Here is a 51,675-nt window from a genome sequence, read left to right as displayed (position 1 = left end):
GCATCAAGGCTGCAGAGTAACATCCTTCTGGGAATCTTCGGATGCTTCGTGCTGGCAATGGCCTATATAATTTATAAAAGAAACAAAAAAATCAGTACCCGGGAACCAGTTCCAGTAACCGGTGACTCATTGTTTGGCTCCACTTATTATGATCCCGGCCTGGGGAGACATATAAACTATGACACCAGAAACACACCCTATGGTTTTGGAGCTTCTTTTTTTGCAGGCATTGCCTCGGGCCTCTTGGGCATAGGGGGTGGAGTTATTAAGGTCCCTACCTTAAATCTACTGCTGGGACTCCCCATTAAAGCAGCAGCTGCTACCAGCAACTATATGATTGGGCTTACTGCTGCCGCCTCCTCCATAATTTATATAGCCCAGGGGTATGTAAACCCTTTTATAACCTCAGCAGTAGTAATAGGTGTTCTGGCAGGAGGGACCCTGGGATCCCATGCCGCATCTAGGGTCAAAAGCCTGGTAATAATAAGGGTAATCATAGTAATATTTGCCTTGATTGGAATAAATATGCTGCTAAGGGCACTGGGAGTGAGGTTTTACTGACATGAACAAAACCATCTATTGGATTTTTACTATAGGGCTTTTGCTCAGCATAATCTTAATGCTGGCCGGATACATCTATGCTCTTACCGTAAACCAGGACCTGGAACAGAACCTAAACAACTTTATCCCTGATTCCCATTCTTTTATACAGGCTTTTAATGAAAAGCAGGTTTCTTCTTACCTGTTGCTAAATACAGGATTGATGGTTCTAAGCCTTACTCCGGTAGCGGGTGTCATTTATGCCCTGTTTTATTTTCTATCCCACCGGCAGTACCGTTTTATGACAGCTGCTGCTGCTATACTGCTGGTTTTAGCTGCAGGAATAATAATCGGGTTTACAATCTGAACTTAAATTATTCTAGCTGCTCTTTTATTTGATCTGCCCATTTCCTGGCTCTTTCCTCTTCTCCCTCAGCAAGAGGTCCTTCTTTGCCTCTAACTATAAAAGCTTCAGGATCTACAATTAAGTCTGCTCCTGCCTTTTTTAGTACCTTAGCCATTTTATGAGCAGCGTCACCAGAAAGCTTGGTCTTTATTCTGGTATCAAAACAGGCAGCTTTTACTCCTGAAAGTTGTCCCGGACTTAATTTTGACAGGAACTTTTTCATCCCACCAGAAGGCCGCCAGGCAATAATGGGCGCCCCTGTCACCAGCACGTCTACTCCCGAAAGCATACCCGGCTTAAAATCGGAAACAGACACTGAGCTGGCTCCGGCACCCAAACCCCGGGCTACAGCTTCAGCAATGGTTTTGGTATTGCCATAGGTGGTATCATAAACTACAAGTGTGGTCATAACCCCTCCTTTTTTTTATTAAAACCGGCCGCCTTAATTTACCCAGCAGACCTGGATAATAAACTAAAAATCTGGGTAATAAAAAAGGCCCCGTAGGGGGCCTTATGGGTTAAGATACAATATTTATAACCTTTTTGTTGGAGAACTCTACCGTTCCGTCTGCTTTGGCAAACAGGGTATAGTCCCTGCCCAGCCCAACATTTCTGCCCGGCTTAAACTTGGTCCCCCTTTGCCTCACTATGATGCTTCCAGCTTTAACAAACTGGCCGCTGGAACTTTTTATCCCTAAAAATTTAGGATTACTGTCTCTCCCATTCCTGCTGCTGCCAACACCTTTTTTGGTAGACATAAAATCACCTCAATTACTTAACTTTTATCTTCTCAGTATGAATCACGGTAAGCGATTGCCTATGACCAATCTTTCTCTTATATCTCTTCTTGGCCTTCATCTTGAAAGCAATTACTTTATCTGCCCTTATGTGTTCTTTAATGGTTGCTTCCACCTGCGCGCTACTGACTAAAGGATTACCCACCTGCACCTTTTTTCCATCGGAAATCAGGTTGACATCCTTAATACTTATCTTGTCGCCTTCTTTGCCCTGTATATAGTCAACCACTATATCCTGGTTCTCTTCTATCTTATATTGTTTACCGCCACTGGTAATTATAGCGTAAATTTTGGCCTCCTTAGTATTCATAAAAGCTTAAATCACAGACTGAAATATTAACACACACTATTATAGGGTGTCAATTACCTTTTATTGACATTTTTTATTGAATATTTAAAACCTGGTTACTGGCCAATTGCTTACTGCCGGCCACACCTGCCTTAAACTCAATAACCGCCTCTGCCCCTGATACAAACCCTGTAACCCGGCAGGGCTTAAGCCCTCTGTATATCTTTACTATCCTGCCCTGGGTATCTATAAACACCGCATCTATACTATAGCTCATCCCCAGGGTATGAATGCTCCTGCAGCCGGTAATCATCAAACATTCATCACCAACCAGAGCCGGACCAACCAGCAGGCCAAAAGTTTTCTTAAACCATGAACCGGCTAAAACAACATTTTTTGAAATAACCTTGCCGTCCCCCTGCCTGACCAGCTTCATCTACTTATCCAGGCACTCCGGGGGATATTTATTCTCTTTTAGATAATAAGCAAAGTGTTTAAGCCAAACCGGCTTGCCATGAGGATTCCTCTGAATGAACTCAATAAATTTAACCAGCCTCTTCATGGTAGCATCGCTTATGGTATGTTCTATTTTGCATGAATCAGTTTCAGCCTGATTGCGATCTACCCCCAGGATATCGGTAAAGAACTCTACCAGCACCCGGTGACGGGCATAGATTTTTTTTGCAATAGCATAACCCTTGGAAGTAAGGGTAACTTTACCATACCTCTGGTGATCGGTCAGATCCAGATCCTGCATCTTATACAATATTTCAGTAACGCTGGCCGGGTTAATATCCAATTTATGGGCAATATCTTTTACCCTTACCTGGTCTTCTGCAGTATCTATCTCGTAGATTGCCTCCAGGTAATCCTCAATATTTGGAGATAATTTATTTTCCATCAGAATACAATTCGCTTACTAATCCATATATCTTTTTGTAATTTTCAAACTTATCCTGGTATTTTTTCCTGAGCTCCTGGTCCGGTTCAAACTCTTTATTTATCTTAACAAATTTAGTAACCGCTTCTTCCAGGCTGAATTTACCGGTTCCCTTGCCCGCCATCATCATGGTAGCCAGGCATCCTGCTTCACTGGTTCCCATTTGCTTTATGGGCTTGCCGGTAACTGAGGACTTCAGCTTCAATTCATAATCTGATTTGGAACCCCCGCCTACAGCCCTGAGCTCATTTATCTGCAAGCCGCATTTTTCAGCCAGCTCAATGTTGAAAGCAATCTCAAATATCAAGCCCTCCACCAGAGCCTTAAAAATGTCTACTTTTCCGGTAGAAAGATTCAGCCCAATTATGGATCCCTTGGGAATAGGATCATGATAAGGGGTTCCTGACCCTGAAAAGTAAGGTAGGGTGTACATAGTGGAAGGAGTATAATCCAGCTGGGAGAAATATTCCTTAAAAATGCTGGTCCCCCTGGCCTTGGCTTCCTTTTTTTCCTCATTGCAAATGACATCCCGGTACCACTTTAGAACGCTTCCAGAAGTAAAATTATAGACAAAACTTACATATTTTCCATCCACTGCATGGGCACGGGTGGAATAGTCGTTTTCAAAAAGCTCATCCTTTAATATCAGCTCATCGATAGCAGGAGTAACACATTCTACGGTACCCATTCCATCAGCAGCTATTCCCCCTTTTATAGCCCCTACTCCCAGGGCTGCCGACTGCTGGTCATGGGCTCCGGTAACTATGGATACCTTCCTGCTAAATCCAAGGTCCCGGGCTATATCATCCCGTACACAACCAATCTCCTCGCCCGAAGGACAGGGCTTGGAAAATAAGCCTATGTCAATACCGCATTTATCCAGTATATATTTTGACCATTCCTTTTTCCTTACATCAAAGAATAAGGAAGTGGAACAGAGGGGATGATTCATCCTGGTGTCTTCCAATCCCAGTAAATGATGAAACAGGTCCTCGGTAAATAAAAATTTCTTAGTTTTGGAATAGACCTCGGGCATATGTTTTTTAACCCAATAAATCTTGTTAAGAGCAGTAACGTACTGGGGGGGAAGGCCGGTAATATTGTACAGCTCCTTGGCCGGAATAATTTCTAAAATCTCTTCCAGCTCTTCCACGCTCCTGGAGTCGGTAGAATAAATGGTATTGTACAGCACCCTGCCATCCTTATCTATGGGGGTAAAACTTTCCCCTATGGTAGAAACCGCCAGCGCTGTTACCGGATCATTTTTAACCGCCGGGTTTGAATTTACTTCCCTTATAACATTAAAAACTCGATCCCACATGGGTTTTACCTCAAACTCCACCCAGTTTGGTTTAGGGAATATCAGGTTATAATCATAATAGGAACTGGCTAAAGCCTGGCCGTCTTCATTAAAGGCTATAGCCTTGGCGCCAGTAGTCCCTACATCTATACCTAATATACTCATATCTATTCCTTTCCGATTGTGTTTTACTCAGCCAGCTCTTGCTCTACCTCTTCTTTGCCTGCTTCCAGTTCTCCCTGCTGCTCTTCATCCTGCCTCAGGAGCAGTTCCTGGAATTCTCCTACGTGGGTTTTTTCTTCTTTGGCTACATCCAGAAGTATTTTTTTCATGTCATTATTATTAGTCATATTAGCCATCTGCTCATAAAGATTTATGGCATCCAGCTCTGCTATTATGGCTGCCCTCAGTATTTCTTTGTCCATATCTTCCTGTTTAACTTTGCTTAAATCAATAGGTATATTAGATAACATTTCTACCCCTTTTTTAAAAAATAAATATTGTGTTTAATTATACAGTATATAATATATTTAGTTAAAATATAAAAAAAGTGGAACTGGTCGGGATGGGGGGATTTGAACCCCCGACCTCAGCGTCCCGAACGCTGCGCGCTAACCAGGCTGCGCTACATCCCGTTGTCCAAACTGTCAATAACCTTGGTGGCTTCATCTATGCTGTTGATAGTAAAAAAATCCTTTTTTACTGTGCTTATTCCCCGCATGCCCTTGAATATCCAGCTTAAATATTTCCTGAATTCTTTTACCGCTTTCTGTTCACCCTTAAAAAAAACCATAAATTTAAGATAGCAGACAGCAAACCGCTTCAGCCATTCTATATCCGGCTTAGGGCCCGGCCCGTATCCCAGAAGTCCCAGAACAATATCAGCAAACACCCACATACTGCCTTTTGAGCTTCTGCCGATCATGACAGCATCACAGTCTGTATATTGTAACACTTCCCCGGCCTTATTTGCATCATTAATATCTCCACTTACTATTACTGGTATGTCTAACTCTTGCTTTACTTTCCTTATATGTAAATAGTCTGCCTGTCCTCTGAAACCCTGTTTTACCGTCCTGCCGTGTATGGCTATTGCGCTGGCTCCACTATCCTGGCACCTTCTGGCAAATTCAATCACATTAATACTGCTGCTATCCCATCCCAACCTTATCTTTACGGTCACCGGTATTTTTATCGCCGAAGCAACTGCCTTTATAATATCTGCCGACCTTCCCGGTTCCTTTAACAGCCACCCCCCGCTTTTTGCTTTCAGTATCTTGGCTACCGGACAGCCCATGTTTATGTCAATAATATCTGCAATGTTCTCAAGTTTTATAGCAGCTTCTGCCATTATTTCTGGTTCTGAGCCAAAAATCTGTACAGCGCAGGGCCGCTCCATATCAGTTATGCCGGCCAGAGCAATACTTTTTTTATGGTTATAATGCAATCCGTAGCTGGTGATCATCTCGCTATAGGTGAGTCCGCAGCCAAAAAAAGCAGCAAAGATCCGGTAAGTATTATCACTTATCCCCGCCAGGGGTGCAGATACCACCGGATTGCCAATAGTCACATCCCCGATACTAAATTGCCGGACGGGAATCTTTAGCCCCCCGGAAAGACTGTTACACCTGCGTTCCAGCTGTTGGGTCCATAAATCTAGGGCTCTCTGGCCGGTATCCGGCCTTTGGCTTATATAATCTATAACTAGCTGTCTGGCTTCAAGAACCAGATGTTCTAAATCCATACCAGGTTTCCTTATCTATTAATCTTATTTACCGGTCCAAAACATAAACATTTTAAAGGAAGGGCCTTTGATTATGCAATTATAATTTAATTTAACCTTTGGTTAAGCTATAATCAAATTAAATTAAATTAAGACGGGAGAAAAGATGGACAGCGAAACCAGAGCCAATAAGGCTTACCGCCTGGCCTTTGATTTTGATCAGAAATATGGGGAATGCTCTCAGGCCACCTTGAAGGCATTACAGACAGTATATGGAAAAGAAGATGATGATATGTTCAGGGCTATAGGGGCTCTGGCCGGAGGAGGGGGCGCCAGGTGTGACGGCAGCTGTGGGGCCTATTGTGCCGCAATTTTTTTTATGGGCCTGTTTACCGGCAGAAATTATGACCATCTTGATGCCAATCCCCGGGATCCTCTGGGACATGTTCAAAGGGATCAACTGTTTGCCCTGACCGATAAGCTGTACCAGAAATTTATAGATACCTATGGAAGCATAAACTGTTCTGATATACACCGTAAACTATATGGAAGAGCCTTTTATCTAAGGGATTCAGATGAGATTGATAAATTTCTGGCCCAGGGAGGCCACAGTGAAAAAGGTGGCCCCGGCGTCTGTGGTAATGCCGCCAGGTGGGCAGTAGAGGAAATAGATAATTTCCTAGAAAAGGGCTAAAGATTCTTGGCCATAATTATCTGGAGCCCCTTTAAGGTAAGGTCCGGGTCAAACCGGCAGTTATACCTGCTTCTGTCTTTCATCAGATAAGCAAGGCCTCCGGTAAAGATGATCCTGGGCTCAAAATCATTATCCGAACTTTTTTGCTCTTCTAGAATCCTGTCCAGCAGATAATCCACCTGGCCCAGAAAGCCATACAATATTCCCGACCTTATGCCGTCATAAGTGTTTTTGGCTATTACCCGGTCCGGCCAGCTAAGATCCACTTTGGAAAGCTTGGCTGCATAGTTAAATAAGGCTTCTGAAGATATTTCAATTCCGGGAGCTATAACTCCCCCTGTATATTCCCCGTCAGAAGATATGATGTCAAAAGTAGTGGCAGTACCAAAATCCACCACCACTGCAGGAAAACCATAAATATGGACAGCGGCAACTGAATTAGCAATACGGTCTGCGCCTATTTCCCGGGGGTAATCATAATTTATGCTTATGCCCATATTGTTTATGCTTGAATCCACTAAAAAAACTTCTGATTTAAAATATCTCTGACCCATTCTCTTTATTTCCTCATTGATCATAGGAACCACACAGGAAACCACAATATGATCTATGCCGGCAGGATCATAACCACAATTATTTATAAACCCCATTATAGAAGAACCTATCTCATCAGAAGTTTCATGCCGTGGAGTTACCATTCTCCATGAATTTATAAGGGTGCTATTATCAAACAAGCCAATTACCGTCTGGGTATTACCTACATCTATGGCTAAAAGCAATAATTCCTCCTTATGTTTATCCCTATTATATATTTAAGTCTAAAATTTTAAAATATGCTTGTTTGTTTCCGGTTACGACCAAGATAAACAGTAATGGTTATATATGAAGCAGATAAAGAAACTATAAATTGCAGTATAGGAGATATTATTATCATCAGTACCAACCAGCCGATAAAACTTGCTCTCGGTTGATACAGTATCATGGGTATTCCAAAATTCTTAAAATCAGCATTGCTTGCAAATAGCATTTTTACCGCCGGCCCCCAGATCACTGCCATTATGACTAAAGTAATCAGGCTAAAATAAAGGCTGTATACAATAGATTTGAACATGGCCTGCCGAAGCTCAAAATAGAGCAGGTTTCTCCGGGTAATATAGAAGCCTGCCAGAAACCCCAGGAGGATATTAAAAATTGGAACGCCCATGCCCATACCTGTAAAAATAATATCCAGGATTATATAAATAATTAACAGAAGCCAGAGTCTTATTTTAAACAGTCTTTTCATTTTTACTAAATAGCATTACCTCTATTGTGTCCCCGGCCATAATATCACCGGTATCTTCAGCCATCGAGACCATCCCCGCCGCATCCCTGAGACAATCAAACAGCCCCTGCCTGTCTGTGCAGGCAGGAGAAAAAACATAACCTTTCTGCCTGTCAGCCCTAACCAGCATAAAATCGGTTCTGCCCCTCCGGTGGACAACCTTCTGCAGGGCTCGGGCCTGAACTACCGGACCCCCGATATCAGTCCTCCCCATGGCTCTGGCTAAAAAAGGATAAACATAGTATCTGAAACAAATTAGCAATGAGGGTATGCTGCCGCCCATACAGAAAACAGGTTTTTCTTGCCTGCTTACAAAAGCCAGGTTTTTGCCCGGCTGCTGGTTAACCTTCCAGAAAATTAGTTCGGTACCGGCACCCGACATCAGATCATTTATAAAACCGTATTCACCTACAGTACCGTCTCCAGTTATAATCAGGGCATCATTTTCAGATAATGAACTATCTATAGCTTTCTGTAAATTATCTTCTCCGTACACTGCCTGCTGCAATCTGCTCTCTATTCCCATAGCCCTGGACAGCGATCCGACAGTTAGGCCAGGTGAATCCTGGACGTCAACCCCTTTTCTATTAATCCCCAATATGGCCAGCCGGGGCGGCAGGAAAACTTCTACCTGTTTAAATCCCAGCCAGGCCAGCAAACCTACATGGCTGGCTTCTATCTTATGTCCGCAACTAAAAGCAGCCTGGCCTTTTTTTATATCCTGGCCCCTGCAAACCACATTGCGGCCAGGTTCACATTCCTGATATACCAGCACATCCTTCTGGCCGGTTTCAGCTGTGTCTTTACCTACCACACAGTCACTGCCTTCAGGTACCGGATCTCCTGCCCTTACCGGAATACAGAAACCTGGTTCCAGAACAGTATCCCTGGCCGGTGCCTGTTTTGCTATCTTAAGCCTTACCGGGTAGCTGCGGTCAGCCCCTTTTATATCTATTGCCCTTACCGCAAACCCCTCTACCCTGAAACGGTTGCTGAAAGGAATATCTGACCCCGCTATTATGTCTCTACTTAGCACCAGCCCCAGGCTGTCCAGTAAATCAATACTGCCCTTCCTGACTTTATAATTAAATTCTAATATCTTATCCTGTGCTTCTTTAGAACCTAACATAATCCTGCTTATAAGGTAATTTTTGCATTCTCTATCCTGGTTACCTTTTCCTCAAATTTTTTTTCTTCCAGATAGCTTCCTACCGGTTTTCCCTCAATTTTAAAATCCGGTTTTATTTCCATCAGGGGAACCAATACAAAATTTCTTTGTTTTAATCCCGGATGGGGCAAGGTCAGAAAAGGAGAATTAATTTCAACATTATCCCACCAGACAATGTCTATATCTATGGACCGAGGTCCATACCTGGATTTTTTTTCTTTTCTTCCCAGCTTAAACTCTACACCTTTTAAGAATCCAAGAAACTCAAAAGGGTCAACCCCCTTTTGAACCAATACTTCTGCTGTCATATTTAAAAAATCCTTCTGGTCCCGCTCATACATGGGCTGGGTTCTGTAAACCGAGGACAGTTTATTTATTTTTAATCCAGGATATAAACTTATTAATTCTACTGCCTGCTTCATCAACCGGAGGCTATCTCCCATATTGCTGCCCAGTGACAGCATAACCCTGCAGGTACCAGCGTCTCTTTTCACCCTGTATTCTACCCCCACACTATCCATATCTTCTGCTATGGGCGGCTGAGTTTTTTTAACCGAAACCCGCACCTCTTCTGCCCGGCTGAACCGGTCCATTATTTTATGTGCTACCACCTGGGACAATGTCTCCAGAAGATCAAACTTCTGACTGTCATTTATTTTCTTTACTACCTCTATAACCTGTGAATAGTTTATAGTATTTTCAATACTATCATTGCCAATGAAATCCTGTGCCGGGGTAATTATAGTTATGTCATAGACAAAAGGCTGGCCCTCTGTTTTTTCTTCAGGGTTTACCCCGTGAAAACCATACAGTTTTAAACCATTTATAGCTATCCTGTGCATCAGCTAACCGCCTCTATATTCTTTACCATATCCAGCGCCATTCTGGTCTGCTCCACATCATGGACCCTGAATATTCTGGCACCGTTAAGGTAGGCATGTGCCGCTACTGCCAAGCTGGGTAACATCCTCTGCTCCACTTCAAGATCCAGGGTCTTGCCCATAAAGGACTTCCTGGAAGCCCCCAGAAGAACAGGGTAACCCAGGTATCTGAACTCAGCCAGTTTTTTTAATATTGCCAAGTTATGCCCGGCAGTCTTGCCAAAACCTATCCCCGGATCAACTACTATTTTATCCCGCTCTATACCTGCAGCTACTGCCCTGCCGGCAGCAGCATCAAGGTAAGCATAAACCTCGCTTACCACATCTTCGTAAACAGGATTTTTCTGCATATCTTTGGGGGTTCCCTTCATATGCATCATTACCACACTTAAGCCGCTGTCCCCCAAAAACCCGGCCATCTGCCGGTCAAAGCTTAAAGCGCTTATATCATTTACTATATCTGCCCCTGCGGCAGCTGCCTGTTCCGCTACTTCTTTGCGGTAGGTGTCTATGGAAATAAGGATATCGCTAGTTGCTCTTATGTTTTTAATCAGGGGAACCGTTCTTTCAATCTCCTGGTCTATACTTACCGGATCTGAACCGGGCCGGGTGGACATGCCGCCAATATCAATGATATCGGCACCTTCATCTATCATCTGGTTAACCCTTTTTTCAGCATCTTCTGGATGGTAATAATAGCCACCGTCATAGAAAGAATCGGGAGTGGCATTAAGTATTCCCATAATCAGATAGTCTGTATCCAGATTATAGCGTTTATGGTTAACCGTAAAATAAGTCTCCTGGTTTAAGCCCTTCAGGTACCTATCCAGTTCCCGGGCCAATTCCTTTAATCCAAAAAGCTGCAGCCTTATCTTCTGGGCCAGGTTCTTCATCATATTTTCAGTTCCGATAATTATTACCTGGGTAGCGCCCTCTTTAGCCAGCAGACTGTCCCGGGAAGTTACCACATCGCCTCCCCTGGCCAGAGCCTCCTGCTTTAAAATATTTGCTGCTACATGGCCGATGCCGCTTACTTTTAAGGCCAGAGGCAAAGCCTTGGATGCCATTATCTTGCTGCCCGGCGGGGTAGAGCCGATCCTGGCAAATTCCTCCATAGCTTCCTGTTCATTTTTAAAATTTAATCCCCTTATATTTATCCTGGCAGTCATAACCTACCGGTCCCTGTTGCTTATCAAAGACATGACTTCGGCCCGGGTAGCATGGTTATTTCTGAAGATGCCCCTTACCGCAGAGGTAACTGTTTTAGTATTTGGTTTTTTTACCCCCCTCATGCTCATGCACAGGTGTTCAGCTTCTACCACCACCATTACTCCCCGGGGTTCAATGGTACCCATAATGGTATCCGCCACTATGCTGGTAAGCCTCTCCTGAACCTGGGGCCTTTTGGCCACTACTTCCAGTACCCGGGTAAGCTTGCTCAGCCCCACAATCTTACCGCTTTTATTGGGAACATAAGCAATATGGGCCTTACCGATAAATGGAACCAGGTGATGCTCACATACAGAATAGAAAGGGATGTCTTTTACCAGTATTATCTCATCATGATTTTCATCAAACATGGATCCCAGCTCCCGGGCAGGATCGGTGCCTATTCCAGAAAATATTTCTTCGTACATATCCGCGACTCTTTTGGGTGTGCCCACCAGCCCTTCCCTGCAAGGGTCTTCCCCAATACCCTTTAGTATAAGGGCCACACCTTCCTCTATCATTTTTTTATCCACTGGCCTACTCCCAGCCTTAAATGGTAAATATAATAAATATTATAAAAGATTATATCTTAATTGGTAGTAAAATAAGAGATGGGGCAGTCTAAACTTTATTTCAACCAGTAATTAACTACAGTTAGCATTTGCCGTATTGCTTGAGTTTTTTAAAATAAAAATCCCTGTTTTCAGACATCATATCCACTATATCCAGGCCGTATGGACACTGCTCTTCGCATTGTCCACACTGGGTGCAGTCATCCAGCTGCTTTACCGCTTCTGTCCTTTTCCTGGTTAAGTATTCATGGATAGGAAACTGATCATAGACTACCTTTAAAAAATTAAGCTCATAAATATCAATTCCCTGGGGACAGGGCATACAGTATCTGCATCCCCTGCAGAACCTGTCTCCCAGCTCTTTTCTGATACTGGATATCTTTTCCAGATCCTGCTTGTTCAGGGTTTGTTCATTTCCCATATGGGCAATGTTCTGTTTTATCTGCAGCAAGGATTCCATGCCCACTACCGGTATTATATGATCATATTGTTTCAAAAACCTCAGGCATAACCCGGCATCATCCAGTCTACCTCCCCCCAGAGGCTTCATGCCCAGGATTCCAATATTATTATCCACCAGTCTCCGGTATATACTGTCCTGCAAAAATTCTAGCGCCACAAAATTGGTGGGCATCATTATTACCGAGAAATCTCTCAGGCTGTAATAATTTTCAATTATTTCCGGATTATGGCAGGAAAAACCGATGTGTCTTATTTTTCCCTGCTTCTTCTGCTCTATTAGCGCTTCAATTACTCCATGGTCAGCCAGCTCATCCAGCTTTTCCTTTTTGGAAGCATCATGAAACATGAAGATATCAATATAGTCTGTGCCCAGTCTGGACAGGCTGGTATTCAGCTGGGACAGAAACTCTTTTTTATCAGTGCTTAAAGATTTGGAAGAAATTATAAGGGAGTCCCTTATGCCCTGGATAGCTTTCCCCAGTATGTGCTCACTGTCAGGGTACATATGGGCGGTATCTATAAAATTTATACCTTCTTCATATGCCTGTCTGACCAGGTCAATTGATTCTTTCAAGGGAATTCTGGCAAACTGGATAGCCCCAAAACCAATTTCAGATACTCTAAGATTGGTCCTGCCCAGTATCTTGTACCTCATGACTTCCGGGTGCTGGTACTATCCTGTTTGGATTTTTTATGGCTTTTAACATCAGAAAGAAGTTTCAGTACATCCTTCCGGTGCAGGGTTTCCTTATCTACCAGTTCCTGGGCCAATTTAGACAGGGCTTCACTGTTTTCAGTAATTATCTTCTTGGCCTGGTTGTAGCAACCGATAATCAGGTCATGTACTTCTTCATCAATAAGTGAAGCCACCTTGTCACTGTAATGGGGCTTGCTGGTTATGTCCCTGCCTAAAAATACCTCGTCCTCGGACTCACCCTTAAAGGTTATGGGCCCCAGCTTTTCACTCATCCCAAACTCGGTAATCATTTTTCTGGCCAGTCTGGTTGCCCTTTCTAGATCGTTCTGGGCACCAGAAGTGATATCATCAAAGTTAAGCTCCTCGCTTACTCTGCCTCCCAGAAGCTGGGTAATATTATCCATAAGCTCTCTCTTGGATTTCAAGAATCTATCTTCTTCGGGCAAAGACATCACATAGCCCAGAGCCCTTCCTCTAGAAATAATGGATATTTTATGTATAGGATCAGTATTGGGCAGAACATAAGAAAGCATTGCGTGGCCTGATTCATGGTAAGCAATTATTTTCTTTTCTTTTTCACTTATCACCCTGTTTTTCTTTTCCGGTCCGGCAATAACCCTTTCTACCGCTTCTTCAATTTCCAGCATGGTTATCTTCTTCTTATTTCTCCTGGCAGCCAGAAGTGAAGCCTCATTAAACAGGTTGGCCAGGTCCGCTCCTGTAAACCCGGGGGTTTGTTTGGCAATAGTCTTTAAATTTATATCCTTATTCAGGGGCTTATCCTTGGAATGTATCTTCAGTATCTGTTCCCTGCCGTTAAGGTCTGGACGGTCTACCACTATCTGCCGGTCAAATCTTCCCGGCCTAAGCAGTGCAGGATCCAGTATGTCCGGCCGGTTGGTAGCGGCTATAAGTATTACCGTGCTGTCAACGTCAAAACCATCCATTTCTACCAGTAACTGGTTAAGGGTCTGCTCTCTTTCATCATGTCCGCCTCCCAGCCCAGCGCCTCTGTGCCTTCCCACTGCATCAATTTCATCCATAAAAATAATGGAAGGCTGGCTGGCTTTAGCCTGTGCAAATAAATCTCTTACCCTGGATGCACCTACACCCACAAACATCTCTACAAATTCAGAACCGCTGATACTAAAAAACGGAACTCCGGCTTCACCGGCTACAGCTCTGGCCAGCAAAGTTTTTCCTGTTCCCGGAGGACCAAACAATAAAACTCCCTTGGGTATCTTGGCTCCGATTTCCTTAAACTTCTTGGGGTTCTCCAAGAATTCCTCTATTTCTCTTAGCTCTTCCACTGCTTCATCTACACCAGCCACATCCTTGAAGGTAACCCTTTGTTTTCCCTTGTTGGAAAGCCTGGCCTTGCTTTTACCAAACTGCATAACTTTGGAACCTCCGCCCTGCAGCTGATTCATCATAAAGAATATAAGGCCGAACATAATAATGAAGGGGAGGGCGCTTATAATAATTTGAAGCCATATGGATTGCTGCTGGTTATCTACCCTGAAGGGGATTCCTTCCTCTAACAGCAGCTGGCTTACATCATAGTTTTCCAGAAAAGACACGGTAAAAGGAGTACCGTCAGCAAGCGTACCTTCGACAGAATTATCCTCCCCCATTACTACCATGGGCTCTTCTGTACTTATACCCCCGTCCCTTATCAATTGCACAAACTCGTTCATGGTCAGCTCTTCGGTTTGCTGGGTCATAAACAGGGGATTTCTAAATATTAAAAACATTACTACTATAAGCAGTATAAGCAGAGCTATATTCTTAAAACTTCTATTTTTAAAACCCTTATTGTCAGGTTCTTTTTTCAAATTAAAACAACTCCTCTTTTAAAAATTAGGCAACTTTCCTGCCTTGTAAATTGCCCATTAGATAATAATATAATTACTACTCATTTTCAATATACCCGATAAAAGGAAGGTTGCGGTATTTCTCGGCAAAATCAAGCCCGTAACCCACTACAAATTTATTGGGAATGTCAAAACCTTTATACTTTATTTTATTCTCCTGTTTTCTGGGCACCTTCTTATCCAGAAGGGCACATACTTCTATAGATTTTGGATTTCTGGCCCCCAGGTTCTTAACCAGATAATTAAGGGTCCGCCCGGAATCCACTATATCCTCAATTATAAGAACTTCCTTGTTTTCAATATTGAATTCCAGGTCCTTGGTTATCCTTACTATCCCCGAACTGACCTTGGAATTACCATAACTGGACACCGCCATAAAATCAAAAACTACCGGTATCTCTATATGCCGGCAAATATCAGCTACAAAAATAAAGGAACCCCTTAATATAGAAATTAATACCGGGTTTTTCCCGGAATAATCCTTGGTTATCCTCTGGCCCAGCTTCGTGATTTTTTCCTGCAGCTCCTGTTCGCTGATAAGCACTTTAATCCTGGTTTTTCCCTCTACTATCAGCTGGCCATCTTTGTCTCTTTGATATTCGTAGCAGCTCATAAATACCTCTTCTTAAATTATCCTTATAATATTCTTATATATAGGACCTTGCTGGTCCCGGAGCCAATTTTTACCCTTTCATCGATCCTGTATCCGCCCACCCATATAATTTTTTCCCTGTCTTCAAAAATTGGAACCATACTTCTCAGATATCCGGGGATTTTAAGGTCGGTAAAAAAATCCTGTAATTTTCTCTCATGCACTCGGCCCAGTGGGAAAAAACGGTCACCCCTCTCCCAGCTTCTTATTTTAACAGGAAACCTTATTTTATCATAATCCATGAATGCTTCAAAACCTTTGGCAGACCGGTAAAGTTTCTTCTCCGGCTTATCCATTATTCTGGCTTTAATGTTTACCCCAAAACCTTCCAGGCATTTAATGCTGCCATCGACTTTATCCAGCCGATACCGCAAAGGCTTGTGTTCAAAAATTGCTCTGTACTTGCGGGGAAGACTGTCTGCATAAGCCAGATTGATAAAAAGAATCCTGTCCTTCTGTCTGGAGATGAGTACTTTCTGGCAGGGCTGCAACCGCCTGGACTCTCCCTGCTGACAGGCCAGGGCCAGTATCTGTTCAATATTTTTAAAACTGATATCCTGCACATGCCCCCTCAGCAACCCAATAGCTTCTATAATAACCCTTCTCTGTAAAGCGGTATGCAGGTTATTGAAATTATCCGCTTCTAAAATAATCACCAGTTCTTGGGAGTCTTTGGTTATTATCTCTGCCTGTTTTTCTATGATCTCTTTGGCCTGTCGGCCCATAAAATCATCCTCCAGCCTTGCCACTTCCGCCATACGGGATATATTGTTTTTTATGTTTGGTGAAATATTTTCTTCCATATAAGGAATCAGCCTATTCCTTATTCTGTTTCGGAAATACTCATTTTCCACATTGGTTTTATCCAGGCAATAGCTAATACCTTCAGAATCCAAAAAATTTAGAATATCTTTACGCCAGGTATAGATAAGCGGCCTTATTATATTACCCCAAACCGGCTTTATGCCGCCCAGCCCTCTTACTCCGCAGCCCCTTACCAGATTTAAAAAAACTGTCTCCACGCTATCGTCAGCATTATGACCAACCGCAATCCGGCTGCAGCCTTTAGAAAGAGCAGTTTCCTCTAAAAATTTAAGCCTGAGATCTCTTGCTGCCTGCTGAAAAGATACAGATCTTTCTTGGGCCAGCTTTGATGCTTCCTCCCGGCGGAGGGTAAAACCAAGACCCAGCCTGGTGCATAATTCTTTTACAAATAAAGCATCTTTTTTAGACTGACCTCTCCGGGTAACATGATCCAGATGAAAAACTTCAATCCCCAGATGGTATTCAGGAGCAATCCTGGCCAGGGCATGGAGCAGAAACACCGAATCCGGCCCTCCCGAAACAGAAACCAGAACCCGGTCTCCTTTTTCCAGCATCCTGTATTTGGTTATGGTATGTTTTACTGCTGATATTAAATCTCCAGCCATAATCAGGGTATGCTGATCCTTTCCTTAATGTATTCTGCGGTAAATTCAGGAGTAGTAATATTTATGTTTACACCGGTTCCCATTTCAAACCCTGCCTTTATGGTAAGTTTGGGAATCAGCTCAAGATGCCAGTGATAATATTTACCGGTGTCAATAAGAGTAGGGCTGGTATGGATATAATAATTAAAAGCAGGATTATCCAGCTGGTGATAGAAAAAATCCAGCACCAGCTTAAGACATCTGCAGAAAGACTGCATCTGCTGCTTATCAATATCTTCAAAATTTGGAGAATGTTGCCGGGGCACTACCCAGGTCTCATAAGGGGAACCGGAAGCAAAAGGCTGCAGCACCATAAAATACTGATCCATATACACTATTCTTTTCTGCTGCTGCTGCTCATATTCCAGTATATCGCACATTGCACAACGGTCATGGTCATTAAAATAAGCAATGGTCCCCCTTAATTCCTTGCCCAGTACTGGGGGTATAAAGGGAAGCCCGAACAGCTGTGAATGGGTATGATCCAGCGATGCCCCTGCTTCCTTGCCCTGGTTGTGCATTATTATAACAGACTTTATACGGTCATCCTTTTTAAGCTCATCTATCCTGCTTTTGTAAGCGGTCACCATGGATACCAGTTCCTGGTGGGATAAATCACCTATATCACGTATATGCTGGGGGGTAAGTATAATTACTTCGTGGACACCAAAGCCGCTCATAACATCATAAATACCTATTTTAGAGCTATCGAGGCCTACTTTGGAAATAAGGGCTGGAAATTTATTGGGCACTACTCTTACCTGCCAGCCCTCCTGGTTTGGCTTTCTGTTGATTACCTTATCTATAGTAAAAACTTCCTGCGGAGTCATGTCTTCATTCCCGGCGCAAAAAGGGCAGGTAGCGTTATTGGTTTCCGGTGGCCTTACCTGTGATTGTCCCTTGAATTTATCCGGCCGTTTGGCCCTCTCGGTAGCAATTATTACCCAGTCACCGGTAATCAAATCTTTCCTAAGCTGGGGCAATTTTAAACACTCCTTTCAAAAAACTGCCATTATACCTGTTTTAATAATATTTGCAATTTATGAATCAGAAAGCAGTTTTCTAATTTTTCTTTTAAGCTGCTCCAGGTCAGAAGATTTAACCAGGTATTCATTAGCAGCCCAGGTTAAAAAATCCTGGGAATACTCACCATAGGCAGTATAAAGGATTATGGGTATTTTCTTGTCCAGTTTCCTTATCTTATGCATAAGGCTTATGCCGTCTGTCCCCTGCATTTTTATGTCAATAGTTACCAGATCCGGCCTTTGATCCTGGTAATACTCAAAACCCTGGTCTCCATCGCCGGCAACAATTACCCTGTAACCCTCATCTATAAGCTCATCCCGATACAGTTTTCGTAAATGTTCTTCATCCTCAACGATCAGTATGGTTTTCATTTTCACCTCCGGCTACCGGTAATTTTATAGTAAAAATAGTATTATCCTTTTTGCTGCAGACGTCAATCTGGCCCTGATGTTCGGTAATTATCTTTTTGGTTATGGCCAAACCCAGTCCGGTTCCTCCTTTTTTAGTTGAATAAAAGGGTAAAAATATTTTTTCAATATCTTCTTTCTCTATTATGGAACCCCGGTTATCAATCCTTATAACAGCCTTGTCTGCTGCTTTTTCCAGGCGGATATTGATTTTTTCTCCAATATAAGAGGCTTCTATGGAATTCTTTACCAGATTGATAAAAGCCTGTTTGAGCTTTTCTCTGGACCCTCTTACCCGTACCCCACTTTCAACCAGAGACTGGTTTATGGTTATCTGTCTGTCTTCAGCATAAGCCTCTATTACCTGTATACATTCTCCTAAAACCTGCTCCAAACTTATATCTTCAGCTAGAACTTCTCTTTTATCCTGGCTGTACTGAAGGGTACTGTTAACTATATTTTCCAGCCTCTCTACTTCCTGGATAATTATATCCATGCTCTCCATATCAGCACCCCGGCCTGCCAGATGCCCCTTTTTTAGCCTGCGGGCATACCCTCCTATGGCTGCCAGGGGATTCCTTATTTCATGGGCCACATGGGCCGCAAACTCTCCCAGTTGGGCCAGCCTCTTCAGTTCTTCCATGGTTTCTTCCATGTTTACCTGTTCGGTTATATCGTCAATTATTATAATTATTCCATCAATTCTTCCCTTCATATCCTTTAGCATGGACAGGTTCAGATTACAGATCCTCCCTCCTTGTCCGAAATCCATGGCAGCCCGGCTAAGAGAGCGATTTTTGGCTGCATTTTTCACTTTTTTTAAAATCCTTTTTATGTTCCTGCCCCTGATTTGTAAGTGAACCCAGGAAATGTGCATGCCCATCAATTGCTGCTTTTCTTTGCCTGCCATCAGGCAGAAACTGGAATTGCAGGCATTAATATCAAACTTATTATCAACCACACATATACCTATGGGTATATTTTCCAGTATATTTTCATTATATTCCTTAAGGTAGTTGATCTTTTCATTGACTTTAACCAGCCGGCTTACTATATCTTTAAGATCCCTGTAGGCACTGGCATTTTCAATGGCCTGGGCAGCCTGCTGGCTGAGCATATATAAAAAACTTATATCATCAGCGGTAATCTCCCTGTGATTATATTTATTATCCACTATCATCACTCCCAGCCGGCGGTTGAACGAAGCCAGGGGTATCAGGCAGAACTTTTCATAATCAATCAAGGTCAGTATTTCACTCTCTATCTGTTCCCGATCAAATCCGGGAGCGGTTAAATCTACATTGATTATCTCATTGTCCTGATAAGATTTGGCTACCAGCTTCCGGGAGTCAACCGGAATCTTTATGTTTCTAACCCTCTGGTCCAGCTGGGAGTAATAATGGTCATATTGATGTTTGCTGTTTCTGGTCAGGAAATCTTCAAGAGAAAAATTCTTTTCCTGTATCTGCTGCCAGATATTAGCTGCATCCTGGGCATTGTCCGGTCCTACTGCCAGCCTACCCGCCAGGTACTGGTCACTCTTCTCGGCAAGAAACAGATAGGCCCGGTTATAACCAAACCCATTGCCAAAAGTTACGCCGGTAAGAATAGTCTTTAATATCTTGGAAAGGTCCAGGGTGGAAGATACATACTTGGATATCTGATATAGGATGTTTAACTTTCTGAAGGTAGGGCTATCTGTATTTTCCCTTATATTCATTTTTTTATACTAATATACAGTTTTTTGTAACTTAGGGCCGATGCTTTCCAGGAAAAGTCACACTTCATGCCGTTTGCCATGATTTTCTTCCACAGGCTTTTATTACCGTAAAAGGAAAGGGCGGTTTTCAATGCTTTAAGCATATGGGAGCTGCTATACTCACCAAATTTGAACCCGGTTCCCCCATCCGCCACATCCTGCTGGTTCCCTACGGCCTTTATGGTATCAGACAGCCCTCCTGTATCCCTTACCACCGGCACCGTACCGTAACGCAGACTTATAAGCTGGCCTAACCCGCATGGCTCATATTTGGAGGGCATCAAAAACATATCGCAGCCTGAATATATAAGCCGGGCCAAATTGTCGCTGTAGGTTATATTTACACTCAGATTTCCCTTATATTTTGCCTGGTAATCCTGCAGCAGCTTCTGGTAGCTATGATCTCCGGTCCCCAGCACCACCATAAAAAATCCCATACCTATAATCTTGTCCAGGGACTGGCCTATCAGGTCCATACCTTTCTGGGCAGAAAGCCTGGATACCACTCCCACCAGGGGGGCCCGGGAGCTGCCGTGGTTAAAATAATTGTTAAGCAAATGCTTCTTGCACTGGTCTTTGCCTTTAAGATCATCCCGGCCATAGTTGGTGCACAGGCTGTTATCATTTTCAGGATCCCACAGGCTATAGTCAATTCCATTTACTATACCGGTTAAATCTTTTTTTCTGGACTTCAGTATGCCTTCCAGTTTTTCTCCGTACCGGGGGGTCAGTATCTCCCGGGAATAGGTGGGGCTTACCGTAGTTATTTTATCAGAAAAAATTATGCCCCCTTTCATAAAATTTACACTGCCATAAAACTCCAGCCTGTCCATGGAAAAATACTGCTGACCCACCCCTATCATATCCAGCACCTGCCGGCCGTAAATACCCTGGTAGGCAAGATTATGAATGGTAAATACAGTAGCAGTCTGGTCAAAAAATTCTTTTCCCGGCAAATTTAGGCTTCTTATCTGATGCAGATACAGGCTGACTAAAGCGCAGTGGTAATCATTTAAATGAATTATGTCCGGGGCCAGGTTCAATTCTTCCAAAGCAGCTAAAATAGCTTTACAGAAAAAGCCGAATCTTATGGGATTATCCCGGTAATCGCCCCTGGGGGTACCGTATATGTGATTGCGGTTAAAAAAATTATCGTTTTTTATAAATAAAAATCTTATGCCCTGGTGATTACACTCCAGAAGGTCATAGAATTCTTCCTGGTAATCATTCATGGGCACATTCAGACCGCCTTTTACCAGCTTAAAATCATAGCCTTTCTCCAACAGTGAGCTGTAAAAAGGCATAATCACCATACATTCTACGCCCTGAGTCTTTAATGCCCGGGGCAGAGCACCTACCACGTCTGCCATACCGCCGGTTTTGGCAAAAGGAACCGCTTCTGTAGAGCACAAAGCCACCTGCATAAAATTTCCCCCTTCTTGCTTAAGTTAATTATATTATCACTCTAACCGGTATAAATGTGAAACATAAAAAAAGTTTAATTGCTTTTGCCTGCCAACTTTGATAGCTTTAATAAAAATGGTAATTATTTGCAACCTATGGGAAAAAAAACACCAACCCTGCTAACTGAAGAAGATATATACCTTTTCAATGAAGGCAACCATTTTAAGTTATATGAAAAGATGGGAGTCCACCCTTTAGAACACGGCTATTATTTTGCCCTGTGGGCGCCCAATGCTAAAAAAGTATCGGTATTTGGTGAGTTCAATGGGTGGGACAAGGAAAGCTGCCCCCTGAGACCCAGGGGAAGCTCGGGTATCTGGGAAGGGTACCTGGAAGGCATAACCGAGGGTACCAAGTACAAATATCACCTGATATCCAGATACAATCACTACAGTGTGGACAAGCCGGATCCTTACGGCTTTTATTTTGAAAAGCCTCCCCGGACCGCATCCGTTGTCTCCAACCTTGATTATCATTGGAAAGATGAACAGTGGATTAAGGGCAGGAAAGAAATAAACAGGCTGGATGGCCCAATCTCGGTATACGAAATGCATATAGGTTCCTGGGCCAGAAAGGAAGATGGCAAAAGGTTAACCTACAGGGAGCTTGCTCCCCGGCTGGCCAAATATATTAAGCAGACCTATTTTACCCATGTGGAATTTATGCCGATAATGGAACACCCTTTTTACGGTTCCTGGGGCTACCAGATTACCGGCTATTTTGGCCCAACTTCCAGATACGGCAGCCCCCAGGATTTCATGTACCTTATAGACTATTTACACCAGCAGGGTATAGGAGTAATACTGGACTGGGTTCCCTCGCATTTTCCCAAGGACGAACATGGCCTGGGCTTTTTTGACGGAACCCATCTCTATGAGCATGCAGATACCCGAAAAGGCCTTCACCCTGACTGGGACTCATTGATATTTAATTACGGCAGGAAAGAAATACAGTCTTTTCTGATAAGCAATGCTTTTTTCTGGCTGGATAAATACCATATTGACGGGTTGAGGCTGGATGCGGTGGCATCCATGCTGTATCTGGATTATTCACGAAAAGATGGCCAGTGGATCCCCAATAAATACGGGGGAAATGAAAATATTGAAGCTATAGATTTTTTACGAAAACTTAACCTGCAGATTTACCAGCATTTTCCTCATGTACAGACCATAGCCGAAGAGTCAACCTCCTGGCCCATGGTTTCCAGGCCCACTTATGTTGGGGGGCTGGGGTTTGGCATGAAGTGGGACATGGGCTGGATGCACGATACCCTGGAATATATGAAAAAAGACCCAATTTACAGGAAACACCACCATGACCTGTTAACTTTCCGCTTAATTTATGCCTTCCAGGAGAACTTTATGCTGGCTTTATCCCATGACGAAGTGGTCCATGGAAAAGGATCCATGATGGGAAAGATGCCCGGCGATAACTGGCAGAAGTTTGCCAACCTGAGGCTTCTTTTAGCCTATATGTTTACCCAGCCCGGAAAAAAAATGCTGTTTATGGGAATTGAGCTGGGCCAGTTTTCTGAATGGAGTCATCAACGCAGCCTGGATTGGCATCTGCTGGACTTTGAGCCCCATCAAAAAATTAAACAGCTGGTAAGTGACCTTAACCAATTATACAGAAATGAGCCCGCCCTGCACCAGCTGGATTTTTCCGGCCAGGGATTCAGCTGGGTAGACTGCAATGATTACAAATCCAGCATAATATCTTATCTGAGAAAAGCAAAAGACAGCCAGCAGGTGTTACTGATAGCAGCCAATTTTACGCCAGTTCCCAGAACCGGTTACCGCCTGGGGGTACCGCAAAAAGGATTCTGGCAGGAAATAATAAATACTGACTCCCAGACCTATGGCGGCAGCAATACCGGAAATCTGGGCGGCCAGTATAGCCAGGGTATTGCCTGCCACGGCCAGCCCTATTCATTAAGCCTGACCCTGCCGCCTCTGGCTCTGGTAGTTTTAAAATATGTGCCATGACCCCTATAGGACATAAATTATTAAAAAACGGCACCTGCCGTTTCAAGCTCTGGGCTCCCTTATCCAGACAGGTAAGCCTGCACATAAATGATGGCCGCTCTACCTCCCTGTACCCTATGGCCAGAAGCCTTCATGGCTACTGGCAGGCCATAGTAGATGCACAGCCGGGCGACTTCTACTACTATATACTGGAAGATGGCAAAAAAAGACCGGACCCTGCCTCCTTCTGGCAGCCTGAAGGGGTATTTGGCCCCTCTGCCGTCCTGGATATAGAATCCCTGATGCCTGAATCTGATACCTGGAAGCCTCCTCCATTGGACCAATGGATCATCTATGAGCTGCATGTAGGGACTTTCAGCCGGAAAGGAACCTTTGAGGGAGTAATAGACAAATTAGATTATTTAAAAAATCTGGGAATTAATGCCATTGAGCTGATGCCTGTAGCCCAGTTTTCCGGTGAACGTAACTGGGGCTACGACGGGGTTTTTACCTTTGCGGTGCAAAATTCCTATGGTGGGCCGCAGCAGCTGGCCCGGCTTATAACCGCAGCCCACAGCAGAAAAATAGCAGTGATACTGGATGTAGTTTACAATCACCTGGGCCCGGAAGGAAATTGCCTGACTGATTTTGCCCCTTACTTTACCTCCAGGTATCAAAGCAACTGGGGCCAGGCTGTAAATTTTGATCAACAATACAGCGACCAGGTAAGAAATTACTGGATTCAAAACGCGCTTTTCTGGCTGGACCGCTACCATATCGATGCCCTGAGACTGGATGCAGTGCATGGTATATTTGACTTTAGCGCCCGGCATTTTTTATCCCAGCTGGGACAAGCAGTAAAGAAATTTTCTGCTGTTTCTGGTAAGCCCCACTGGCTTATAGCAGAAAGCGACCTCAACGACACCAGGATAATAAAGGGGAAAGAAGAGGGCGGTTATGGGCTGGATTCTCAGTGGAATGATGATTTTCATCACGCCCTGCATTCACTGCTTACCGGGGAAAGGGAAGGCTACTATATTGATTTTGGCCGCCTAAGTCATCTAAAAAAAGCATTAACCTGCGGCTATGTATTTGATGGAAACTACTCGGTATACAGGAAAAGAAAGCATGGAAACAGCGCCCGGGGACTGGCCGGCCATAAATTTATTGCCTTCATACAGAACCATGACCAGATAGGCAACCGGATGAAGGGGCAGAGACTATCTGCACTGGTAAGCTTTGAAGCCCTTAAGCTGGCTGCCGCCCTGGTCATATTCTCCCCCTATATACCCCTGCTGTTTATGGGCGAAGAATATGGGGAAGACAATCCGTTCCTGTATTTTACCAGCCATAAAGACCAGCAGCTGGCCCGGGCAGTAAGGCAGGGAAGAAAAGAGGAATTTTCGCAATTCATGCAAGAAGGAGAACCTCCTGATCCCCAGAGCGTGGATACCTTTGCCCGGTCCATACTGGATTGGTCCAAACTGGATAATAAAAGACAGCAGGCGCTCTTTTCCTACTACAGCACCCTTATATCTTTGCGCAAAAAATATCCAGCCCTGGGCTGCATTAACCAATCCCACATAAGGGTTAGTGCCGATGAGAAAAAAAATGTCATGATGATAGTAAAAAAGAAGCAAGATTTAAGCTTTTATTCCATAGCTTCCTTTAATCCAAACCCCACCAACATAAGCCTGGACATACCTTCCGGCCGTTATTCAAGGGTCCTCTCTTCAGCAGATACCGCCTGGCTGGGTCCCGGCCCTGCCGCGGATAAAGAAATCTCACCGGGTAAAGACTTAACCCTGCAGGGCAACAGTTTTAATCTGTATAAAAAGATATAACTGGCGATATTGATTAAAAGCTGTGAATAAAATAAAATTTAACTATGAATAGATTTATCTGCATACATGGGCACTTTTACCAGCCGCCCAGGGAAAATCCCTGGCTGGAGTTTGTAGAACTACAGGATTCAGCATACCCTTACCATGACTGGAATGATCGTATAACCTCTGAATGTTATGGTCCTAATACTGCTTCCAGGATAATTTCCCAGGAAGCTAAAATCATAGATATAGTAAATAACTACTCTAAAATCAGCTTTAATTTTGGTCCCACCCTGCTGTCCTGGCTGCTGACCAACCGCAGGCCAATTTATGAAGCTATATTGGAAGCAGACCGCATCAGTCAGAAGAACTTTTCCGGACACGGCTCTGCCCTGGCCCAGTGCTACAGCCATATGATAATGCCCCTGGCCAGCCAGAAGGACAAAAGAACCCAGGTCATCTGGGGAATTAAAGATTTTGAGCACCATTTTTTTCGGTTCCCGGAAGGCATGTGGCTTCCGGAAACAGCAGTGGATCTGGCCACTTTAGACCTTATGGCCCAGGAAGGAATAAAATTTGTCATACTGGCTCCCGGTCAGGCCCGTAGGGTAAAGGAAGCCGGCAGCCGGCAATGGGTAGAAGTAGATGGAGGGAAAATTGATACCAGGCTGCCCTATCGCATAAGCCTTCCTTCCGGCAGCAGCATAACCATATTTTTTTATGACGGCCCCATATCCCATGATGTAGGTTTTGGAAACCTTCTGGACAATGGCCAGCAGTTTGCCCAGCGCCTGGTATCTGCCTTCAGTGATGATGACAACCCCCAACTGGTAAATATTGCCACTGACGGGGAAACCTACGGGCACCATCACCGGTTTGGCGAAATGGCCCTCTCCTATTGCCTGCATCATATCCAGGCCAATAACCTGGCCCGGATTACCAATTACGGCCAGTACCTGGAAAACCACCCTCCCCAGAATGAAGTTGAAATATTTGAAAATTCTTCCTGGAGCTGCGTACATGGGGTGGGAAGGTGGCAGGAGGACTGCGGCTGCAACACTGGTGCCCATCCGGAATGGAACCAGCAGTGGAGAAAACCTCTCCGCCAGGCTATGAACTGGCTTTCTGAGCGCAGCGCAGAAGTTTACCAGCAACAAGCCTCCAGTTACTTATCCGACCCCTGGGAGGCCAGAAACGGGTATATTGAAGTTATCCTGAATAGAAAACAGGATAACCTAGAAAAATTTTTTTCCAAATACCAGATCAGGGAACTAAACCATTCGGAGCAGGTAACTGTACTAAAATTATGTGAACTACAGCGGCATGCCATGCTAATATTTACCAGCTGCGGCTGGTTCTTTGACGAGATATCGGGAATAGAAACTGTACAGGTGCTTATGTATGCAGCCAGGGCTCTGCAGCTTATACAGCAGCTTACTTCCCGCGACCTCCATCAGGAATTTACTCAAATACTGGCCCAGGCCCCCAGTAATCTGACCCGGTTTGAAAATGGGCAACAGGTCTACCGGAAACTGGTAGCGCCTTCAGTTTTAGACCTGCTGAGGGTGGGAGCCAATTATGCCCTGTCATCGATATTTGAAAAATACCCCGAACATACCGCTTTATACTGTTACCGGATAGACAGCCACATATATGAAAGGATAAAACTGGGAAGGCAGAAGATGGCCATAGGCCGCTGCAGCCTTACTTCTACCATTACCCTGGAAAAAACCGGATTAAAGTTTGCGGTTCTGCACTTGGGAGACCACAATCTTATCGGGGGCATACACCATAACGGACAGGAACAGCCTTTTGAACCCATACATAAACATATAAAGGAAACTTTTTTAAGAAGCGACATCCCCCAGACCATGTCCTTGATGGACGAGTACTTTGGATCCCACAACTACTCTCTGTGGCACCTGTTTAAGGATAAACAGAGAGAGATAATTTCCATGGTTACCAGGCCAGCCTTAAAAGAGATAGAACAGCAATACCGTCAGATTTATGATCATAATTATCCGGTTATGCAGGCTATGAACCAGATGAACATTCCCCTGCCGGAAACTTTTTTCAATGTCCTCAAATTTATTTTCAATACCGATCTTCAGGTAATTCTTGCAGACCGCAAGGCTAAAACCAAAAAGCTGCGCCAGCTGGTAGAAGAAATAGGGCGCTGGCCCATAAAGCCAGACCAGCAGGTTATAGGATACGTTGCCAGCAAGACCATAAAACAGATGATCAGGAAACTATATGAAACTCCCCGGGACAAGCTTCTGCTGTTCACCATCAAGAACCTGCTGCAGATTATGGAGCCGCTAAACCTGGATTATGACCTGTGGGAAGCCCAGACTCTTTATTTCTATATCAGCAGAGATATATACCCCCAGATGGCTGAAACTGCAGAAAGCGGTGATTCCAATGCCCGGCAATGGGTTCAGAATTTTAAACAGCTGGACCAGTATATGCCCTCAAGGAGCCTGTAATGGCTGTTGCTACTTACAGGATTCAGTTCTCATCCGATTTTAATTTCTCCCAAGCACAAAAAATTGCCGGCTATCTCAGCCAGCTGGGAATAGATACCCTGTATGCCTCCCCGGTTTTAGAGTACCGCTCTCAAGGCAGCAGTTATGACACCATAGACTGCGGCCGGGTAAGCAGGCAGCTGGGAGGCTACAGCCAGTTATTAAAACTTTCGGCCGAACTCAAGGAATTAAACATAGACTGGCTGCAGGATATTGTTCCCAATCATATGGCTTATGTTAAAGACAACCCCCTGATACTGGATATATTTTACCGGGGTAAAAAATCTGAATATTCTAAATATTTTGATATTGACTGGAACCACCCTTCGCCCCAGCTCAAAAGCAGGCTGCTGGCTCCCTTTCTGGGTCAGGCTCACCGTAAGGCTTTCAGCCAGGGGAAGATAAAGGTGGTACTGGCGCCGGAAGGATTATGCTTTAAATATTATCAGCATCTTTTCCCCTTGAGCCTGAATACTTATTCAGCAATTTTTAATGACAGCGCTCCACCGCAACTAAATGATTTACTGCCGGAACCTGATACTGCCAGGCTATACCAGCTTTATAATAATGACAGTAAAATAAAGAACTATATAGATCAGCTACTGGGAAAAATAAATCAGGATTCCTCTCTTTATTTCAGCCTGGCCCATAAGCAAAATTTCAGGCTGAGTTATTATAAAATGGCCAATGAGCTTATAAACTACCGCCGTTTTTTTACCATCAACCACCTTATCTCTGCGGCTACCGAGAGAAAAGAAGTTTTTAATTATATGCACCAGGCCCTGAAAGAATTAGCCCGTAAAAAAATTATACAGGGGGTAAGGGTTGACCACATAGATGGCCTTTATAACCCTCTCCAGTATCTAAAAAGACTGAAGTCATATCTGGGGTTACGGTTTATATTAGTGGAAAAGATACTGGGGCAGAAGGAAAATCTGCCTGCAGAGTGGCCGGTTTACGGGACTACCGGCTATGATTATTTAAACCAGCTAAACGGCATCTTCTGCAACACCCGGAACCAGGCAGCTTTTGACCGGATATATAAAAGCTTTACCGGAAACCATAATGATTTCAGCTCCATGGCCTACCAGGCAAAAAAAATGATCTTGGAAAAGCATATGCAGGGAGACCTGGACAATCTTGCCCGCCAGCTCTTAAAAACTGCTCCCAGCCTACCGGATGCCCAAGATTTCAGCCCCCGCAGCCTGACTGCAGCCCTGACCGCACTTCTAGCCGCATTCCCTGTGTACCGCACTTATATTAACACCAAAGCCAGCCGGCAGGATCAGAAATTTTTAAATCAGGCAGTGAGGCAGGCTGCAGCCAGCCAGCCTCACCTGGTGGGGGAGATAAAATTTATAGCCCGTCTTTTTAAAAAAGCAGGCCATAAAAAATTTAAAGCAAGATTTCAACAGCTTACAGGTCCCCTGATGGCCAAGGGTTTTGAAGATACCCTTCTATATAAATATAATCGCCTGTTAAGTTTAAATGAGGTAGGCTCATCCCCGGATAAATTCGGCATAAAACTAGCTGATTTTTATCATTTTTGCCAGAACCGGCAATCAGATTGGCCCCGCAGCTTGAATGCTACCTCCACCCATGATACCAAAAGAGGCGAGGATGCCCGGTTACGGTTAAATGTTTTATCTGAAATACCCGGGCGATGGCAGCAAAAATTAAAGCTCTGGAAAAAATTAAATCAATCCAAGAGAACCAGGATTGGCAACAGTTTTTATCCTGACCGCAATGATGAATATTTTCTTTACCAGGCTATGGTTGGAGCCTGGACTTCTGACCATCAGAAACAGTTCAAATCAAGAATGCAGTCCTATATTATTAAGGCAGTAAGGGAAGCCAAGGTGCATACTGCCTGGATCAGGCCGGATAACAGATATGAAAAGGCATTCATTCTCTTTTTTGACCGGCTCACCGAAGACAGCCGGTTTATGGATGATTTTAGCCATTGGGTAACCGAGATAAGTTATTTTCAGTCATTTAGTTCCCTGTCCCAGGTCCTGATAAAGATTACCAGTCCGGGAATACCTGACTTCTACCAGGGAAGCGAGCTGGAAGATTTCAGCCTGGTTGACCCTGATAACCGGAGGCCTGTAAACTATGGCCGGAGGATAAAAATGCTGCAGGATATAAAGGGAAAAAGAGATTCTAATAATCTGGCCGGCCAAATTTTAGATGACCGGCAATCCGACCTGGCCAAGCTATTTTTAATTTATAAAGCCCTGCAGGCAAGAACTAAATACCAAAACCTGTTTATTAAGGGAGATTTTAAGCCCCTGCCAATTAAAGGCAGATTTAAATACAATATCGTAGCTTTTTCCAGAAATCTGGGCTCCCAGAGTATAATAACCATTGCCCCCCGGTTTTTTACCCAACTGGTTAGTTTTAACCAAAAACCTCTGGGAAAAGCAGTATACCAGAATACCCGCACCACCATTCCTTATACTAATTTATACAATTTGCTAACCGGAGAGAAAATAGAAAGCGGTAATATATTCATTGGGGATATACTAAAAGTTTTCCCCCTAGCCATGCTACATGCAGAAGGAGGGCCATATGGAAAGGGGTAGCGGAATTCTGCTGCATATAACCTCACTCCCTGCTGCTTATGGCCTGGGGGATTTTGGCAGCGGTGCCTATCATTTTGCCGACTACCTTGCCCGGGCCGGTCAGAAATACTGGCAGATATTGCCTCTAAACCCTACCTCTGCCGGGGATTTTCATTCCCCCTATAGCAGCAGTTCGGCTTTTGCCTTAAACCCCCTGTTTATCAGCATCGAAGAATTAGCTGATAGGCAGCTGGTTAATCCTGCAAACATACCTCCACCAATTAAACCACAAGAAACAGGAGTTGATTACCAGTCTGCCTGGGATTTAAAGAAAAACTTAATAAATGAAGCAATGATAAATTTTAGCCAGCAGCCGCCTGAAGATTTTAACCCTTTTTGCCAAAACTATGGCTGGTGGCTGGATGATTTCTGCCTGTTTACTATCATAAAATCTAATATTTGTTCCCGGCCCTGGAATCAATGGCCACCGGAATTAAAAAACAGAGACCCTGACTCATTAAACCAGATACAAAAACAGTACAGCAGCCAGATTCAAAAAGAAAAATTTATACAATACAGCCTTTACAGGCAATGGATGGATTTAAAGAACTACTGTAACCATAAAAATATTAAAATAATAGGTGATATGCCCATATACCCATCTATGGACAGCGCTGAGGTATGGGCAAACCCCCATATATTTAAATTAGATAATGAAGGCCAGCCGCTGGCTGTTTCCGGAGTCCCTCCCGATTATTTTTGTTCCCAGGGACAGCTATGGGGAAACCCGGTTTATAACTGGGACCGGATAAAGGCCGACCGGTACAGCTGGTGGTCAAACCGGCTGGCCCATAACTTTAGCCTGTTTGACCTTACCCGGATAGACCATTTCAGGGGATTGGTTGCTTACTGGGAGATTCCCGCCACAGAAAAGGATGCCATAAATGGAAGCTGGGTGAAGGTTCCGGTATATGATTTTTTTGACCATCTTGAGTCACAGTACAAGCAGCTGCCCATAATAGCAGAGGACCTGGGATACATTACTGATGATGTAAGGGAGGTATTGAACCACTACCGGCTCCCCACCATGAAAGTATTGTTGTTTGCCTTTGGGCAGGATGACCATGCCTACATGCCCCATAACTATGACTGCAACTGTTTTGCCTACACCGGCACCCATGATAATAATACTGCCATTGGCTGGTATATTAACGAAGCTACAGCCCAACAAAAAGAACGGCTGGACCAGTACACCGGCAAACATATAGATAAAGATAATGTACACTTCGAACTTATAAGGCTGGCCATGCAGTCTGTAGCAGAAGCCTGTATTACACCCATGCAGGATGTACTGGGCCTGGATAGCAGCGCCCGGATGAACCTTCCGGCTACTGTAGGCCATAACTGGAAATGGGCTCTTTGCCCCCAATACCGGCTGGACCACACATCAGCCCAGAGACTGACAGATTTTACCAGGATCTACGGAAGGCTGTAGTCAGTCTGCAGCCATATTTATACGCTCTATACTATTGGCATGCCCGGTAGCCATATCGATATCTAAAACCACTCCATTTATCCACACATCAGAGTTTGACACTTCAAACTTATGGGGCATTGCCTTTATAAATCTTTCAATTATTATCTCTTTTTTTACTCCTATAACCGAATCCCGGGGACCTACCATACCGGCATCGGTGATATAAGCGGTTCCATTGGGCAGGATCCTTTCATCCGCAGTTTGAACATGGGTATGGGTTCCTATAACCGCACTCACCCTGCCATCAAGAAACCAGCCCATGGCTACCTTCTCCGAAGTAACTTCACCATGAAAATCAACAATAATTACATTGGTTTCTTTTTTTATTTTCCTCAGAATATCCTCTATCCGCCTGAAAGGACAATCCAGGTTTTCCACAAATACCCGGCCGCAAATATTTACTACCGCAATATTCTTCTGTCCTGTATTCTGATTGGAAAATATATGGAACCCCCTGCCCGGGGTGGAGGGGGGATAGTTTGCCGGTTTAAGCAGTCTCGGCTGCTGCTCCAGATACTCGTATATCTCCTTTTTCTTATAGATATGGTTTCCGCTGGTTAATACATCAATGCCCATTCCCAGAAGATTATCACTTATTCTGGGAGTAATGCCCAGGCCTCCTGCAGCATTTTCTCCATTGGCAATTACCACATCGATTTCCTGTTTGCTTACCAGCTGGGCCAGATTATTCTTTATTGCATCTCTTCCCGGCTTCCCGAAAATATCGCCTAAAAATAGTAATTTCAACTGTATGCCTTTCTATATTTTGATTTTACTTTACTTCCAAAAATTTATTTTCCATTCTTCATCTTCTTTTACCAGAGATACTTCCTGGTCTTTATACAGCTTTTCCTCGCCATCATATGAATCCATAAAATCTATACCTATCACCGCTATATTATTTTTTACCTCAACCCAGTTTATTTCAAAAAATATTATATCGGTAACATCATCAAACTCCTGGACAAACTGATCATAGCTGTGTTCCTGTTTATCCTGGCTGCTTATCATCTGATACGCCTGCTGATAGTCTTTGGCCATCAGTGCATCGAAAAAATCCTGGGTGGTCTCAACTGCCCTGTCCAGGCTCTCTTCACTGGTAAACCGGTTAATTATCTTTCTTTCCAGATCTTCTACAGCAGAACAGGATAGAAGAGAAATACTCAGCAAAATTATAGCTGCCGCCGCTGTAACCCCATATAAAAATTTTTTCGCTGATTCTAAATACATAAGCTAGATTATAATGGAAAAATGAAAAAAAATTTAGCCAGCTGTCAGTTTACCTAAAGAATAATTCAGACCACCTGCTGATAAAATCCGTATAGCTGCTGTAATCAGGTCCCCAGACCTGTTTAAATTTATGGTAGTCTGCTTTTCTGTTTATATTTATAAAATTTAATTCATCAATGCCCTGCCGGCGCCATTGTTCAAACTCTAAGATCTTAACCTCAAGCAGGGGATAACAATCAGATATCTTCAGTTCTGAATTCAGGATATTCTTTTCCATCACCTTTAAACAATTCCTGGAATAAATTCCACATAAGGATTCATAGCCCCGGTCGGTCCTTATTATATATGCATCCTTTTTTCCCTTAACCGCTTCCGATTTCATCATTTTTAACAGTTTGTACCCTATAAGGGGCATGTCAGCAGCAGCCACCAGACTGTATTTGCACCTGGCTTTCTGCAGCCCCGAATACAGGCCAATCATGGGGCCAGAATGGCCCCGGAAGGTAAACATGGGGTTGTCTTCCACTAAATCAACGGGGGGCAAAAAAAATTCTTCTCCCTTTAATTTATGCATACAGGAAGCAAATGGTTTAACATAGCGGTCTATTTTATGCAGGTAACCGGTTAAAACAGCCTTATTTTCAGTAGAGGTGCTTAAGATAATACGGGTGCAGAAAAAGCTTAATTTAAATATCTGATTTATTATCAGGGGGAGTCTTCCAATTTTAAGTTTTAGCTTATTGGGTCCAAACCTCCTGCTTTGACCCCCGCACAGTATTATCCCTGAAACTTCCATTTATTTTACCCGCTCGCTGCCTGAATAGATATTGAATCTTCCCTGCCCTGGCCATGTAGCCTATAACCTTGTCCAGGCAATTATACCTGGAAATATCTTCAGTAAAAAATAATATTTTTCCCTTTGCTTAGAACAGAGCGCCCGTTTAGAATTATTTTCAGTGCAGCTTCTACCGGTATATAATCTATTTCATTGTGTCTACTGTCTTTGTTTACTTTCTGTATATCTATCTGCCGGCCAAATTCAATAATATCTTCCATTACGCTTTTTCTATGATCGCTGCACAGGCTTTGTATTCCGGTATCTTGGCCTTGGGGTCCACTGCCGGATTGGTAAGCCGGTTGGCAGGAGAATCTGAATAATGGAAAGGTATAAATACCACTCCCGGCTTTATCTTTGAATTTATCAGCGCTCTGGCCTTTATCTGGCCCCTCCGTGACTTTACTATAACCCTGTCTCCTTCAGCCAGACCCATCTTCCGAGCATCCTCATCATTTATGTGCACCAGGTTAAAAGGCGCCAGCTCATTTAAGCCCTTCACCTTGCCGGTCATGGTCCTGGTATGAAACTGATACAACAACCTGCCGGTAGTTAAAATAAAGGGGAAATCCTTATCCGGCACTTCCGCTGGAGGCAGATGCTTTACCGGTATAAAACTGCCTTTTCCCTTGCTGAAACCATTGGTATGCAGGATGCTGGTCCCAGCATCCTCTTGCTGCCTGCAGGGCCATTGAAGAGAGCCTTCATCCAGCCGGCTAAAGCTTATCCCCCCATAGATGGGAGTAAGGCTGGCAATTTCCTCCATTATCTGGGAAGGATGACTGTATTCCATGGGATACCCCAGGGCGGTAGAAATTTTGGTTATGATTTTATAATCATCCATAGCCAGGCCGGGAGCCTGGACTGCTTTCCTTACTCTCTGGACCCTCCTCTCGGTATTAGTAAAGGTTCCATCTTTTTCTGCAAAACAAACTCCGGGAAGTACCACATGGGCAAACTCTGTGGTCTCAGTAAAAAATATATCCTGTACCACCAGAAATTCCAATTTCTTTAAAGCCTGGGCTACATGTAAGATATCCGGATCGCTTAACATGGGGTTCTCCCCCATTATGTATAAAGCTTTTATCTTTCCGGTATTGGCACCATCTATTATTTCGGTTACCGTAAGCCCCTTCGAAACCGGAAGCGGTCTCTGCCACATCTTTTCAAACCTCCACCTTATATTATCCTGGCTTACTCCCTGATATCCGCTTAAAAGATCCGGTAAGGCCCCCATATCACAGGCTCCCTGCACATTGTTCTGGCCCCTGAGGGGATTTACGCCTGCCCCTTTCCTGCCCACATTTCCGGTCATCATGGCCAGATCGGCAATCGCTATGACATTATCTGTTCCACAGGTATGCTGGGTAATCCCCATGGCATAAAATATTAGGGCATTTTTTACTGAGCCGTAAAGCTTGGCCGCTGCTATCAGATCTTTCCGGTCCACTCCTGATATGTTTACAGCCTGGTCTACTGAAAAATGTTTAAAACACTGACTGAAATCATCAAAGCCTTCTGTCCTCCCGGCTATAAACTGGGTGTCGCAGAGATTGTTTTCATGTATTACTTTCATCATTGCCAGCAGTACCGCAATATCTGTACCCGGTTTCTGTCTCAGGTGTAAATGGACATATTTGGTTATGGGTATGTCCCTGGGGTCAATAACTATAAGTTTTAAGCCTTCCTCCTGGACACATCTTATGAGCTCATACCCTATAACCGGATGCGCCTCTGTGGTATTGGTGCCGATAAGGATAGCCACATCGGCATCCTTTATGTCATCTATTGAATTGGTCATAGCCCCGCTTCCGAATGTAGGTATCAGCCCGCTTACCGTAGAAGCATGGCACAACCTTGCACAGTGATCAATATTATTGGTGCCAATTGCTGCCCGGGCCAGTTTGGACATCAAAAAGTTTTCCTCATTGGTGCATTTTGCAGAGCTTAAACAGGCTATGGAATCGGGACCATATTTTTCTTTAATCTGGTTTAAGCTGTCTGCTACTTTCTTTATGGCCTTATCCCAGTCAGTCTTCCGGTAACTGCCCCTGCTGGTCCGCACCAGGGGACTGGTGAGCCGGTGCTTGCTGCCCACAAAATCAAGGCCAAATCTTCCTTTAACGCAAAGATTGCCCTGATGTAAATTTTTTCCGGTATCAGAAAAAACATTGATTATCTTATTATTTTTAACATGTAGAGTTAAACTGCAGCCCACCCCGCAATAAGGACAGGTGGTATTCACCCTGGATACCTCCCAAACCCTTGCCGACCTCATATAGGGCTTGCTGGCCAGTGCCCCCACCGGACAGGTAGAGATACAGTTGCCGCAAAATACACAATCGGTCTGTTTCAGTGACTGTTCAAAAGCAGAAAGTACCTCACATTCAAAACCCCGGCCCGCATATCCAATGGCATTAGCCCCTACCACATTATCACACATCCTTACGCACCTGCCGCATAATATGCACTTCTGGTTATCCCTGTATATAAAGGGGGTGTCGGCAAACACTTTTTTTTCATGCATCTTCCCCTCATAGTGCACATCCTTAATATCATACATGTACGCCAGGTCCTGTAAAGCACAGTTTCCGCAGGATTCACAGGTCATACAATCCATGGGGTGATCAGATATGATAAGCTGAAGATTGGTTTTTACTAGTTCCCGTATATGAGGGGTATCGGTCTTTATGTTCATACCTTCCTGCAGCCTGGTTACGCAGGAAGCCGCCGCTTCCGGCATGGACTCTACTTCCACCAGGCACAGTCTGCAGGCTCCCTGTGGCTGGAGCCGGGAATCATAACATAAATGGGGAATAAAAATACCTTGGGCCAGACATGTCTCCAGTATGGTGGACCCGGGTTCTGCATACAGGGCCCTGCCGTCTATATTCACCTTGATCATAGTTTTTTCACTGGTTTGCTGTGATTGTGTCTTTGCCAATTGCTCTCCCTAAACTTTCTTAACCTTTGCCTTTATATGTAACCTCTCACATGATTTTCTGGTAGAGATATGCTCTTCAAACTCATTCCTGAAATATTTTAAGCTGCTAAGTACCGGATTGGGAGCAGTTTTGCCCAGACCGCATAATGAAGTTTCCTTGATAACCTGGCCCAGCTTCTCCAGTTTTTCCAGATCTTCTTCCTCCCCCTTGCCCTTGGTTATCCTCTCCAGTATCTCCAGCATCCTCCGGGTGCCGATCCTGCAGGGAACACATTGGCCACAGGATTCGTCCTGTATAAAATCCATAAAATACCTGGCCAGATTGGCCATGCAGGTATCCTCGTCAATAACAATCATCCCGCCTGAACCCATAATAGAGCCGGCCTGTTTTACCTTCTCGTAATCAACCGGTATATCCAAAAATTTCTCCGGTATACATCCTCCGGAAGGGCCTCCCATCTGTACCGCTTTGAAAGCTTTATCCCCCACTATTCCGCCCCCTATTTTATATACTATATCCCTTAAGGTCATGCCCATGGGTACTTCTACCAGACCTACATTTTTTACCGCTCCTGCCAGGGCAAATATTTTAGTGCCCTTGCTGGTTTCTGTCCCCAGGCTGTTGAACCACTGGGGGCCGTTAAGGATTATCTGGCTTACATTGGCCAGGGTTTCCACATTATTGATACAGGTTGGCTTTCCGTATAATCCCTCATCAGAAGGAAAAGGCGGCTTGGGGCGGGGCATACCCCTTTTACCCTCAATGGACTTCAGCAAAGCAGTTTCTTCACCGCATACAAAGGCTCCCGCTCCTTCATATATCTGGATATCAAAATCAAAATCACTGTTCATAATGCCCTTACCAATTAAACCATACTGTTTTGCCTGGGAAATCGCAGCAGTTAGGGTCTGTACCGCCAGGGGATATTCCGCCCGGACATAAATATAGCCTTTAGGTGACCCTATTGCCAGGCCAGCTATAAGCATTCCTTCCAGTATGGAATGAGGATCTGATTCCAGAAGATTACGGTCCATAAAAGCTCCAGGGTCCCCTTCATCTCCATTGCATACAATGTATTTTACCCCGTCAGCTGATTCTGCCTGCCGGCATAAATTCCATTTAACTCCGGTAGGAAATCCTGCTCCTCCCCTTCCTCTTAACCCTGACTTGGTAACCGCCTCTATAATCTGGGTACCATCCCCCTGACTTAAAGCCTTGGCCAGGGCAAAATAGCCGTCACGGGCGATATAATGGTGGATATTTAAAGGATCAATTTGGCCCCTGTTCCTGAGCACCCGGGAATACTGATAGCGATAGAAGTCATTAACCTCTGAACCTTCAGTAATGGGTTCTAGCTCTTCTACAATTTTATTCTGGCCCAGGTGTATTTTAAAAATCTGTTCTATTTTTTCTGCATCCAGCTGATAATAGGTTACCGGTTTTCCAAAATAGGACTCAACGGTCAGCATTGGCTCCAGAGCACAAAAGCCCACGCAACCTGAGGTAGAAAATATGATATCCTTATGTTTTCTGTCTTCTATATTTTTCAGCACCTCTTTTTTTACCTGCTCTGCTCCGGAAGCTATACCGCAGGTTCCCAGATGCACAGTTATCTTAAACCTGGGTCCATGTTCAGTTAGGAGGTTCTGCTCTATTACATCCTGCTTGATTTTTTGCAGCTGCTTTAAGGAGGTAATTTTATCTGCTTTTTTTACCAATCCCATTCACCTTTCTGCTTTCTAATCCTTATGAGAATAAATTATATCCATGACCTCGTCCGGGTTTACCTTCTGGTATAGATGGTCATTGATAACTATTATTGGCGCCAGCCCACAGGCACCGAGGCACCTGTTTACCTGAATAGAATATTTCCTGTCAGGAGTGGTCTGGCCCGGTTTGATTTTTAGCTCTTTCTGTATCCGGTCTGCAATGATTTTGCCCCCTTTAACAAAACATGCTGTTCCCATGCATACCCTGATATTGTTTTTCCCCCTGGGTATCAGTGAAAAAAAAGAATAGAATGTAGCTACTCCGTAAACCTCTTTCTCAGGAACGCCCAGTTCGTGAGCTACTTTTTTCTGGACATCAATAGGGATAAAGCCAACTGCCTTCTGTATTTTCTGCAGAACCGGTATAACCATACCCCGGTCACCCTGGTGGCTTTCGATTATATGGTTAACCCTATCTTCCTCCCGGGGCAACAATTTGTATTTAGGCAAATCAGCAATTCGCATCTGGCTCCTTAAAAGAATTAGGTAATTTTAAAAAATTATAGCAAATAAAGCCTATTATTGTAATGATATTTACATAGTTTTTGCCTTACTTATATATACAAAAGGTAAGGGTTGGAGTATGATTTTAACATAAGCATTAATAAGGGGGAAATATATTCCATGCTTAAAAAGCTTACACCAAACCTTATCGTAGATAATGTACAGGAAACCATAGATTTTTACCAGAATATGCTGGGCTGCTTCGAACTAATTTCTAGAGATCCGGTAAAGGGCGACTTGGACTGGGCGCTTATGAGATGTGAAGATGTTGAAATAATGTTTCAGTCCAAAAAGAGCCTCAAGGATTTTATTCCAGATTTTATGAATGAGAATCGTGGCGGTAACATAATTATCTATATCGAGATTGATAATATCGACAGTTTCTATGATTGGGTAAAACAAAGAGTCACCATAGTCCGAAAACTGCATCCAACCCCGTACCAGGCAAAAGAATTCTTAATAAGGGATTGTAATGGATTTATAATAACCTTTGCGGAGCTGTAGTAAAAATTGGTAGCGGGGATAGGATTTGAACCTATGACCTTCGGGTTATGAGCCCGACGAGCTACCAGACTGCTCCACCCCGCGTTAAAACTTTCACCGCTTGTATATTATAAACAATTTTACTTATATTTCAAATGCTAATTTATGGCTACCCGTTATACAGCCTGCCCGGTGCTTCAACCCTCTTATTAATGACCACATTCCGCCTTAATATTTTTTCCAATCTTGAATCAGGAACCAGGCTGTTTATATCCATCCTCAAAAGAGGCCAGCAGCTGTCGTTTTTCTTGATGTAAAACCCATTTTTAATCAGATACTTAACCGGTACCAGAGATCTTGGCTCTTTCAGGGATGTATCTCGCTGCCCTATTATTTCCAGAGCCATGACCCTCTTTTTTACCATATCTTTTTCCAAAGACAAAAGAAGCCTCTGCCCTACAGCCATATTTCGGTAATCAGGCTTTACAAATATACAGCCTATAAATATAGAATCGTTATCAGGCGGATATACATTAAAAGATTTTATTTTAGGAAACAAGTATGGTTTACCATAGATAATTATGCCGCCGCACTCATCCTCTATAAATAATGCTTTAACTTTTCCTCCATAACGGAAAAAACTGTCTACACTACCTTTTTCTTTACGGGAACTGGACCACTGGTAAAGTTTGCCTTTCAGATAATCAAATATATTCTTGGCGCTAAAGCCGCCTTGTACCTGGTGATCGAACCAGAAATTGCAGCTGGCACACTCTATGTCCAGGTCTCCAAACTCTTTAAGTCCGATATTTCTTATGGTAGTTTTCATATCTAAATTATATTATAATTTCCTTTTATTATAACATTTATAACCCAGACAGTGGTTTTTGAAGTTTTATAACTTTTAATATATATTACTAAAACAAGTTTCATTATTCTAATTGGACCATATGAGTAAAAAAATAACATTTGACTACTGGAAACATCTTTATGCAGATAGAATTGCCAATATGTACTCTTCTGAAATCAGGGACCTGTTGGCCTTATCTGCCCGGCCGGATATTATTTCTTTTGCCGGCGGCAATCCTGAGGTCAAGTCACTTAACTTCCAGAAACTGGAAAAATATATAAAAAGAGCCCTGACCATAGATGGAGATATCAGCCTGCAATACAGTAGTTCTGAGGGCTATTACCCTTTTAAAACCAAACTGAGAGAAGTAATGAAGCTGGAAAATATTGAAGCTGACGAAGAAGATATGGTTATAACTACCGGCGGACAGCAGGCGCTGGACCTTCTGGCCAAGGTATTTATAAACCCGGGAGACCTGATTATTGTAGAAGCTCCCAGCTATGCCGGGGCAATTAACTCCTTTAAATCCTATCAGCCCCAGATAATTGGTATTCCCGTAGATAGCAAGGGCATAAAAGCTGATCTGGTAGAGCAAAAACTACAGCAGCTGCAAAAAGACAATAAAGCAGTTAAGTTTATATACCTGGTTCCAAATTTTTCCAATCCCAGCGGAGTAACTCTCAGCCTGGCCAGGAGAAAAAAAATACTGTCACTGGCCCAGCAATACAATACAGTAATAATTGAGGATAATCCTTATGGCATGCTGCGTTATGAAGGAAAGCCTGTTCCCTGCATTAAGCATCTGGACCAGGAGCAAGACGATATGCATGTTATATACATGAGTACACTGTCCAAGCTTTTAGCTCCCGGTTTCAGGATAGGCTGGGTGGTTGCCCCCCATCTTATAATACAGAAACTAACCCTGGGGGTTCAGGCTGCAGACCTGTGTACCAGTACCTTTTCCCAGAGGATAGCCTTTGAATATTTCTCTGATCCAGGATGGATTGATAATATTGACAGGTTTAAAATAATTTATTCGGAGCGCAGGAATGCTATGCTTGATACCCTTTCCGAAACTTTCCCTCCCGGCTGCAGCTGGTCCAAGCCGGAAGGAGGTTTCTTTATCTGGCTTAAGCTCCCTTCCTACCTGAATACAAAAGAACTTCTGGCTGACGCGGTTAGAGGTAAAGTAGCTTATGTGCCCGGAAGCGGGTTTTATGCAGATGGCCGGGGCAAAAACGAGGCAAGGCTTGCTTTCTGTTCGGAAAACCCTGAAAACATTGTCAAGGGAATCAAAATACTGGCTAATATTATCAAAGATAAGATTAAATTATATAAAAGCTTTAACTAAAAGAGTGTGATTAAAATGAAAAAAAACATTGCAGTACTCATGGGTGGAAGATCTCTGGAAAGAGAGGTATCCATAAAAAGCGGCCAGAGGGTATCCAATGCCTTAAGAAAGTTAGGCTACAATGTAATAAAACTGGATATAGACCAGAACATAATTGAAAATTTAAGGAAAGAAGATATTGATGCCGCCTATATAGCCCTGCACGGCAAGGACGGAGAAGATGGAACTATACAGGAGATATTGGAAACCCTGGATATTCCTTATACCGGGCCCGGAGTATACCCCAATATACTAAGTTTTGATAAAATAATATCCAAGCAAATATTCTCCAAGCACAATATACCTACTCCGCCCTATTATTTTTTAAACGATAGTTCTTTCAGGGAGCTGGGGGCAAACAAACTGTTACCTTTAATAATAAATAAGCTGGGCCTTCCGCTGATAGTCAAACCTTCTGCCCAGGGTTCTGCTCTGGGGATTAAGATGGTTCAGAAAAAAGAGGAATTTTCTGAGGCAATTATTTCTGCCCTCGGTTACAGCAAAAAGATCTTAATTGAGAAATATATTAAGGGATGCGAGCTGGCCATAAGTATAATTGGTGAAGGCAAACCACAGGTACTGCCCAGTGTGGAGATAGTTCCCAAAAAGGACTATTTTGACTTTGATTCCAGGTTCTCTGTAGATGAGACCGAATATTTTGTTCCTGCGAGATTAGATAAAGGCCAGCTTAAACTGGTAGAAGAAACCGCTCTAAAGGTACATCAGGCACTGGACTGTAATAAGCTTTCCAGGGTAGACATAATTTTTGACAAAGAAAACAAAATACCGTATGTACTCGAGCTGAATACTTCCCCGGGAATGACTGATACCAGCTTACTGCCCATGGCAGCATTAGAAGCAGGAATGAGCTTTGAACAACTGGTAGATAGGATTGTTAAGATGTCTCTTTGACAGAATTTTATGGCTCTGGTAGTATTTTTGGCGCGTCCCTGTAGCTCAGATGGATAGAGCACAGGATTCCTAATCCTGGTGTCGGCAGTTCGAATCTGCCCAGGGACACCACTTTTATGTATGGTTCGAATCCTCCCTCCCCAGCCAGTAACATCCCTAGCAACATAATCTCCTATTTTTTGGAAGCATTATACAGCTTTGTTAATATGGGGTGGCACAATGATGGAGAACCAAAACTTCTCCCAAGTGGTACAAAGCACCTGAAAAAAATCCTTTCTTAGTGGTACATAGTTAGTGAAAATAACTGGTTAGAAGCGGTACATAGAAAGTGAAAAATTACAATTCTAAAATAAACAAATACTTTTATGTTTTACTGTATTATTATAATATGAATTTACATTTAAATTTAATAATAAAATATGAAAAAAGAATTAATTGTGCAAAAAATAGACCTTATCTTGAATAATGTCTATGTCGAAGATTCTAATAATTATATTATTACTGGAAATCACAAAAGATACATATACGCAGATCAGGGAAGTGAAGTCAATATAGAACAGTATCCCGAAGATTTTGATTTTGCAAATAAACAGGTAATTCTTCTTAGAAAACTTTTTTTGAATTTATCAATCTCTGATAAAACATATTTTAAAAATATATTATTAGAAAGATTAACAAAATCAAATTTTGTTATTGGTCCAACAATATTTAATACCTTGATACATATCGGGTCATTTGATGAAGCTTTTAACCTTATAATAGATGGTTATGAAGACTATAATAACAAATTAGCGTTAAAGCAATTTGAATTACTTATTCATATACTCAAAAATGAATGGAACATTTTTTCAACATTGCAAATTGAAAGAATATATAACTGGTTTAATGATGCTCTTGATGCTAATAATAAAATAGGAAGTAAATATAGAAAATACCCAAGCTTGTATGAAGATCATATTAAAATATGGAGTAAATTATTCAATCAGTCTAATGAATTATTAATTAAGGATTTAGATTCTCATTTAGAAAGCGGGATAGATTTAGAGATAAATTTAGATAAAAAGGAGCTTACAAAAGAGTTTAGAAGATTTAGTTTTCCTGATGACCTAGAAGAAACTCTAGAAAAGATTGATAAAAAATTGACTGTTGCGAGAGATGACTTTGACCATAAAAATTGTATTGATTTATTAAGAAGCTTTACAGAGAGGCTTTATGAACAAATAGCAAAAACAATAAATATAAATAAATGGAGAAGCGGAGATGAAAAGAACTCTGATAAGGTAGCAACTTTATTTAAAGAATCGGGATTAATTTCAGATGATCAGGCAAAGTTACTTTCTAGCCTTAGACATTTTCTGTCAAATAAGGGATCACACCGATTAAAATCAAAACGGGAAGATGCGAGATTAAGTAGAAATATGACAATTGAATTTTCTTTATATTTAATCAGACTTTTAGAGATTAAAAAATCAGGCTCCTAATTTTATTGATTTCTTTCAAAAATTGGTTCGAAATTTCGCAACCCGGGGCAGCCAGCATGTACAAATAAAACAAATATATCTTTTATTATGATTCTATTCCAAGTGAAGTATTTAGTGAGCTTACTTTTAAGGATAACCCTATAATATCCTAGTAATATTTAGTTCGAAATGTGTTCAATATCCCAAGCCAGACTATCAAAGACTTTTAAACCGTTATTTTAAAAAATTCATTAAATTGAAATATAATGGTTATGGTTATATGATAATAATTTAGAAATATATATTGATTATTTTTAACGATAATGAAGCCTTTTATTTCATATATAATAATCTGTGTAGTAGGAATAGCAATTCTGATAAGATGTTTGCCCAGAGGTACAAAAAAGCGTAAAAGATTTGAAATATTTGCTGAAATTGGTATAGGGCTTTTCATTTCTGTAATTGTCTTGGGGTTGACCAGCTTTGATAATTTTATGTTCAAAAGAGCTGATATTACTTATCTACAGTATATATTCATAATCTTTTTTATAGCTGGCACATTTCTTATAGCATCTTCATTTGTAAGTTTAAAGCGTATTGGTAAACCAACATCAGGTCTGGAAGATACTACCAGAATGATACATAAAGGAATATTTAAAATATTGAGGCACCCTCTATATGTGGGACTTTCATTAATTACTATAGGATTTTTATTTGCCTATCAAGCAATTGCTCTAATAATAATTGGTATTGTTACAGTTATATTATTTTATATAGCCTCAGGAGTTGAAGACAGATATAATATCGAAAAGTTTGGTAGTGAATATATTGAATATATGAAGAAGGTTCCTATGTGGAATTTCTTTTTGGGAATATTCAGAAACAGGAAAATGAGATATTAAAAACTCAATTCTGGTATAGAAATATCCTCATTTAAACCAATCATCCTGGTTCTAACTCTGTTCACAGTCCCCAGCCATTTTAGACCGATAACAACTTGCAATTTCATATGGTTAAATCTATAATGTAATTACAATATAATTACAAAAAAATGGAGAAACTATGAAGTCAAAATTAATTAAGATAGGCAATTCTAGAGGGATAAGGATAAACTCTCATATAATTAAGGAGTGCAAGCTTGACAATGAGATAGAAATAAAAGTAGTAAATAAAAAATTAATTATTGAAGCTGTTAAGGAAAAAAGAAAAGGATGGGGAGCCAGTTTTAAGAAAATGCACAAAGCAAGTGAAGATGATCTGCTAATTAATGAAGGAAATGATTTTGATAAGGACTGGGAATGGTAATTTACCAATATGATATTTTTTGGATAGACCTCAATCCAACCAAAGGCCATGAAATAAAAAAGGTTAGACCTTGTGTTATTTTATCGCCTAACGAGATGAATTTAAATATAAGTACCATTATTATTGCACCTATGACCACAAAATCAAGGCAGTATCCTACAAGAATTAAAATTAATTTTAAAAAAAAGACAGGCTGGATAGTACTTGATCAAATTAGGACAGTAGATAAGATAAGACTGAAGGAAAAAGCTGGTCAATTAAATGACAGAGAGATTGTAGAGATTAAGAGAGTTTTAAAAGAAATGCTAGTTGATTAATAAAAAAGTTTTTTTATTTCAAATAATAAATTAAAAACCTGGTTCGAAATTTTGTAACTCGGGGCAGCCACTTCGGACATGTATGTTAAAGGTATCTAAAATATATTAGCCCTTTCAAAAGATAAGACGATACCATAAAGGTAGGAAGTTCTGTAAAATTTTAATGATCATCAGATAGAAGTACTTTTTTTGTCAATATCTTCCTCAATCAATTTGGATATAAGAGAAGTAGGACTCTCAGCTGCATCAATTCCCCAGCTTTTTTTATAAAGCCATGCATTCCTGGGGTCATTTATTATTGCAACCACTTTTGGCCTGTTTGGCTGCAATTTAGCAAGCTGGGCTACTACCAGGTTATCTTCATCATCACCAGTCACTGTCGCTATCACATCAGCAATTTTAATACCGGCAGCTTCAAGAATCTGAAGGTCACAACCATCACCACATATTATTTCAACATTGGTAATTTTTTCAAAACCATTGCAAACTTTTTCACTTTTTTCAATTATTTTTACCTTATGCCCTCTATCTGACATATCTTTTGAAAGGCTTGTTCCTATTTTGCCGGCTCCTATGATTAAAATATTCATATTCCCCCTAAATTCCTAAAATTCTCTTAAATTGCGGAATAGCACTTGAAGCTACCGCGACAAGAAGCAGGTCACCATCATTCATTACAGTCCCGGCAACAGGTACAAATGCTCTACCGAGTCTTGTTATTGCAGCAACCATTATTTCACCAGGAACATTAATTTCTTCACTTCTATGACCTGTAAGACTTGGTGAAACTTCTATTTCTATTAACTCTACTTCGCCATTGCCCAGACTCAATTGCGTTGAAATGTTTGAATAGCAGATAAGCTCCTTTATCTTATTAGCGCCCCATCTTGTAGGTGAAATAGTAGTGATGCCCAATCTATTATAAGCAATTGCTCTTATAGGATCATAAATCCTTGCAACTACTATAGGAACCTGATATTCCCTTTTTGCAATCAGTGCACCAACTATATTCCTATTATCTCCCTGCGTAACCGAAGCAAAAGCATCTGCATGTTCAATTCCTGCTTTTTCAAGTACCCCCTTATCATATCCAAAGCCTGTTATTTTTTCTCCCTTGAAACTCTTTCCAAGCCTTTTAAATGATTTGGGGTCCCGATCTATGATACTTACCTTATGCCCATCAACTGAGAGAAGGTTTGCCAACTGGGCACCTACTCTTCCACAGCCCATTATTACTATTTGCATTTTTCACCTTTTTTCTTAAGGATTAAATCTTTACTTATTTTGCTTTAGAATTTTTTCTAAATTGGAACCATTCCAGATTAATTTTATTTTAATAATCACATTTTAACTTATTTTTTTAAATTATGTATTATTTATACCAATTAAATAAAAGGTATTAAGCTGCAACATTTGATGACCTGGATGTCTTCTTATTTACAACTCTTATATTTAATTTTCTTAATTCTTCAAATATCAGTACCGATGGAATAAATGCTATTAAAATAAACCAGTAATGCCAGCTAAATGGATAAAGGTTAAATACTGTGTTTAATTTTGGAATATAAATAAGTGCATTAATAATTATTACTTCTCCTAAAATACCCCAGAATAATAACTTGTTTTTAAAAAATCCAATTTTGAATACTGAATTATAATTTGATCTCCATGCAAATGCATTGCCAATTTGTGCCATTATTATTGCAGCAAGACTTGCTGAAGTAGCCTGCTGGTAAATAATATTATTTTTATAAATTTCGGGATTTGCCCCAAGTTCTCTAAGTTTTGCAAAGGTATATCCATTATCATGAAAAATTATAAAATAAGCAATCAGCGAAACTGCTGCTTCAACCGGTCCCAGGAAAAAATAAGCTCTTGCCAGGTTTTTACCGGTTAAAAGTCTTTCATTGCGAGGCCTGGGAGGTTTTGCCATTATACCCGGTTCCGGCGGTTCTGCTGCAAGAGCAAGTGAGGGCAATAAATCAGTGCCCAAATCTATTGCAAGAATTTGCATAATTGTAAGTGGCAATGGAATTTTAAAAAGCACCATCATTATAAAAGGTACCACTTCAGGAATATTGCTCGTAAGGATGTAATGAATAAATTTTCGAAGATTTTCAAATACTGCACGACCTTCTTCAATTGCGTTTACAATGCTTGCAAAATTATCATCGGTTAAAATAATATCAGCAGCTTCACGTGCTACATCTGTGCCAGCTATACCCATTGCTATTCCTATATCTGCAGCTTTTAATGCAGGCGCATCATTTACACCATCTCCAGTCATTGCAACAATGTGGCCGTTCTTCTTTAAAGCCAGCGCAATCTTCATTTTATTTTCAGGTGAAACTCTCGCAAATATTATATTCTCCTGTTTCAAAACTTCCTTTAAATATTTATCATCCATTTCCTCTATATCCATTCCGAGATATATTCGTGATTTACCTTTCACTATGCCAATTCTTCTTGCGATTGCTTCAGCAGTTAAGCCATAGTCTCCTGTAATCATTATTATTTTAATCCCTGCCCTAAAGCAGTCCTTTACTGCAGCTTCCACCTCGGGTCTTGGAGGATCTATCATGGCAACAAGACCAAGAAAAATAAGATCTTTTTCAACATTTTGAATGGTAAAATCTTCTTTAATGTTGCTTACATCCGTATATGCTAGCGCAAGTACACGCAATGCCCTTCTTGCGTAATCATCATTATATTTTAAAATATCGTTAAGAATGTCTTTTGTTAAATTTTTAACTTCGCCATTAATATTTATCCGGCTGCACAGTGCAAGCATTTCTTTGGGTGCTCCTTTTACAAATGCAAGCATGCCTTCAGATGTATCGTGTATAGAGCTCATTCTTTTACGGTTTGAATCAAAAGGCAAAAGATGTACTCTTGGTTCATTATTGAGTTCAGTTTCATAATAAAATCCTGCCTTCTTGGCAACAACAAGTAATGCTCCTTCGGTGGGATCGCCTTTAATTACCCATTGATTTGTATTCTTATCAAGATAAAGTCTTGCATTATTGCAGTAAGACATCGAACGGGACAGCAATTTCATTTCTTTAAAAACTTCATTTTCTGACAGAGATTTACTATTATAAATAAAATCCCCGGAAGGATTATAACCTACTCCTGAAACCTCATAACTTGATTCATTTGTCCAGATTTCCCTTACTGTCATTTCATTCTGTGTAAGTGTCCCCGTTTTATCAGTGCAGATAACTGTAGTGCTGCCAAGTGTTTCCACCGAAGATAGCTTTTTTATAAGGGCATGTCTTTTTGCCATTCGCTGCACACCCATTGCAAGTGCCAGAGTTACAGTAGGAAGAAGACCTTCCGGTATAAAAGCTACAAGGATTCCAATTGCAAATATAAAAGAAGTAAGAAATCCAAGCTTAAGAACCGTAAGCGATAATATGAAAAAGAAAACACCCACCCCAACTGCAATATAAATCAGTAATTGGCTTGCCTTATTTATTTCCTTTTGCAGAGGGCTTAAATCTTCCTTTACGTTCTGGGTAAGGTTTGCGATTTTTCCAAATTCTGTACTCATTCCTGTAGCATATACTATTGCCTGACCGCTTCCAGAAGAAATGCTTGTGCCAGCATAAACGACATTTGTTAATCTTAATGGATCAACATTACTTCCTATGATTGCTGTAGTACTTTTTCTTTGCGGATCAGATTCTCCTGTAAGGACAGAATTATTGGTTCTTATATCAAATGCCTCAATTATCCTGGCATCAGCTGAAACATTATCACCTTCACTGAGAACTAATATGTCTCCTGGTACAAGTTCCTTTGAAAAAACTTCCATTACCTCACCACCTCTTAATACTTTTGAATATGATGGTAGCATTTTTTTTAAGGCCTCAAGAGCTTTTTCGGCTCTGTATTCCTGCAAAAAACTAAAAACTGCATTGATAACTATTACAATTATTATTGCATATCCAAGCTGGGGCATATTTAATCTTGGTATAAAACACAAAAATGCTGCAACCCAGAGTATAAGAGCAAGTAAGTGAATGAAATTACTTAAAAATCTTAAAATAAGGGGCCTTTTTTTCTTTTCCTTTATTAAGTTAGGACCATAAACTTCAAGTCTTTTTGATGCTTCTTCCTTAGAAAGCCCATGTTGTTCTACTTTTAATTCCTTAAATAACTGTTCTTTGTCTAATTCATAATAATTCATAATAAAACCATTCTATTAATTCGAACATAAGAGAGAAATTATATTCAAATTTTACAGTTTATATATAAACTGAACTATCCAAAAATTGTGTTGGGTTGAGCCCATTCACTTGAATACATTGTATATTAAAAACAAATATCTGAAAAAGAATTTTTAACTGATCTATATCCCACCCAGTAAGGTATTTTTTGAATAATACTCTATTTCTTTATCGCATGACTTGTCACAATATGAACCATTGCAGGCAAGCCACCTTGTTAAAAAGTCTCTTTTATCTTTGGCATTTGCGATATCTTGAGATCCTGATCTTATTTTAATAAAGGAAGTGGCAAGAAATAATGCAAAAAAGAAATAAAGAAAAACGGGATTAATTAATACTGTAAGTGTTGCTCCCGCAATTCCACCAATTACAGTAAAGATTTCAAGAAACATCGCAAGTCTGATATTGGCCATCTGATTTCTTATATATGATAAAGCTGAGCTGCTTGAACTTCCAATAATGGCAATCATTCCTGCTGCTATTGTTTCTTTTATAGGAATGACCAAAAAAACAAGGATTGAAACTAGAATGCTAGTCTCGCCAAGTCCGGTAAGTGAGCCTAAAAAACCTATTATTGCTAATAATAAGATAAGAAGCGTTACACTTAAATGCATATTTAAAACTTCAAATACTTTATAAAATTTTTTGTATTATAAAACTTTAAATCAAAATGTCCAATGGTTATGATATATGATATGTTTAGGGAAATATAATTACTTACAACCCACACCGGTTTTAAGGGTACTTCTTTTATCATCGCTGAGAATACAGAGAAAGAAGTTGGCCATAATACAGGATTATCTATTTATCTGGAGTCATTTACTGACCAGTATTGAGAAGACGGGACACCAAAGGATGATAGCACTTTTTGTCATTTAGCTAAATTTATATTAATTTAAAAAAAGCCCTTTTTTATAGGACTCATTTGTCTCATTTTAATCCTGACCATACTGCTCAGCCATCTCAGATATATTTGCCAAGGTAATTTTTAAAAATATATTATATCTATGAATTGAAATATCCTAATATTATATGCATCTTATTATATGCACTTAAGTAAATACATAAAAAATAATAAAGGGGAAATCATGGGAATGATATTAATAATTGCAGCAATTATCTTGCTAGCAGTGGGATTTTAGGCCTTTTTCCTCAATTAGACTGGGCTAATGTGCCATTATGGCGTGCTATACTGGAAATAGTGATAGGTGGCCTTGTGTTAATAGTAGGTATAAGAAAACGTTAAGATTTTATTTCCTCGATAATTTCATTATCACTAATAATATTTCCGATTATACTTTGTTTTTTTAGACCTGTGTGCGTTCCACGGATGTATACCAAAAGCAGAAATCAAATATTCAGGCGTAATTCTTC

Annotated in this window: 50 protein-coding genes and 3 tRNA genes; 16 read left to right on the top strand and 37 right to left on the bottom strand. The window is 41.8% G+C overall.

What is annotated here, in order from left to right; all coding sequences use genetic code 11:
• A partial coding sequence (locus K9H14_05330; GenBank protein MCG9479615.1) for a sulfite exporter TauE/SafE family protein occupies positions 1 to 561 on the top strand: 561 nt, incomplete at its 5' end.
• Position 562: 1 nt separating this feature from the next.
• Positions 563 to 907 (top strand): DUF1634 domain-containing protein, encoded by a 345-nt coding sequence (locus K9H14_05325; GenBank protein MCG9479614.1) that lies wholly within the window; start codon positions 563 to 565, stop codon positions 905 to 907.
• A 7-nt stretch (positions 908 to 914) separates the two neighbouring features.
• Here the strand turns inward: K9H14_05325 and K9H14_05320 are convergent, their stop codons facing one another.
• The 9 genes from K9H14_05320 to dusB all read right to left on the bottom strand — a co-directional run bounded on the left by K9H14_05320 (position 915) and on the right by dusB (position 6,016).
• On the bottom strand, positions 915 to 1,355 hold the full coding sequence (locus K9H14_05320; protein ID MCG9479613.1) for a flavodoxin family protein: 441 nt from the start codon (positions 1,353 to 1,355) through the stop codon (positions 915 to 917).
• A 109-nt stretch (positions 1,356 to 1,464) separates the two neighbouring features.
• Positions 1,465 to 1,704, bottom strand: a complete 240-nt coding sequence (gene rpmA / locus K9H14_05315) for a 50S ribosomal protein L27 (protein MCG9479612.1) — start codon at positions 1,702 to 1,704, stop codon at positions 1,465 to 1,467.
• Positions 1,705 to 1,717: 13 nt separating this feature from the next.
• A complete protein-coding gene (gene rplU, locus K9H14_05310) occupies positions 1,718 to 2,032 on the bottom strand; it encodes a 50S ribosomal protein L21 (GenBank protein ID MCG9479611.1) in 315 nt (104 codons plus the stop codon).
• A gap of 94 nt (positions 2,033 to 2,126) precedes the next feature.
• The gene (locus K9H14_05305; protein ID MCG9479610.1) at positions 2,127 to 2,468 is read right to left on the bottom strand and encodes a DUF192 domain-containing protein; all 342 of its coding nucleotides are present in this window, start codon (positions 2,466 to 2,468) and stop codon (positions 2,127 to 2,129) included.
• Positions 2,469 to 2,933, bottom strand: coding sequence for a metal-dependent transcriptional regulator (locus tag K9H14_05300; GenBank protein ID MCG9479609.1), 465 nt, complete (start codon positions 2,931 to 2,933; stop codon positions 2,469 to 2,471).
• Positions 2,923 to 4,437 carry a hypothetical protein gene (locus tag K9H14_05295; GenBank protein MCG9479608.1) on the bottom strand — a complete coding sequence of 505 codons (1,515 nt, stop codon included), beginning with the start codon at positions 4,435 to 4,437 and terminating at the stop codon, positions 2,923 to 2,925. Before K9H14_05295 ends, K9H14_05300 begins: the two co-directional genes overlap by 11 nt.
• A 23-nt stretch (positions 4,438 to 4,460) precedes the next feature.
• Positions 4,461 to 4,745: a rubrerythrin gene (locus K9H14_05290; protein MCG9479607.1), complete on the bottom strand. Its 285-nt coding sequence runs from the start codon at positions 4,743 to 4,745 to the stop codon at positions 4,461 to 4,463.
• Positions 4,746 to 4,829: 84 nt separating this feature from the next.
• Positions 4,830 to 4,907: transfer RNA gene (locus K9H14_05285), tRNA-Pro, on the bottom strand.
• Positions 4,898 to 6,016 (bottom strand): tRNA dihydrouridine synthase DusB, encoded by a 1,119-nt coding sequence (gene dusB, locus K9H14_05280; GenBank protein MCG9479606.1) that lies wholly within the window; start codon positions 6,014 to 6,016, stop codon positions 4,898 to 4,900. Before dusB ends, K9H14_05285 begins: the two co-directional genes overlap by 10 nt.
• 145 nt (positions 6,017 to 6,161) lie before the next feature.
• On the opposite strand from dusB, the gene K9H14_05275 reads away from it, so the two are divergent.
• The gene (locus tag K9H14_05275; protein MCG9479605.1) at positions 6,162 to 6,689 is read left to right on the top strand and encodes a C-GCAxxG-C-C family protein; all 528 of its coding nucleotides are present in this window, start codon (positions 6,162 to 6,164) and stop codon (positions 6,687 to 6,689) included.
• Here K9H14_05275 and K9H14_05270 read toward each other — a convergent pair.
• The 14 genes from K9H14_05270 to glgA form a co-directional block, all read right to left on the bottom strand.
• Positions 6,686 to 7,468 (bottom strand): type III pantothenate kinase, encoded by a 783-nt coding sequence (locus K9H14_05270; GenBank protein ID MCG9479604.1) that lies wholly within the window; start codon positions 7,466 to 7,468, stop codon positions 6,686 to 6,688. The two genes, K9H14_05275 and K9H14_05270, sit on opposite strands and share 4 nt — an antisense overlap.
• A gap of 47 nt (positions 7,469 to 7,515) precedes the next feature.
• The gene (locus K9H14_05265) at positions 7,516 to 7,974 is read right to left on the bottom strand and encodes a hypothetical protein (protein ID MCG9479603.1); all 459 of its coding nucleotides are present in this window, start codon (positions 7,972 to 7,974) and stop codon (positions 7,516 to 7,518) included.
• Positions 7,958 to 9,142, bottom strand: a complete 1,185-nt coding sequence (locus tag K9H14_05260) for a molybdopterin molybdotransferase MoeA (GenBank protein MCG9479602.1) — start codon at positions 9,140 to 9,142, stop codon at positions 7,958 to 7,960. The genes K9H14_05265 and K9H14_05260 overlap by 17 nt, the downstream gene beginning before the upstream one ends.
• A gap of 8 nt (positions 9,143 to 9,150) precedes the next feature.
• A complete protein-coding gene (gene folK / locus K9H14_05255) occupies positions 9,151 to 10,023 on the bottom strand; it encodes a 2-amino-4-hydroxy-6-hydroxymethyldihydropteridine diphosphokinase (GenBank protein ID MCG9479601.1) in 873 nt (290 codons plus the stop codon).
• Positions 10,023 to 11,231, bottom strand: a complete 1,209-nt coding sequence (gene folP / locus K9H14_05250) for a dihydropteroate synthase (protein ID MCG9479600.1) — start codon at positions 11,229 to 11,231, stop codon at positions 10,023 to 10,025. The genes folK and folP overlap by 1 nt, the downstream gene beginning before the upstream one ends.
• 3 nt (positions 11,232 to 11,234) lie before the next feature.
• Positions 11,235 to 11,792: a GTP cyclohydrolase I FolE gene (gene folE / locus K9H14_05245; protein MCG9479599.1), complete on the bottom strand. Its 558-nt coding sequence runs from the start codon at positions 11,790 to 11,792 to the stop codon at positions 11,235 to 11,237.
• Between the two features lie 133 nt (positions 11,793 to 11,925).
• Entirely contained in the window at positions 11,926 to 12,960 is a 1,035-nt protein-coding gene (locus tag K9H14_05240; GenBank protein ID MCG9479598.1) for an aldo/keto reductase, read from the bottom strand.
• The gene (gene ftsH, locus K9H14_05235) at positions 12,957 to 14,756 is read right to left on the bottom strand and encodes an ATP-dependent zinc metalloprotease FtsH (GenBank protein ID MCG9479597.1); all 1,800 of its coding nucleotides are present in this window, start codon (positions 14,754 to 14,756) and stop codon (positions 12,957 to 12,959) included. Before ftsH ends, K9H14_05240 begins: the two co-directional genes overlap by 4 nt.
• Before the next feature lie 157 nt (positions 14,757 to 14,913).
• Positions 14,914 to 15,489, bottom strand: coding sequence for a hypoxanthine phosphoribosyltransferase (gene hpt / locus K9H14_05230; GenBank protein MCG9479596.1), 576 nt, complete (start codon positions 15,487 to 15,489; stop codon positions 14,914 to 14,916).
• Between the two features lie 23 nt (positions 15,490 to 15,512).
• Entirely contained in the window at positions 15,513 to 16,958 is a 1,446-nt protein-coding gene (gene tilS, locus K9H14_05225; GenBank protein ID MCG9479595.1) for a tRNA lysidine(34) synthetase TilS, read from the bottom strand.
• 2 nt (positions 16,959 to 16,960) lie between these two features.
• On the bottom strand, positions 16,961 to 17,980 hold the full coding sequence (galT, locus tag K9H14_05220) for a galactose-1-phosphate uridylyltransferase (protein MCG9479594.1): 1,020 nt from the start codon (positions 17,978 to 17,980) through the stop codon (positions 16,961 to 16,963).
• A gap of 57 nt (positions 17,981 to 18,037) precedes the next feature.
• Positions 18,038 to 18,394 (bottom strand): response regulator, encoded by a 357-nt coding sequence (locus K9H14_05215; GenBank protein ID MCG9479593.1) that lies wholly within the window; start codon positions 18,392 to 18,394, stop codon positions 18,038 to 18,040.
• Positions 18,372 to 20,150 (bottom strand): PAS domain-containing protein, encoded by a 1,779-nt coding sequence (locus tag K9H14_05210; GenBank protein MCG9479592.1) that lies wholly within the window; start codon positions 20,148 to 20,150, stop codon positions 18,372 to 18,374. The genes K9H14_05215 and K9H14_05210 overlap by 23 nt, the downstream gene beginning before the upstream one ends.
• Positions 20,147 to 21,613: a glycogen synthase GlgA gene (gene glgA, locus K9H14_05205; GenBank protein MCG9479591.1), complete on the bottom strand. Its 1,467-nt coding sequence runs from the start codon at positions 21,611 to 21,613 to the stop codon at positions 20,147 to 20,149. The genes K9H14_05210 and glgA overlap by 4 nt, the downstream gene beginning before the upstream one ends.
• A gap of 135 nt (positions 21,614 to 21,748) precedes the next feature.
• Between glgA and glgB the strand changes: the two genes are divergently transcribed.
• Genes glgB through malQ form a run of 5 tightly spaced genes read left to right on the top strand, consistent with a single transcriptional unit; the run spans position 21,749 to position 32,027 of the window.
• On the top strand, positions 21,749 to 23,638 hold the full coding sequence (gene glgB / locus K9H14_05200; protein ID MCG9479590.1) for a 1,4-alpha-glucan branching protein GlgB: 1,890 nt from the start codon (positions 21,749 to 21,751) through the stop codon (positions 23,636 to 23,638).
• Positions 23,635 to 25,461, top strand: coding sequence for a malto-oligosyltrehalose trehalohydrolase (gene treZ / locus K9H14_05195; GenBank protein MCG9479589.1), 1,827 nt, complete (start codon positions 23,635 to 23,637; stop codon positions 25,459 to 25,461). Before glgB ends, treZ begins: the two co-directional genes overlap by 4 nt.
• 44 nt (positions 25,462 to 25,505) lie before the next feature.
• Entirely contained in the window at positions 25,506 to 27,929 is a 2,424-nt protein-coding gene (locus tag K9H14_05190; protein MCG9479588.1) for a DUF3536 domain-containing protein, read from the top strand.
• Positions 27,929 to 30,553, top strand: coding sequence for a malto-oligosyltrehalose synthase (gene treY / locus K9H14_05185; GenBank protein ID MCG9479587.1), 2,625 nt, complete (start codon positions 27,929 to 27,931; stop codon positions 30,551 to 30,553). Before K9H14_05190 ends, treY begins: the two co-directional genes overlap by 1 nt.
• Positions 30,540 to 32,027: a 4-alpha-glucanotransferase gene (malQ, locus tag K9H14_05180; GenBank protein MCG9479586.1), complete on the top strand. Its 1,488-nt coding sequence runs from the start codon at positions 30,540 to 30,542 to the stop codon at positions 32,025 to 32,027. The genes treY and malQ overlap by 14 nt, the downstream gene beginning before the upstream one ends.
• On the opposite strand, the gene K9H14_05175 is transcribed toward malQ, so the two are convergent.
• The 8 genes from K9H14_05175 to nuoE are packed head-to-tail and all read right to left on the bottom strand — an operon-like array spanning position 32,028 to position 39,313.
• A complete protein-coding gene (locus K9H14_05175) occupies positions 32,028 to 32,816 on the bottom strand; it encodes a TIGR00282 family metallophosphoesterase (protein MCG9479585.1) in 789 nt (262 codons plus the stop codon).
• A 30-nt stretch (positions 32,817 to 32,846) separates the two neighbouring features.
• A complete protein-coding gene (locus tag K9H14_05170) occupies positions 32,847 to 33,299 on the bottom strand; it encodes a hypothetical protein (protein ID MCG9479584.1) in 453 nt (150 codons plus the stop codon).
• Positions 33,300 to 33,348: 49 nt separating this feature from the next.
• Positions 33,349 to 34,095 carry a molybdenum cofactor guanylyltransferase gene (locus tag K9H14_05165; GenBank protein ID MCG9479583.1) on the bottom strand — a complete coding sequence of 249 codons (747 nt, stop codon included), beginning with the start codon at positions 34,093 to 34,095 and terminating at the stop codon, positions 33,349 to 33,351.
• Entirely contained in the window at positions 34,037 to 34,210 is a 174-nt protein-coding gene (locus tag K9H14_05160; protein MCG9479582.1) for a formate dehydrogenase accessory sulfurtransferase FdhD, read from the bottom strand. The genes K9H14_05165 and K9H14_05160 overlap by 59 nt, the downstream gene beginning before the upstream one ends.
• Positions 34,194 to 34,355, bottom strand: coding sequence for a hypothetical protein (locus tag K9H14_05155; GenBank protein ID MCG9479581.1), 162 nt, complete (start codon positions 34,353 to 34,355; stop codon positions 34,194 to 34,196). Before K9H14_05155 ends, K9H14_05160 begins: the two co-directional genes overlap by 17 nt.
• On the bottom strand, positions 34,355 to 37,039 hold the full coding sequence (gene fdhF / locus K9H14_05150; GenBank protein ID MCG9479580.1) for a formate dehydrogenase subunit alpha: 2,685 nt from the start codon (positions 37,037 to 37,039) through the stop codon (positions 34,355 to 34,357). The genes K9H14_05155 and fdhF overlap by 1 nt, the downstream gene beginning before the upstream one ends.
• A gap of 48 nt (positions 37,040 to 37,087) precedes the next feature.
• Positions 37,088 to 38,803: an NADH-quinone oxidoreductase subunit NuoF gene (gene nuoF / locus K9H14_05145; protein MCG9479579.1), complete on the bottom strand. Its 1,716-nt coding sequence runs from the start codon at positions 38,801 to 38,803 to the stop codon at positions 37,088 to 37,090.
• A 15-nt stretch (positions 38,804 to 38,818) separates the two neighbouring features.
• A complete protein-coding gene (nuoE, locus tag K9H14_05140; protein MCG9479578.1) occupies positions 38,819 to 39,313 on the bottom strand; it encodes an NADH-quinone oxidoreductase subunit NuoE in 495 nt (164 codons plus the stop codon).
• Positions 39,314 to 39,472: 159 nt separating this feature from the next.
• Here nuoE and K9H14_05135 point away from each other — a divergent pair, with 159 nt between their 5' ends.
• Positions 39,473 to 39,856 carry a VOC family protein gene (locus K9H14_05135; protein ID MCG9479577.1) on the top strand — a complete coding sequence of 128 codons (384 nt, stop codon included), beginning with the start codon at positions 39,473 to 39,475 and terminating at the stop codon, positions 39,854 to 39,856.
• A 7-nt stretch (positions 39,857 to 39,863) separates the two neighbouring features.
• Here the strand turns inward: K9H14_05135 and K9H14_05130 are convergent.
• Together K9H14_05130 and K9H14_05125 are read right to left on the bottom strand one after the other, a co-directional pair.
• Positions 39,864 to 39,940: transfer RNA gene (locus K9H14_05130), tRNA-Met, on the bottom strand.
• A 64-nt stretch (positions 39,941 to 40,004) separates the two neighbouring features.
• Positions 40,005 to 40,664 (bottom strand): GNAT family N-acetyltransferase, encoded by a 660-nt coding sequence (locus K9H14_05125; GenBank protein ID MCG9479576.1) that lies wholly within the window; start codon positions 40,662 to 40,664, stop codon positions 40,005 to 40,007.
• Between the two features lie 121 nt (positions 40,665 to 40,785).
• Between K9H14_05125 and K9H14_05120 the strand changes: the two genes are divergently transcribed.
• From K9H14_05120 to K9H14_05090, 7 genes are all read left to right on the top strand, one after another.
• Complete coding sequence (locus tag K9H14_05120) at positions 40,786 to 42,036, top strand: PLP-dependent aminotransferase family protein (protein MCG9479575.1); 1,251 nt, start codon at positions 40,786 to 40,788, stop codon at positions 42,034 to 42,036.
• Between the two features lie 15 nt (positions 42,037 to 42,051).
• Positions 42,052 to 42,987, top strand: a complete 936-nt coding sequence (locus K9H14_05115; protein MCG9479574.1) for a D-alanine--D-alanine ligase — start codon at positions 42,052 to 42,054, stop codon at positions 42,985 to 42,987.
• A gap of 34 nt (positions 42,988 to 43,021) precedes the next feature.
• Positions 43,022 to 43,098 (top strand) — tRNA-Arg (locus K9H14_05110).
• A 308-nt stretch (positions 43,099 to 43,406) separates the two neighbouring features.
• A complete protein-coding gene (locus K9H14_05105; GenBank protein ID MCG9479573.1) occupies positions 43,407 to 44,468 on the top strand; it encodes a hypothetical protein in 1,062 nt (353 codons plus the stop codon).
• 302 nt (positions 44,469 to 44,770) lie between these two features.
• Positions 44,771 to 45,349: an isoprenylcysteine carboxylmethyltransferase family protein gene (locus K9H14_05100; GenBank protein ID MCG9479572.1), complete on the top strand. Its 579-nt coding sequence runs from the start codon at positions 44,771 to 44,773 to the stop codon at positions 45,347 to 45,349.
• Between the two features lie 160 nt (positions 45,350 to 45,509).
• Positions 45,510 to 45,752, top strand: a complete 243-nt coding sequence (locus K9H14_05095) for an AbrB/MazE/SpoVT family DNA-binding domain-containing protein (GenBank protein ID MCG9479571.1) — start codon at positions 45,510 to 45,512, stop codon at positions 45,750 to 45,752.
• On the top strand, positions 45,746 to 46,069 hold the full coding sequence (locus K9H14_05090; GenBank protein MCG9479570.1) for a type II toxin-antitoxin system PemK/MazF family toxin: 324 nt from the start codon (positions 45,746 to 45,748) through the stop codon (positions 46,067 to 46,069). The genes K9H14_05095 and K9H14_05090 overlap by 7 nt, the downstream gene beginning before the upstream one ends.
• A 170-nt stretch (positions 46,070 to 46,239) precedes the next feature.
• On the opposite strand, the gene K9H14_05085 is transcribed toward K9H14_05090, so the two are convergent.
• From K9H14_05085 to K9H14_05070, 4 genes are all read right to left on the bottom strand, one after another.
• On the bottom strand, positions 46,240 to 46,659 hold the full coding sequence (locus K9H14_05085; protein MCG9479569.1) for a TrkA family potassium uptake protein: 420 nt from the start codon (positions 46,657 to 46,659) through the stop codon (positions 46,240 to 46,242).
• A gap of 7 nt (positions 46,660 to 46,666) precedes the next feature.
• The gene (locus K9H14_05080) at positions 46,667 to 47,314 is read right to left on the bottom strand and encodes a TrkA family potassium uptake protein (protein MCG9479568.1); all 648 of its coding nucleotides are present in this window, start codon (positions 47,312 to 47,314) and stop codon (positions 46,667 to 46,669) included.
• Positions 47,315 to 47,468: 154 nt separating this feature from the next.
• A complete protein-coding gene (locus K9H14_05075) occupies positions 47,469 to 50,261 on the bottom strand; it encodes a cation-transporting P-type ATPase (GenBank protein MCG9479567.1) in 2,793 nt (930 codons plus the stop codon).
• A gap of 162 nt (positions 50,262 to 50,423) precedes the next feature.
• On the bottom strand, positions 50,424 to 50,915 hold the full coding sequence (locus K9H14_05070; protein MCG9479566.1) for a TSUP family transporter: 492 nt from the start codon (positions 50,913 to 50,915) through the stop codon (positions 50,424 to 50,426).
• Positions 50,916 to 51,675: the final 760 nt, after the last annotated feature.

It is taken from the genome of Actinomycetes bacterium, assembly GCA_022396035.1.
GTDB lineage: Bacteria > Actinomycetota > Humimicrobiia > Humimicrobiales > Humimicrobiaceae > Halolacustris.
Note: the sequence above shows the minus strand (reverse complement) of the source record. Positions and strands in the feature narration are given on the sequence as shown.

Bases quoted from the DNA above. Each gene is read 5' to 3' on its own strand.
- K9H14_05125 (MCG9479576.1), bottom strand. From the start codon at position 40,664: ATGAAAACTACCATAAGAAATATCGGACTTAAAGAGTTTGGAGACCTG.
- K9H14_05260 (MCG9479602.1), bottom strand. From the start codon at position 9,142: ATGTTAGGTTCTAAAGAAGCACAGGATAAGATATTAGAATTTAATTAT.
- rpmA (MCG9479612.1), bottom strand. From the start codon at position 1,704: ATGTCTACCAAAAAAGGTGTTGGCAGCAGCAGGAATGGGAGAGACAGT.
- glgA (MCG9479591.1), bottom strand. From the start codon at position 21,613: ATGCAGGTGGCTTTGTGCTCTACAGAAGCGGTTCCTTTTGCCAAAACC.
- hpt (MCG9479596.1), bottom strand. From the start codon at position 15,489: ATGAGCTGCTACGAATATCAAAGAGACAAAGATGGCCAGCTGATAGTA.
- K9H14_05115 (MCG9479574.1), top strand. From the start codon at position 42,052: ATGAAAAAAAACATTGCAGTACTCATGGGTGGAAGATCTCTGGAAAGA.
- dusB (MCG9479606.1), bottom strand. From the start codon at position 6,016: ATGGATTTAGAACATCTGGTTCTTGAAGCCAGACAGCTAGTTATAGAT.
- K9H14_05085 (MCG9479569.1), bottom strand. From the start codon at position 46,659: ATGAATATTTTAATCATAGGAGCCGGCAAAATAGGAACAAGCCTTTCA.
- K9H14_05070 (MCG9479566.1), bottom strand. From the start codon at position 50,915: ATGCATTTAAGTGTAACGCTTCTTATCTTATTATTAGCAATAATAGGT.
- K9H14_05090 (MCG9479570.1), top strand. From the start codon at position 45,746: ATGGTAATTTACCAATATGATATTTTTTGGATAGACCTCAATCCAACC.
- K9H14_05105 (MCG9479573.1), top strand. From the start codon at position 43,407: ATGAAAAAAGAATTAATTGTGCAAAAAATAGACCTTATCTTGAATAAT.
- K9H14_05075 (MCG9479567.1), bottom strand. From the start codon at position 50,261: ATGAATTATTATGAATTAGACAAAGAACAGTTATTTAAGGAATTAAAA.
- glgB (MCG9479590.1), top strand. From the start codon at position 21,749: ATGGGAAAAAAAACACCAACCCTGCTAACTGAAGAAGATATATACCTT.
- K9H14_05305 (MCG9479610.1), bottom strand. From the start codon at position 2,468: ATGAAGCTGGTCAGGCAGGGGGACGGCAAGGTTATTTCAAAAAATGTT.
- K9H14_05290 (MCG9479607.1), bottom strand. From the start codon at position 4,745: ATGTTATCTAATATACCTATTGATTTAAGCAAAGTTAAACAGGAAGAT.
- malQ (MCG9479586.1), top strand. From the start codon at position 30,540: ATGGAAAGGGGTAGCGGAATTCTGCTGCATATAACCTCACTCCCTGCT.
- folK (MCG9479601.1), bottom strand. From the start codon at position 10,023: ATGCACAGGATAGCTATAAATGGTTTAAAACTGTATGGTTTTCACGGG.
- K9H14_05155 (MCG9479581.1), bottom strand. From the start codon at position 34,355: ATGGAAGATATTATTGAATTTGGCCGGCAGATAGATATACAGAAAGTA.
- K9H14_05325 (MCG9479614.1), top strand. From the start codon at position 563: ATGAACAAAACCATCTATTGGATTTTTACTATAGGGCTTTTGCTCAGC.
- K9H14_05320 (MCG9479613.1), bottom strand. From the start codon at position 1,355: ATGACCACACTTGTAGTTTATGATACCACCTATGGCAATACCAAAACC.
- folP (MCG9479600.1), bottom strand. From the start codon at position 11,231: ATGACTGCCAGGATAAATATAAGGGGATTAAATTTTAAAAATGAACAG.
- treZ (MCG9479589.1), top strand. From the start codon at position 23,635: ATGACCCCTATAGGACATAAATTATTAAAAAACGGCACCTGCCGTTTC.
- K9H14_05210 (MCG9479592.1), bottom strand. From the start codon at position 20,150: ATGAATATAAGGGAAAATACAGATAGCCCTACCTTCAGAAAGTTAAAC.
- K9H14_05165 (MCG9479583.1), bottom strand. From the start codon at position 34,095: ATGGAAGTTTCAGGGATAATACTGTGCGGGGGTCAAAGCAGGAGGTTT.
- treY (MCG9479587.1), top strand. From the start codon at position 27,929: ATGGCTGTTGCTACTTACAGGATTCAGTTCTCATCCGATTTTAATTTC.
- K9H14_05240 (MCG9479598.1), bottom strand. From the start codon at position 12,960: ATGAGGTACAAGATACTGGGCAGGACCAATCTTAGAGTATCTGAAATT.
- K9H14_05080 (MCG9479568.1), bottom strand. From the start codon at position 47,314: ATGCAAATAGTAATAATGGGCTGTGGAAGAGTAGGTGCCCAGTTGGCA.
- K9H14_05135 (MCG9479577.1), top strand. From the start codon at position 39,473: ATGCTTAAAAAGCTTACACCAAACCTTATCGTAGATAATGTACAGGAA.
- nuoF (MCG9479579.1), bottom strand. From the start codon at position 38,803: ATGGGATTGGTAAAAAAAGCAGATAAAATTACCTCCTTAAAGCAGCTG.
- folE (MCG9479599.1), bottom strand. From the start codon at position 11,792: ATGATAGAGGAAGGTGTGGCCCTTATACTAAAGGGTATTGGGGAAGAC.
- K9H14_05265 (MCG9479603.1), bottom strand. From the start codon at position 7,974: ATGAAAAGACTGTTTAAAATAAGACTCTGGCTTCTGTTAATTATTTAT.
- K9H14_05120 (MCG9479575.1), top strand. From the start codon at position 40,786: ATGAGTAAAAAAATAACATTTGACTACTGGAAACATCTTTATGCAGAT.
- K9H14_05095 (MCG9479571.1), top strand. From the start codon at position 45,510: ATGAAGTCAAAATTAATTAAGATAGGCAATTCTAGAGGGATAAGGATA.
- K9H14_05300 (MCG9479609.1), bottom strand. From the start codon at position 2,933: ATGGAAAATAAATTATCTCCAAATATTGAGGATTACCTGGAGGCAATC.
- K9H14_05190 (MCG9479588.1), top strand. From the start codon at position 25,506: ATGAATAGATTTATCTGCATACATGGGCACTTTTACCAGCCGCCCAGG.
- fdhF (MCG9479580.1), bottom strand. From the start codon at position 37,039: ATGATCAAGGTGAATATAGACGGCAGGGCCCTGTATGCAGAACCCGGG.
- K9H14_05275 (MCG9479605.1), top strand. From the start codon at position 6,162: ATGGACAGCGAAACCAGAGCCAATAAGGCTTACCGCCTGGCCTTTGAT.
- K9H14_05100 (MCG9479572.1), top strand. From the start codon at position 44,771: ATGAAGCCTTTTATTTCATATATAATAATCTGTGTAGTAGGAATAGCA.
- nuoE (MCG9479578.1), bottom strand. From the start codon at position 39,313: ATGCGAATTGCTGATTTGCCTAAATACAAATTGTTGCCCCGGGAGGAA.
- tilS (MCG9479595.1), bottom strand. From the start codon at position 16,958: ATGGCTGGAGATTTAATATCAGCAGTAAAACATACCATAACCAAATAC.
- K9H14_05215 (MCG9479593.1), bottom strand. From the start codon at position 18,394: ATGAAAACCATACTGATCGTTGAGGATGAAGAACATTTACGAAAACTG.
- K9H14_05295 (MCG9479608.1), bottom strand. From the start codon at position 4,437: ATGAGTATATTAGGTATAGATGTAGGGACTACTGGCGCCAAGGCTATA.
- K9H14_05170 (MCG9479584.1), bottom strand. From the start codon at position 33,299: ATGTATTTAGAATCAGCGAAAAAATTTTTATATGGGGTTACAGCGGCG.
- ftsH (MCG9479597.1), bottom strand. From the start codon at position 14,756: ATGTTTTTAATATTTAGAAATCCCCTGTTTATGACCCAGCAAACCGAA.